Here is a 57671-nt window from a genome sequence, read left to right on the forward strand (position 1 = left end):
CGCCGATAGCCAGCAGTACCGTCCAGGCCTTGAAGCTGCCGCGCTTTTCGGTGACTGACAGCGAGTGCAACAGCGCTGTGCCCACCAGCCACGGCATCAATGACGCATTCTCTACCGGATCCCAGAACCACCAGCCGCCCCAGCCGAGCTCGTAATAGGCCCAGCCCGAACCGAGTACGATACCCAACGTCAGGAACGACCAGGCGGCCTGTGTCCACGGTCGCGACCAGCGTGCCCATGCGCTGTCCAGTCGCTCAGCCAGCAGCGAAGCGACGGCAAACGCAAACGCCACGGAAAACCCGACATAGCCCATGTAGAGCAAGGGAGGGTGGAAGATTAACCCGACATCCTGCAACAGCGGGTTGAGATCGCGCCCGTCAATCGGGTAGTCCGGCAGCGTACGCGTAAAGGGATTCGACGTCAGTATGATGAACAGCAAGAAGCCGACATTTATCATTCCCATGACAGCCAGCACGCGCGCGACCGCATCCAACGACATTCCCCGGCTGAATACCGCCACGGCGAAGGTCCAGCCGCTCATCAGCAGCACCCAGAGCAGCAGCGACCCTTCATGTGCGCCCCACGCTGCCGCCACGCGATACCATACCGGTAACGCGCGGTTCGAGTTGTTAGCCACGTAAAGGACGGTGAAATCATTAATCACCAGCGCATGCACCAACACGAGGAAAGACGCCAAAATGCAGGCAAACAGCGCCCAGGCAAGCGGACGCGCCAAGGCCATCAGGCGGGTATCCTGACGCGATGCGCCCCACAGCGGATACACGCTAAGCAACAGCGCGACACCCAGCGCCAGACAGAGCAGATAATTGCCCACTTCAGGCATCATAACCGTTTACCCTCAGTGGTCGCCGCCGGCGCATGACCGTGCTGTCCTTCCATCGCCGCTTTAATTTCCGGTGGCGTGTAGTTTTCATCATGTCGGGCCAGCACTTCTTTCGCCATAATATGATCGTCGGTGTCCAGAATGCCCTGCGCCACCACCCCTTGCCCCTCGCGGAACAAATCTGGCAGCATCCCGTTATAAGTCACATCCACTGAACCCTGAGCATCATAAACGGTGAAGCGGACTTCCAGACTTTGGCTGTCGCGGTGCACACTGCCTGGCATCACCATGCCGCCGACACGCAAGCGCTGCCCGATCGCCGGTTTTTCCTGCGTTTCGTTCTTGCCGTAAAGAATTTCGCTGGGCGTATAAAAGAGGTCAATATTTGAACTCAGCGCATAGAGCGTCAACGCAATCGTCAACACCGCGCCACAAATGACGGCCAAAATTGCATAGAGGCGGGTTTTACGCGGGGCACTCATTGCACCACCTCCATCGTTTCCGACTGACGGGCCGTACTCTTGCGCTGCTCGCGCGCCTGCTGGCGGCGTATATCATTCAGCAATGTGCGGCGATGCCAGAGGGTATGCCCGATCAATGCACTCAGCGGTAACAGCGTTAGTACCACGGCCAGCCAGACGTAAAAGGCATAGCCACCCATCGCAAAGAAATCCTGCCAGCTTGTGAACGCGATGTTCATCGTGCGACTCCTCCTTTATTGACCAACGCCGCAACCCAGGGCGCGCGGCGCTGCTGCTCCAGTATCAGGTTACGCAAACGCATGAGTGACAACGTCACGAAAAGGCTCATGAATCCTAACATCATGATTCGCAGTGGAAGACGCATGGCGGGATCGATCGTTTTCTGCATTTTTGTCGATCCCTGATGCAGGGTATTCCACCACTCGACCGAGAAATGGATGATGGGTAAGTTCACCACGCCAACCAGCACCAGAATCGCCGCCGCACGACCGGCAAGACGGCGATCGTCAAACGCGTTGTAGAGCGCAATGATGCCCACGTACAGAAACAGCAGAACGAGTTCCGACGTCAGGCGTGCATCCCAGACCCACCAGGTTCCCCACATCGGTTTGCCCCAGGTAGACCCCGTGGTCAGCGCAATAAAGGTAAATATCGCGCCGACCGGTGCCATCGCCGCCACGGCAAGCTCTGCTGTTTTGGACTGCCGAACCATCCCGACAAGCGCAAACATCGCCATCACGGCATAGACGCCCATCGACCACACGGCTGCTGGCACGTGCAGGTACATGATGCGATACCCTTGCCCTTGCTGATAATCCGCCGGCGCAAACCCAAATCCTAGCAGACAACCGCCGATCAGCAGCGCGGCGCTAAGCAGGGCAAACCAAGGGATAAGCCTGCCGCACAGGCCATAAAGGCGATCCGGCTGCGTAAGCTGATAGTGCTTTTTCAACATAACGTGTGCTCACTCTGCTAAAACTCATCCCAACGGGACGATGAATGCGATCCTGAGATCGGAAAATTATTGTATGCTCACCCGCAATGCCGCCGCCGTGGCAAACGGACTCAGGGTGGCGCTGCCTGCCAGAAAGGCACCAAGGATCGCCAGATACCCACCGACCGGCAGTTGCATCATCGCGGCCTCGACCGCCGCCGTCGCAAAAATCAACAGCGGTATGGTGAGCGGCAAGACCAGCAGGCTTAACAACACGCCGCTGCGGCGCAGCCCGACCGTTAATCCCGCGCCAATAGCACCCAGAAAACTGAGCGTGGGCGTGCAGAGCAACAGCGTTAACGCCATCACCCACCAGCCGTGGCTGTCCAGCCCAAACAACAGCGCCGCCAGCGGAGAAAGCAGTAACAGCGGCAGCCCGCTGACCATCCAGTGCACCACCACTTTCGCCAGCACCACTAACGGCAGCGGCAACGGCAACAGCGTCAGCTGTTCCAGCGAGCCATCCTGATAGTCATCGCGGAAAAGGCGATCCATCCCCAGCAGCGAAGCGAGCAGCGCCGCGACCCACACCACGCCCGGCGCGACACGCATTAAGAGCTGCGGCTCCGGCCCGATGGCCAGAGGGAACAAAATGATGACGATCAGGAAGAACCACAGCGGATTGAGGATTTCCGCGTTATTGCGCAACGCGACGCGCAGCTCTCGGGCAATCAGACGCCGCATGATGGTGCTCCCTCACTCGGCGTAAGCGGGATACAGCGAATAGCCTGAGCGAACGGACGCAGCGGCTGGTGGGTGGTTAAAATGATGATGCCACCGCGCGCAATATGGTGTTCCATACGTTGTGTCAGCATGTCGACGCCCGCCACATCAAGCGCGGTAAGCGGTTCATCCAGAATCCACAGCGGGACGTCGGTAAGCCACAAGCGCGCCAGCGCGACGCGCCGCTGTTGCCCTGCCGAAAGACGCGCCACGGGCACGTCTTCATACCCTGCCAGCCCGACAGCAGCCAGCGCCTGCCAATGTGCATCCTGATGGTGTTGCGGATAGAAAAAGCGCAGGTTTTCTTCAGCGGTCAGGACGCTCTTGATACCCGGCTGATGGCCTAACCACAGAAGCTGCTGGTTAAACTGCTCGCGCATACGATTAATGCGTTGCCCCCGCCAGCAGATTTCCCCCGATTCTGGCGTCGCCAGGCCGCTTAAAATACGCAACAGCGACGTTTTACCCACGCCGTTAGCGCCGGCAATCTGCACCATTTCTCCGGGGCTTGCCGTAAACGACAACGCGCTGAACAGCACATGCTCATCGCGTATGCAAACCACGTCGCGCGCTTCTAACATCGGGGTATACTCCTACTTTCTCAGTGGCTATAGAATAACATGGTGCCCTTACTCCCCCTCTTGGGGGCCGTAACCCTAAAGAGTTAATCTCTTTTATTGAGATCAATAAAATCGGTGATTCCGGTTAGCTTCGTCACTATGACGGCGTCAAAAGTCGTGCAGGCACCGCTGAACAGAGGGGGAATCACCCACTATTTCTGGCTATGCTTCAGCAGCGTTGCCGTGTTGATCGCCTCGATCAACTGAGCACGATTGAGCCGCGGGCTGTAGGTATCCAGCAGGCGCTGCCAAAGCGTAATCGCGCGCGCATAGTCCGCTTTCAGGAACGCATCAGACGCCAGCAGCATCAGCGCCGTCACTTCATTGGCATCCAGCGCCAGCGCTTTATCGACCATTTCCTGCATCGATGGCGTGACGCTCTGACCCGCCTGGTAATACAGCACTGTCGCCAGTGCTGAATACAGCTCCGCGCTATCGTCCCTCAGCGCAATCGCCTGCCGATAGGCGCGCAGCGCGTTGTCATACGCGTTGCGGTAAAGATAATATTCACCCAGTTCAGCCCAGAGGACGCTGTCGCCCGGCGTTTTACGAATGTTGCCCTGCAAGGCAGCAAGCTGCTTTTCCTGCTGCTGCGCGGCACTAAAATCGTGTAGCGGATCGGCCAGCCGCTGGCGTTCCGCCTGAACAAGCGCCCCGCGCTGGCTCAACGCGTAAAGGGCTCCACTGCTCACTAAAATAGCGACGATCGCGACGACAACAGCGAGGATGGGCATCGGACGCGGCACGGCGGGCGGAGATGGCGCTAACGGCAAGTCATGAATCAGCTCACGACTCAACCGCTTTGCCTCATGTTCGGAGAGGTGGTTCCCTGCCTGCTCGCTCTGAAACTGCCAGAGGCGCTCGGCTACACACGATAGCTTGTCTTCCCCCTCCGGTTTACGCTGGGGCAACAGCGGCCACAATAGCCCAGCAACCAGCGCGACACTCGCGGTAACGATGAACACGATAGTTAACAGGTTTAGATTTAACAGGCTCATTGGCGTCCTCCCCGATTCTGTTGTCGAATCACTCGCCACGCGATAACGGCAATCGCTAACAGCAACAGCAGCGGCGTGAGCCAGAGGATGCTGGTTTGCATTTTCATCGGAGGGTTGTACTGAACAAAATCGCCATAGCGTTGATTCATAAAGGCGATAATGTCTGACTTGTCCTTGCCCTGCGCCACCATGGAAAAGACCTCATGGCGCATGCTGACCGCGACGGGCGAATTCGATTCCAACAGGCTCTGGTTCTGACATTGCGGACAGCGCAATTCGCCAGCAATCGCCATCGCGTCCTGACGCTGTGCCTGACTGGCAAACACCCAGGTATCCACCACCTGAGCCTGCACAGAAAACGCCAGCAGCATAAGAAGAAACACAATGTGTTTAGTCATACGCTCTTCGCCCTCTGAACCACCCCAGCAGTGCGCCCGCCACCATCAACAGGCCGCCGCCCCACACCCAGCGGACGCCAGTTTGCACATAGAAACGCATCGCATAGCGGTTTTCGCCGGTTTTCTCTCCCATCACGGCATACCATTCCCTGATCGGCCCCCAGGCAATGCCCGGTTCAATCATCTGCTGTTTGCGTGCGTTGTAATAACGGCGCTCCGGCATAACGCTGGCGATTGGCGAGTTGCCACGATAAATCGCAATCACGGCCTGCTCTGCGGTGTAATTCTGCGCGGCCACTAAATCCAGCTGTAAAAAGCGAAATTGGTAGTCGCCCAGCGTGACCTGTTCTCCCTGCCCCACGTTGACGCTGATTTCCTGCTTGCTGCCCGCAGAAAATGTAATCCCCAGAGCAAACAGCGCCACGCCCGTATGCGCCAACAATGCAGGAAGCTGCTGACGTATCGCCGACAGCGGCTGCAACCACTGCGCGGCCATGACCCAGCCGATCAAACCCGCAGCCAGTGCGACGGCATACCCATACGGCCATAAGACCAGCATGGTGACGACGCCGACCGCCAGCGTCATGAATAAGCGCCGGACAGGCCACCGTGCGCTACGTTTCCAATAGCCACCTACCGCTATCCCAATGAGCAACAGCATCACCCCGCCGAAGGGCAAGAGCACACGGTTAAAATAGGGCGCGCCCACGGAGATTTTCCCCCACCCCATCAGCCCGTAGATCATCGGGTAAAGCGTGCCAAGCAACACGACCAGCGCGACGGCGCTGAATAACAGCAGCACCAGCAGTATCGCGATTTCCCGCGACCAGCCGGAGAAACGGGCAGCAGAGCGGACAAGCTGGGCACTCCAGCCATAAACCGCCAGCGCCGCCATACTCAAGCAGGCAAACAGGATAAATAGTGGCACCGCACGGTCATGTTCGAGAGCAAAGGCATGAACGGAAACCAGTATCCCCGAGCGCACAATCAGCGTGCCCAGCAGGCATAAAATGAACGTCAGCAGCGCCAATATCAGCGACCAATGGCGGAAGATACCGCGCATGCGGGTGACAGACAGACTGTGCAGTAATGCGCTGGCCGTTAGCCACGGGAGTAGCGAGGCGTTTTCGACCGGATCCCAGAACCACCATCCTCCCCAGCCCAGTTCGTTATAGGCCCACCACGATCCCAGGATGATGCCCAGTGTGAGCAGGCTCCATGCAGGCAGCGTCCAGCGCCAGCAGATCCAGGCGACTGGCGCCGTAAACGCACCGTGAATCAGGGCCGCTAACGCCAGTGCCGCACTCACGGTTAACCCGCCATAACCCAGATAGAGCAACGGTGGATGGAGGATGAGGCCAATGTGTTGCAGCATGGGGTTGAGATCCCTCCCCGCTACCGCAGGCGGGAAGAGACGCACAAAGGGATCGGAGAAAAAGACGATGAACACCAGCAGCGCGGTCGCTATTACGGCCAGCACCGCCAGCGTCAGCGGGAAGAGATCGCTCGTCGCCTTACGATAGCGGCAGGCGAACGCGGCGCTCCAACCAGTTAAACATAACAACCACAGCAGCAGCGATCCTTCATGCCCGCCCCAGACCGCCGCCATTTTTAGCCCCAGCGGTAAATCACGATGGCTATGCTGGGCGACGTAGTTAACGGAGAAATCATCCTGCACCACGCTCAGCGTCAGCGCGACAAACGCGAACAGCACCAGACCAAACAGCACCAGCGTCCAGCATCGCGCCAGTCGGTAAGTGCCCGACCAGCGCAGGGAGTAGCCTGAAAATGTCAGCAACACCAGCGCCACACCGACGCACACCGCCAGCAACAGCGCCACATACCCACATTCTGGCAATAACAACATCAACAGGCCTCTTGCTGGGAACTAGACAACGGTTAACTGCCCCGCATAGAGGATAAAGAAGCGCAGGAGCAGGACGCCCACCAGACTCATGCCACAGACCGCCAACACGCCATACGGTGAATGCAGTCGGTTAGCCCATGACTTGAGCAGCAAGGGAATGACTAACCCAATCCCGACAACGCCCAGCCAGAACCACGCGGCCCAGAATCCCCCGGCCAACGCGGCCACCAGCGCCCGTTGCTTCCCATCGTCCCCTAAGGCGAGGCCGATAAAGAACGCGAACAGTAAGAAGATCTCTAACCACACGACTGGCGTTTCAACGCGGTGTACAAAATGCGCTTCTTCGCTATGCGGATTGCTGCGATAGCGGCAGGCCATGGCGATCAACGCCACCGCAGCACCGGAGGACACCCCTGAGAACAGGAACAGCGCGGGTAAGATCGGATTATTCAGCAGCGGATAGGTCTTCAGCGCGGAAAGTAAAAACCCGGTGTAAGCCCCTAACATCACCGCCAGTAGCAGCATCACAATATCCAGCGATTTCTGCATCGGTGCCAGCCAGCCGAGCACTCTGGGAACGAGAGTCAGCTTCGGTAGCCAGCGCTGTTGCAGCACGATAACCTGCTCGCTGAAAATGTTGGCTAGCCACACTGCCAGCGCCGCCATGTAGACCTGAAACAGCATGACCCCAACCGACATCACCGAGGTAAAGCTGTAATGGAACATGAGCTTCCAGAACGTCCAGGGCCGTGTCAGGTGGAAGATGAGAATCAGCAAGCCAAAAATGATGGTGCACGGCGCGAGAATCAGCGTGGTGCGCATCAGCGTACTGTCTGCGGTTGCCTGTTCGGGGTGGTAACGCCGCAGCAAAGCCGAGAGCGTCACCAGCCCCGCAGAAATACCCACCAAAAACAGGTAAATCGCAATCGGCCAGTCCCAGACTAACGAAGCAAAATGGAATGCACTTGAAGACACGGGCGTCATTGATGAACCTCCCCGTATTTAAACGGTACGCGATAAACCTTAGGGCGAGTGCCGAGCGCGATTTTGTAGCGATACGTCGGCTGTTGACGCAGCAGGCGGGAAATCTCGCTGTCAGGATCGTCAAGGTTGCCGAACGTCAGCGCGTTAGTCGGACAAGACAGCACGCAGGCGGGCAGTTTTCCGGCTTTCAGGTTGGTCTTGCGGCAAAAATCGCACTTATCCGCCGTTTTCGTCTGCGGATGAATAAAGCGCACCTGATAAGGGCAAGCAGCAATACAGTATTGGCACCCGACGCACAGATCGGGATTCACATCCACAATGCCGTTTGCCGCATCGCGATACGACGCCCCGGTAGGGCACACGTCAACACAGGGTGCATGATCGCAGTGCTGACAGGAGTGACGGAAAAAACGGTATTTCACGTCTGGGAAAGTCCCGAGCGGTTCGCTGCGAACGATCGTCAGGCGTGATACCCCTTCCGGCACCTGATTGACCTCCCGACAGGCATCCATACACGCCGTACAGCCGATACAGAGCGATTCATCGTGGATCATGCCGTAGCGGATACCGTTGATATTCAGCGTCTGCGCGACGACCTGCCCCGCCGTACTGGTGAGGGCAATTAGCCCCCCCATACGGGCAATAAATTGACGACGAGAGCAACTCATGGCTGCCTCTTATTACCCAGATGCACTGAGGCTGGGTTGAAATCGGGGTTATTGCGCTGCTCGCTATGACAGTCCACGCACAGTTTGATGCGACTCTTGTCGTTCAGCGTTTGCATACTATCCTGCGTAGGGTGCAACTGGTGGCAGCTGGCACACGCCACTTTTGTTACGTGCACATCGTGCGGCCAAAACGATTTTTGCAACTGTTCCGGCGTATGACATGACATACAAACGCTGTTTTGCTCTTCCACCTTGTACATTGGGACGTTAAAGCGCATGACATCTTTAACGCCTTCGCGGTGCAGCAGCGACGGTTTGCCGTGGCAGTTAGTACAGGTCAACTGCTGTTGATTATGCGGATTGATGGCGGTGGCATGTTTACCCTTCATGCCATCCTCTTCCGGTTTATGGCACTGTAGACAAGCCTCATCGGGATTACGCTGGGGCATAACCTCCCACCGCTCTCCTTTTTCCGCCTGAGGTGCGGGCTGCGTCAGCCCTGGCAATGCCCAAAGCATGCCTGATACCAGCACCCCGGCAGTCAATAACGAACGTAATACGCTCATATCCACTCCACTCTATGTTCGCCCGCGTCCACGGGCGATGGGGTTATTGGCTCAGTCGTCCAGCTTTACGCGCTTGCTCGTCCCACTGCGGCACTACCGTATTCAGGAAATCCTGTTTTTCGGCGTTGATTTGCTGCATGTTGAGCCCAATCGCCTGCTGTGCTTTTTCTTTCGTCGAGATATCCGGCAGTTTGACTTCCCCAGTCACACCTTTTTGTGCCAACAGCCGCACCAGCTTGGTTCTCGCCTCGGCGGATTTACTTAGCGAGGTGCCAAGCATCCGTAAGCCTTCATCCGGCGCGTGCATGTGAATACCGTGAGAGGCAACCGCCAGATCCCAGCGCCATTGCGCATGGCGGATATCCATCAGAATCGGCTGCATTTCGGCTTCGGTTGCCCCGGCATCCCAGGCCGCTTTGGCCTCAAAGTGCGCGTGAACCAATTGCTCTTCTGCTTTCAGTTTTAAGTCCTGAATGGCCGTTTTACGTTCAGCAACCACCTTCTGCATCGCCGCTTTGTCCTGCGTGTGGCAATTGGTGCAGGTTTCGCCGTAATTATCGAAAGGGTTACCTATCTTGTGATCGGTATACCGCTTGCCGTCCGCGTTTTTCACTTTCGGCATATGGCAGTCGATACAGGTCACATTGTTCTTACCGTGAATACCAATGCTCCAGGTTTCATATTCTGGATGTTGGGCTTTCAGCATCGGTGCGCGAGAAAGGGTATTGGTCCAGTCGGAGAAGGAAATAGCGTCATAGTATTTTTCCATATCTTCGACTTTCGTGCCGTTATCCCAGGGAAATTTCACCGCTTTGTCTTTACCGGAAAAATAGTACTCAACGTGGCACTGTCCACAGACCATAGACTGCTGCCCGAATCGACTGGCTTGATCAAACGGTTTGCCAATGGCTTCCATTGCGCGCTCAGCGTAAGGGCGGGACAGCGTCAGCGCCGGTTTGCCCTGAGCAAAATCCGGGGATGCGGTATCATGGCAGTCCGCACAGCCGAGATCGTTAGTCATCTCCGGCCCGCCTCGCGCCCACTTGCCTTTGAAGTAACCGTCCTCACCTTCTTGTTGAATCAAGCGGGCGACATCCGGGCTTTTACAACTCCAGCACGCCATCGGCAGAGGGCCATCTTCCGCCGTCTTTGGTGCGCCGGTACGTAGCGTTTCACGTACGTCCGTGATGGCATAGGCATGGCCGCGTGGCTTGTTATAGTCTCTGGAGAAAGGATATCCCGCCCAGAGGATCACCATCATAGGGTCTTCTGCCAGCGCATCGTGGCGTTCTGACTGCTCGCGGGTTGCCTTCCACGAGTTGAATTGGTCGGGGTGTTGCGCGGTGAAGACGGAATTTCTTGCTTCTATTGGAGCAGGAGGGGGTGACGCCGGAGCATCAGCGGAATAGGCGGGCATCATAAGAAAAAGACTGGCTACCATGCTCCACAGATAGGAGATTGACGTGCTTATCCTGACCATGCGTTTGTGTCCAATTTAAGCCGCCTGCTGGCGGTCATTTTAGTTATCTATTTGACAGAAACCACAACAACTGTCGTGACATTACTCGCCCTATGAATAACAAAAAGATGCATTCAAAATATTGTTTTTGATCAAAGGTAAAGAAAAGTAATGAATCGTATCGAAAGTTATATGAGGATTGTCTCAGTCACGGCAGGATGGCGCACACGGTGAAACACGAACAGAGGTCGCCACGGGTGCTTCCAGACTCCTTTCTGATACCCCGTGGCTGAAACAGAAGCTTATAGTCACCCACTGGGTGCCGGACAAGCCCCTAACGCTACTCGGACATCCTGCCCTTGCGAAGGGGCAACATTCTTTCCAGCGTATTATCCCGTACGATATAATGGTGAAATAACGCCGCGGCAGAATGAATAGCAATAATAAAATAACCCGTATTGGCTATCAATTCATGCAGCGATTTCAAATTGTGCTGAATATTTTCATTCAATACATGAGTAACAGGCATTGCTATTCCCAAGAAAGACCATTCCACCTGCCCGTAATAAAGCGAGGCGATCCCAAGAGCCGGTAACGAAATAAAAATAAGGTATAACACGCCGTGTGTTATTTTCGCCGTTATATGCTGCCAGCGCGGTAGCGGTGGGACAATAGCAGGGTCGCGATATCTCATTTTCAGCAACACTCTGATTAGCATGAAAACTAACACACAGGAACCCGCCGTATAGTGCATCAGCGCCATGGTTGATCGCTCAGGGCTGTTTTTTGGCGTAAACCCTTTAAGCTCTGACGAATCCCCAGAAAACAAGACAGGCATAGAGTTTTATGATCTACTGATTTTCGCCAAAAAATTCAATGAGATCACCCTATGCCTGTCCGTAAAGTATGCCAGACTTTTTTCCATAACGCTTTAGCTTCAACGCATCAATACCGACAAAACGCGCTCATTGACTCAACCACTGCGTTGATAAACGGTGCGACGCTTTCGCTCACCAGTATCGGGCGCCATTTGCCCGGTGCGGCTCGTGTGAAAGATAAAATAAAACGGGTTGACCGCCTTTTGGGAAATTCTGCGCTTTATAACGATATTCCGAAAATATTTAATCAGATTACGTCCATGATGACCAAAAACATGCCGTGGTGTGCTATTGCCGTTGACTGGAGTGGCTATCCCTCTCAGGAATTTCATGTCCTGCGTGCCAGCCTTGTCTGTGATGGTCGTGCTATCCCCTTGATAAGCCAGATTGTTCCGTCGAAAAAGCAAAACAATGTTCTGATACAGAATGCCTTTCTTGACGCGCTTGCCAGTGCCATCGCTCCGCAAACGAAAGTCATCATTATCACCGACGCGGGCTTCCAGAGTGAATGGTTTCGGCGTATCAAATCACTGGGGTGGGACTTTATTGGCCGCATCCGGGGAAACGTAAAATTTTGCCTTCATCATGACAAAGAAAACTGGCTGAGCGTGAAAGACTGCAAGGAAACGGCATCTGCGGAATATCTGGGAATAGGTACGCTGGCGCGTTCAAAAAAAGCGCAATGCAACGGATATTTTTATCTTTATAAAAAAACGCCGAAAGGCCGAAAAAGCCAACGTCGCAAAGGGAAACCGAGCCATCCCACAACAGAAAAAGAGCAACGAGCCTCAGCCAAAGAGCCGTGGCTGATATTTACCAGCACAGAGGAATTTAAGCCCCGTGAAATCATGAAGCTCTACAGCAGACGCATGCAGATTGAACAAAACTTTCGGGATGAAAAGAGTGAGAGATTTGGCTTTGGCTTACGCGCCTGTGGAAGCAAAACAGGTGAGCGGCTTTGGGTGCTGAGTCTGCTGGCGACACTGGCATCCATTGTACTCTGGTTATTAGGATATCATTTTGAAAATAAAGGACTTCATCTTCATTATCAAGCGAACAGCCTTAAAAGTCGAAGAGTGATATCGTTTTTGACACTGGCGGAAAATGTACTGCGGCATTCACCGCGAATAATCGGGCGGGTGAAACTGGAGAGTATTTTAGCCCAACTCACCAGCACCTACCGAAGCATGGTGCTGGTTTATTAGCGATGATTTTGTGGGGATCCCTCAGCCTTTCAGGGCTTTCCTGTTTTACAACGTCTCCGGGCGCTTTAACCTTTATTCTCATGGCTTTCAACAACGTAATGGCATTGTCATCGATACCCGCATAACCCAGGGAATGCCACTTAATCAGAAAACTTCTCAGCACCATCAGACTTGCCAGCGGCGTTGCAGGTGAAGCTCTGTAATTCAGGATCGCTGACTCATCAATATAATCAGGGGACATCTCACGGATAAACCGCTTCAGGCTGTTATTGATATTCATCACATAACTTGCACTTTTTTTACAGGCAAAAAAAGCCAGTGTATTGAGATACCCCTCATGCAATGACGGGGTTAATGTTTGCAATACAGAATAAACATTGACCGTATTATCCTTATCCAGGTGCCACCGTGTATCGGAGAGAGAAAATGAATAACCTGAACGTGTTGCCATTAAACAGAGTTTGTTTTCTTTCACTTTATTCATAACATCTCCCTGATGATTTCTTGCTGAACAGCCAGTGAGGTTTCATTTGCCTTTTTAGTAAGATGTCTTTTGTTGTAGATCATCACCATCTCAGAGCCCGGCACCCAGCCCATACAATACACTCTGCATTGCCCTTCTCTCACCTCAGAAAGACCATGGGCGTCTGACATGGAAGAAAAGTAATCATTCCATGTGTGTCTCAGTTGATGCCCGGTTACCCCGTACAACTCCGGTGAGCACTGGCTAATCGTATGGATAATTTTCCGGTAAGCCGACATCGACAGGGGATTTCCCTCTGTATCCCCTTTCTTGTAGGTAATAAAAAGAAAATCATTTTTCTTTGCATTTCTTATTTTTAGCCTGTCTTGCTGGATGTAATTATATAATTCAGACATGACCGCTTCCTCAGAGAGGAGCACCCTTCCCCGCGTTTTGACAAGCGGCTGCTTAACCCTTGGATCTGATTTGTCATTGGCGCGGCGCTGGATAGTGATAGAGGAACAGGCAAAATCAATATCACTGATCCGGAGATTTAAAAGCTCACCGGCTCTGACCCCGTAACTGAACAGTAATAAAATGATGAGCCTGTTCCGTGTCTGAACCGCAGGAGAAAACGGATTTAATGCAGACCCAACGCTGACTACGTTAAACAGAATATCTTGCTGCGCCTTCGTTAAGGACTTTTCAGGGATATAGTCACGATATCCGTCAGAATCAGGTCTTTTACTTTTCAGTTCAGCCACCATCCTTGTGATCCTGGCATCAAGATTTACGTCGACCGAATGCGGTAAGTGATGATGGTATAGCCAGTCAAGGTAATGGCAAATAAACGTCAGTCTGAAATACTTTGTCGGCGCTTTCACACTTCTGCTACCGGACGTTTTTTTCCTATTTTTGAAGTTTTCCGAAGCGAAATCAGCCAGCGCATCAATTTCATAAGAACTTAAAAATTCCATTCGGGTAATCCGATCCACGATGTCTATTTTTCTCATATGAAAAAATCGATAAAGTAATACCAGACTTCCGGCAACAACCTCCATTGTATTAATCGACACCGATTTGCTCCTGACGTTTGTCGTTATATAAAGATTAGGATCAAAAAGCGGCTCTCCTGTCAGACTGTTAATAACATGGCAATATCGCTCACCATTATCAAACATAAATGTATTCGTTCTAATATGATCCATGATCTCTCCTTAAAATATTTTACAAAAGCACTCTAGGTGCAATATATTATTAAATTACAAATAATAAATTTACAAAAAAAATCTTAAGAAAATGACAAGAAAATAATAATTAAACTTATTTTTAATCAATCAGATAATAACGATATTTTTTACATTTAATATCTCAGGTGTACTTAATTCATATTAAGCACACCTGAGACTTAATAACGCGCCGCGAAACCTTTAAACAAAAGACATCATTAAAAACTGTCAAATATTCTGTAAAATATATAGCCTTTATTGATTGAAATTCTTTACACTTTTAAAATACATTTATTTTTTCAATCGCGGTCAATATCCATTCATCAATTTCATTTTCAACAAATGAGACAGCACGGATACCAATTTTTACGGGTCGGGGGAAACGTTCTTCACTAATAAGGCGATAGATCCAGGCTTTTCCAAAGCCGGTTTTTCTCATTACTTCGGGGTTAGAATAAGGCGATTCTGGGTATTCATAGTCTCTCCTCGCTTTTTAGAAGAGACTATATGAAAAGTTCAGGGAAACAAGCGAATTTCAGCACATCCAGAATTAGCGTGTTTTTAGTCCTTGTCCGCGAGCGTTATAACATCCGGGTGGTGCCTCTAATTAGTTGAATTGATATATAATGACCGCTTTGAGGTTTGCTCATGGCCAGCGTTAATGTTCATTGTCCTCGCTGTCAGTCTGTTCAGGTTTACCGTCATGGACAGAACCCTAAAGGTCGTGACCGGTTTCGCTGTCGTGACTGTCACCGCGTGTTTCTGCTCACCTATACCTATGAAGCGCGTAAGCCCGGTGTCAAAGAACAAATTACCGAAATGGCATTCAACGGCGCCGGCGTTCGTGATACAGCCAGAACACTGAAAATCGGTATTAACACCGTCATTCGCACGTTAAAAAACTCGCGCCGAAGCGAATAACTTCCTCTCCGGTCGCTCATGCCGATGTAGCACTTATCTGTGAGCTTGATGAGCAATGGAGCTTTGTCGGCAATAAAGCCCGGCAGCATTGGCTCTGGTATGCATACAACACCAAAACAGGTGGCGTTCTGGCTTACACGTTTGGACCGCGCACGGATAACACCTGCCGTGAACTTGTGGCTCTGCTGACGCCGTTTAACATCGGTATGATAACCAGCGATGACTGGGGCAGTTATGCCAGAGAACTCCCGAAAGATAAGCATCTGACAGGAAAAATCTTCACTCAGCGTATTGAGCGTAACAACCTGACACTGAGGACACGTATTAAACGTCTGGCCCGTAAAACAATCTGCTTCTCGCGTTCGATAGAATTGCATGAAAAAGTCATCGGGGCATTCATTGAAAAACACATGTTCTACTAATTGGACGCATTACCAACATCCGAAACCCGCATTTCTTTCAAATGGTTGTTCTTGTTAAGAAAATTATAAAACTGAAGGATGAATGACTTGCTGGCGGTTTTAAGCGCAAGGGGTTTGTCAGTATTTTTTATATGACTCCCCATTCTTGTTTTATTTTCCTCATCAGAATCGCAGTGAAGCAGAGAGGAAAGGTGATTATCTGACACCCGAATATCATGGTGCTTTGCCCATGTCAGTATGTCGAGTAATGGGATCAGTCTGTAATCGATAATTTTCTTGATTGTGCTGTGACCAAAGCGAATGGTGTCTAATGACTCCGGCTCAATTTTCCGGATTTTACGCCACTGAGGAAGCATGGCTTTCAGTGATTCAGCGATTTCTTCGTCAGAGCCACTGGTGAGATTTATCTCTATCATAACCCGGTGTTCACATAATATCGGCATAGCCTCTGCAACAGGGAGCTCGTCGACTTTTTCATCTATCCAATAATCATCAACATTGTTCCAGCCAAATAACGACTTCTTCATCCCTTCAAAACAAAGATGTGCCACCCTTCCGGTCGTTGTTACAGAAAAGTATGGGGATACCAAAAGTCTGGCTTTTGTTTTAAGCTGATTCATATGACTATCTGTAATGAGGAAGGGATCCCCACTGAAGAGACTGTTGGCATAAGTTTTAACCACCCAGCGATCATAATCACTATGGTCAGAACTAAAAAACAGCGACCTCATCACCAGCTCAAGATAAAGCCGCTCAAGAGATATGTTTTCAAACTGCCGATAGGTATCAATATTTAGCCATTTTTTGATTTCTTTAATGTCTTTGTCCGACAAGTTTTTCATATCATCATCCGCTATCAATTGTCCTTTCCTTAAAAAAGGATAGTTGAACCAGGCTGAATGACTAACTATTCACCACTCTTTTCAGTTTTTCTGTCACTTGAACAGCGTAGACCCGATGTAATACTTTATCGTCTGAAGGTTCGAAGTTTGAGGCAATATTTTCTGTTGATGGGATGACTTTGACTTTTAGGCATAGCTATAGGCATACGCTAAATATCAACATGAAAAATAAATGATATATTTCATAAAGTTAAATTCATTACTTTAATCCTCTCGTGAAATACAACTTCGGTTAGTATCGTTTACTACCGGAAACCCCACAAAAACCCGCATTCTCACTGAGTTTGCGGGTTTTTTGTTGCCTGTTATCTATCGGGATACCCCGTTTACAGCCGGAAAGTTTGGGACTACATTTGGGACTAAATCAACGTAGTCCCATAAAACCGTAGTCCCAAAGGTAACGATCATGGCAATTCAGGCAAAGCCCCTCACAAACACGGAAGTCAAAGCCGCTAAAGCAATAGACAAAGAATTGTCGCTACATGATGGTGGCGGTCTGCTATTGTTCGTCAAACCTTCCGGCACAAAGACATGGCGTTTTCGCTATTACCACCCACAGACTAAAAAGCGCACTACGTTGACGTTTGGCAGCTATCCGGCAATTTCTTTAGCTGATGCCAGACAAATGCGGGAAGCCGAGTACCTCTATATCGCGCAAGACGATCCACTGGCAGACAGCCAGTTCGTAAAGCTAGTGGAATGACTACCTCAGCGACCAACAATCGGAAGCCCGCCCGTGTATCCGGAACACGTGAGCGGGTGTTAACGCACTATCCCCACATCATCCCCTACCGCGTGAAAGACAACATGATCCAAATTCTATGCGTCTTTTATACGCACAGGCGTTTTACTGTCAAAATAGTGAATGATAAGACCTACCTGCAATCCTAAAAATATCGGTTCCCTTCCAGCAGTAAATATCTCAGATAACAAAATCAATAACACAACGTTACGCAAAGCAGGTTGAGAATATCAGAGCCATTGTGCGGTTTGCGCTGAGCGTTCATCGCTATAACAGGTTCATCCATCAGGAAAGTCTGCCTTGGATAAATATTAAAACGAATTTAAATGAAGCATCGAGGATTTGCGAGATCATTGCTCAACGTGAATCGGTCGTCAGTACTATTAGGTGCAGCCTATTGTCGGTTCGATTACACGTGATGCTTACGTGCTAGTGCAATGTCCATTGATATTTTCGTGGGCTAATTACTAACGAACTGGCAAACGTAAAATAACATCAATGAATTCCCCATAATCGTGGGATTTTTATATTAAGAGGACGTAAAATGAAAAAATATGCAATTGCATTAATGTGCCTATTATCAGCTTCAGCCTTTGCAGAAACCTATAAAGGTTATCCCGATATTCCGGGTACCGCAGTGGGTTTTGCCACGGAAATCGTAAGCTATACGCCCGGCCCTAATGTATCTTCAAGTTATAAAGTGCCCGAAAGAATACTTGGCGAACCTAATCGCTACAGCACGAATGAAAATATACTTTCTCTCGGTGCAGCAGGTAGCGTTGTGGTTCGCTTTACCCCGTACGCGATTAAAAAGAGCGGTACTGCCGATGCGGATTTCTACGTCTATGAAGCAGGAACCTATGAATCGTGGGATGCCTATGTATCCAATGACGGCAGTGAATGGATCAAGGCCACACCCGTGTTTCAGGCTATTAATCCTGCATCCGCTCAAACGACAACCAATCGTGGTTCTGTAATTGGGTATGACGTTGACGTAATTGATTCAGAGTCTGATTCATTTACCTATCTGAAAATCGTCGACACCAGCCTGTCGAAATATGCCGATTCGCCGGGTGCCGACCTTGACGCAATTGTTTTGACGAGTGCAAAAGCGCTGGGAACGGAGGTATTTATTGATACCGATTCTCGTAACGGAAAAATCTATAACCTGTATCAGAACGACATTACTGGTGCTGTAGGTGTCAAAATGATTAGCAAGGATAATACTATTTCGTATATTCCTTTCTCTACCGATGATTCGCTGAAAGCCATCGCGCTGTCGCTCCAAGGTGATTTCAATTGCGATGATGAAAAGGATATTAATGTTTTAGCCACACGCAAATCTGACGGCGTTCAGTTAAACATTATCAAACAGCAGAATGGGACAGCCATTAAGACTATCGATAACTCAGTGACTAAGTGATGCATTACAACAGGCATTCATTGAGTGCCTGTGATAATGCTAAATAACCTCCGTATGCCAGAGATATACCATAATGCAATATTTAATATTTTTACGGCGTATAAGTATAAATAGTAACGATGCAGGCTGCTCCAATACATTTTATTCTTGCGTTACCTCCTATGAACAGGCTTACTTCACCTCTTCAACCGACTGCCATATTTCAATTTCCCAGTTGCCATTACTGCCATCGCACAAATAGCTTTCATAGCATATATCACCTGCCGGACGGTATCCCTGAGCATCGATCGCTTTATAAAAATCATTCCATGCTTGCGCAAAGTCACCATTTTTCACAATGGTGTGCGTTACGGCATAAAGTCCACCGGGAATGATTTCCCTGCGTATTTCCGTACCGTCCAGCAACGTTGATGGCATCGCTTTGCACGTAATCGCCACATCCGCCCGTAATTCATCCGCTTCTACTCGGCTGGGGTCATCCCAGTAAAACGCCAGAGATTTATCAATGGAGAGATGGTGTTCCTTTGCCCATGATAATATTTCATTAAATCCCTGCGGTATTTTCTCGTAATAGGGACCAACGACCCGAAGACTCAGCACTTCCATTGGTTCTGCAAGTTCAATCCTGATAGACATGTTCATACACTCCTGAGTTGTGTAGATGATAAACCCCGCACCATTAACCTCTTTAAGAGTATGGTTATATGCCGATATCGACAACAGAATTAGAAACGGATTGCTTACGTCGCTACCAATGGATTGAATTTTCTATACGGACGTTTACTGACATCGACGAACGCGATCTCAGGTAGGGTAAGTTAGCTAATCAAGGGCTAATCGCCGTACTCTGATTTCCGTACTCTGGGTTAGCCCCTCACCTCAATCCACAACAAACAGCTTCGCACCCGTCTCAGTGTAAGAGCGATGGGCTTCTGCGTTATCCGCAACCTGATAACTCATTCCCGGTTTGAGGACAAAAACACGACCATCGTCCAATTCCGTATGAAGCTCGCCTTCAAGGCACAGCAGAATATGCCCTTTTGAGCACCAGTGATCGGCGAGGTAACCAGGCGTATATTCCACAATACGAACCCGAATATTATCAAAACGCTGCGTTCGCCAGTAGGCGATCCCCGTTTCCCCTTGATGCTCGCTGGGCTCTATTTGCGACCAGTCAGTCGTACCAAACGGAATGTTCTTCATATCCATATTACTGCTCCTGTTTTTAGTGGTTAACACCCCGCTTACGGTTTCAGCCAGTCATCCCGGCCAATCAGCGTTGAGTTGCACGGTTCCACGGCATTCTCCTTAACAGCTTTGCCATACCGCAAAATCCGGTAACACCAGCAAACAGCAACCCTGCTCCCACAAAACCAGACAGCAGGAAGAAAGCACTGTTTACGCTGTATCCCAGTAATACACTACTCAGAATCAGTACGCCAGCGGCGATTTGAACCTGCCGCATGAGGTCAATTGGCTGCTTATGATTCACCTCTGTCGGAAATCCCGCCTTTTTCCATGCCGTCATCCCCCCTTGCAGAAGAAAAACCGCTGCGGGTGAAGCCGCCTGTGCCAGCAGGCCAGCATTCTGTTCCGAACGCATGCCGGATAAGCAGTGGAAAATCACCGTTTTTCCTTCCCTAGCATCGTTAGGGAGGACATACCCGGCGGAAGAATTCAGCGGATGCAGTTTCGCCTGCGCAATATGTTCGCGGGCGAACTCTTCAGGCTGGCGAATATCAATGAGTATCGCACCTTCATCTAACAATTTGCGGGCCTGGGCGGGTGAGATAGCAAGTGGCGTTGACATGATCGTGATCCTCTTTTGAGCCGCTGAAACCCGGCATAATGCGGCTGTGTTCAATCGGCAAGGAAGGTGATACCGCTGGTTGTATGTGTCTTACTTTTAATTTAGTAAAAACTAATAAAGAAAAATCTAAATTAATTGATAAAAACATGCAACAACTTTCCATGCGGGGACAGCAATCCAGGCTGGACATCGATTTGGCGGCTGATACTCTGTAAATAGGAACGCTATTTTAAAAAACAGCCATGCTGTCGCGATTGCACAAATGGATATCACGATACCGTGCAAAATGATGCTATTTGCGAGCCACCACTTTGTGGCTCTGTTTACCGTACTGACAGGGAAACTTGAGATACTTCCAAGACCGTTTCATGAAAAAATTAAAAGACACAGACTGGTATAAAAAGCGTTACTCCAACCGCGTTCTCTTCTGGAGAGAAATCTCACCGCTCGCCTTCCCTATCTTTATTGAAGGCCTTTGCGTCGTGCTGATGGGGGTTTTCAGCACCTTCCTGGTCAGTTGGCTGGGGAAAGAAGCCATGGCAGCCGTCGGTCTGGCTGACAGCTTCAATATGGTCATCATCGCCTTCTTTACCGCCGTCGCGTTGGGGACTGCCGTTGTTGTCGCGTTCAGCCTGGGGCAACGCAATAGAAAGCAAGCGCGTTCTGCGGCTCGCCAGTCAATGTCATTACTGGTTCTGTCATCGTTTCTGCTAGTCGCGCTGGTTGAATTCGCCGGTTCAGCGATTATCGATCTGATCGCAGGACAGGCCGACGCACAGGTTAAAGCATTAGCCCTCACGTTCCTGCGCTGGACGGTGTGGGGGTATCCTGCCGTCGCCATCGCGCTGGTCGGCTGTGGCGCGTTGCGGGGAGCGGGTAATACCAAGTTGCCCATGGTCATCAACATTGGGATGAATATCCTCAATATTGCCATCAGTAGCCTGCTGATTTACGGCGCCTTTTCCTGGGATGGTCTTGGCTTTATTGGTGCTGGCATCGGGATCACTATTTCACGCTATATCGGCGCGGTCTTCGTGATTTTGACGCTGATGCACGGTTTTAACGGCGCGTTGCGTATTCCCTTCAAGTCTTACTTTGCACCTTTTACCCTGACGATTCTCTATGAAGTGCTCAGTATCGGTATTCCCGCCAGCATAGAATCGGTGATGTTTAACATCGGCAAGCTGATCACCCAGCGCTTTGTGGCAGGTATGGGAACCGAAGTCATCGCCGGAAACTTTATTGCTTTCTCCATCTCAACGCTGATCAACCTTCCCGGCAATTCGCTCGGTGCCGCCGCCACGATTATCGTTGGCACACGGCTGGGGAAAGGCCAGATCATGCAGTCCACTCGCCAGTTGAAGTACATCTTCTGGCTGTCCAATATTGGGCTGTGTGTGCTTGCTGTACTGTCGGTGCCCAGCGCCAGCTTTTTGGCATCGTTTTACACCAATGAGCCGGAAGTGATCGAAGTAGCAAAACATCTTCTGTGGCTCAACGCGCTATTTATGCCAATCTGGGCGGCGTCCTGGGTGCTCCCTGCCGGTCTGAAAGGCGCTAAAGACGCCAGCTACACCATGTGGGTGGCAATGGCAGGTATGTGGGGATGTCGGGTCATCGCGGGATATATCCTCGGCGTGATGCTCGGTTTTGGCGTAATTGGCGTGTGGATGGGGATGTTCTTTGACTGGATTGTACGCGGCTTCTTCTATTACCGCCGTCTGATGAGCGGGCGCTGGCTATGGCGCTATCGCCCCCCCGCAGACCAATGATAGCGAACGGGTTTCCGCTCGCTTATAACACCACAAATGGCTTAGCGGCTAGGGCTCTTCAGCGGAGCAAAACGGGTCGCCATCAGAATCAACACGATCACACCAACGGTCATAATCATCCAGGCCTGCTCCAGCCCCGCCGTATGCTGGCGTATAAAACCAGCCAGCAAAGGCATCAGGCTGGCAAGGATGTAGCCGCCGCCCTGCACAAAGCCCATCACTGAACCGGTCTTATGTGACTCCGTCACCTGATCCAACGCCACAATCAGCGACAGCGGAAACAGTGCGCCAATGCCAATCCCCAGCATGATAATAATGGGGTACGTGAACGTCAGCGGCGCGACGATCAGCCCAATCATTCCTGCCAGCATCACAATCAGGATAGGGATAAGTAGCCTGCGCCGATCGGGAAAACGGTTGATAAACGTGGACACTAACAGGCCGGAAATCACCTCCGTCAGCGTTAATCCCCCTAACATCAAGCCACTTTGCGTCGCATCTAGTCCCAATTGAATGTAATACGGCGGCAGCCAGGCCAGCACCAGCGTATACGCACCCGTACCAATACCGAAGAACACCATCAGCAGCCAGTCCATCCCGCTTCTGCGCGTCGCCAGAACGACCGCCGCCTCCTGCTTCGCGGTATACGCTTTAGGTACACACCGCCAGGCCACTGTGGCAACCAACGCCACGATCCCCCAGCAGGCCAGCGCGCTTTGCCAGCCCCACGCATTTGCCAGCGGAGAAACCGATGAAGCCGCAAACGCCGCGCCAGTCATAATCGCCGTGGTATAAAAGCCCATCAGGAGACTGCTATGACAGCCAAAATGGAGCTTGATAAACGATGGCACCAGCGCCTGAATTAAGGCAATCCCGACCCCGGCAAGCGCAGCGCTCACCAGCAGAGCAATGCCACTATTAAGCCACCAGCGCGCACCGCACGCCAGGGCAATAACCACAATACCCAATGTGATTCCCCGATACTCTCCAAGACGTGCCTGCAACTGACCGCCATATAACGCACACCATCCCATCGCGAACACGGGGAGCGTGGTTAACATACCTGCCATGCTGTCATCCAGACCCGTTGCGGCCTGAATCTGATTCAGCAACGGGCCAATTCCCGCCAGAACGGGGCGTAAATTCAATCCCAACAGGATAATCGTGAAGAAAAGAAAAGCCCGCGTACGGGCCGTTGATGTCACTACCATGTCTAACCTCAATAACTTGAGCCAATCATTGCTGCTTGATGGTCAATATCTTCACATAAAGAATCTTAACGTCAAGATAAAATCTTATGGCAGACCGACACGGCAGCTTTTGCTCAATGGCGACAAAGATGACCGGATATCGACCGACTGGAAAGTGACTGACTAAATGACGGGCGAAACTCGTCGCAGCTTTGACAAACAGACATAAAAAATGCCGCTTGCGATGGCCCGCAGGGTGTCGGGCAGGAAGCTCGCCATAAAAAAATCCGCCCTGAAAAGAGCGGATTCTTCCGACACATCTAACAACCAACGCTGAGGGTAAATAACCCCTACAGGGTTAGATTAGAAGCGGTAACCTACGCCAACAGCCCAGGCACCAACGTCAACACTGCGGATACGGCTTTGTTCGTAACCGACATCCAGAGCAACGTCCTGGATTGGGTTGAACTGAACACCAGCACCGTAGGTGAAGCCGTAATCGTCGTTGCTAGCATTATCCAGACCATTGGTATTGTTGCTTGTAACTTTACCATGGCTGAAACCAACAACACCGTACAGGCTTGCCCAGTCATTCAGACGGTAAGCAGGACCAGCAGTAAAGCCCATGTATTGGCCTTTGTTGTAGAAACCGTCATCGCTACCATTTTTTTCCAGGTAGGTGAAAGAGCTAATAACGCCCAGTGGGTTATTATCTTGCTCATAACGATATTTCAGGTTAAAGCCTTTAACTTTATTTTGTACGCCCTGAGCATCACCTTGAGCATAACCAGCAGTTACAGTGCTTTGACCAGCAAATGCAGAACCTGCGCCAACGGCTAATACACAAGCCAGAGCGGAAAGACACGCGATTTTTTTCATATTTACAGCCTCAAATTCATTTTATGAAAGACTAACTAACGCTGTAAATATAACAAAGAAGTTCGAGGCTTGCCGCCCTATAAATATTTATCAATTAGCCTTTAGATGTAACAAATATTGTCATAATCAAGCTATAGCACTAATTACATTAGCTTTTTTATTGTGACAATTAGATTAAAAATAAATTCACCGTAAGGCCAAAAAACAGATAATTCCTAATTTACCGCTCAGTTTGCATGCTAACTGAGTTGAGCAAAAATAAATCAATTAAATAATGCGTAAATAAAGGTCAATAAAAGTCAATTCATACCAGACAAATTGTTTACAATTGGATATAATAGCAACGGAATGTTATACCTGTTTTAAGGCCAAAAGCATGACCTTATTTTCCCACCGCTCATCAACATTTGTACCCGTATTCCTCATCATTATCTCAATGCTTTCTATCCAAAGCGGTGCGGCTCTGGCCAAGAGTCTGTTTCCACTCATTGGCGCAACGGGCGTAACCGCGTTACGCCTGGGAATAGGTACGATCATTCTGTGCATCATCTTCAAGCCGTGGCGGATGCGCTTTAGCAGTAACCGCCTGCCACTGCTGGTTTATGGCATCACACTGGGCGGGATGAACTTCCTTTTCTATCTCTCATTGCAGACGGTGCCACTCGGCATTGCTGTCGCACTGGAGTTCACCGGCCCGCTTGCCGTTGCCATGTTGGCCTCGCGCAGACCAATTGATTTTTTATGGGTTTTTCTGGCCGTTGCTGGCCTGTGGTTCTTACTACCGCTGGGCCACAATATCGGCAATGTTGACTTGACAGGTGCCGCTTACGCCGTGGGTGCAGGTGCTTGCTGGGCGTTCTATATTCTGTTTGGGCAAAAAGCAGGAGCGAATCATGGGCCAGGCACCGTCGCCATCGGATCCTGCGTTGCCGCGCTGATTTTCTGCCCTATCGGTGCGTATTACGCGGAGAGCACGCTATTTTCGTTGTCAATACTCCCGCTCGGTATTGCCGTCGCGATTCTGTCCACCGCGCTCCCCTATTCTCTGGAAATGGTGGCATTGACTCGCCTGCCAGCCAGAACATTCAGCACCTTGATGAGCATGGAACCCGCGATTGCCGCCCTATCTGGGATCCTCTTCCTCAGTGAGCATCTCTCGTTCATACAGTGGATGGCGCTGATCTTTATTATCATCGCATCAATAGGTGCAACGTTGACAATAAAACCCGCGGGTGCGGCCAAAGTGACGACTCAAACAGAATGAATACGTATTTCCTCGGGAAAATGTTGCAGAAAAGTGTCACATTCCCGAGGAGAACGCAGAGTAATAAAACGGATGTGGCGATAGCGAGGATCGGCTAAATCCGCTAAATACCGTTTCCGGTTTTTTGAATAGGTTTTTATTGTCCAAAGGATAATGGAATCCCGGCTAAAGAAACTACGGAGAAAAGACTCTTTATTACCCGTGCCGCTCCAGAGTTCCTCTTTGCGCCATGCTCGAACATAGGCACGCCGTATCGCCTGAAACAAGGTGCGGGTAAAGCAGTAATCGACCCAAATCACAACATCAACATTGCGCCATTTGATCTCACGCGTTCGATTATAGTTACCATCCAGCACCCAACTTTCAGGCTCCAGCGCCTTTTCAAGCCGTTGAAAAAAATCAGCATCGCCCCGCCCCTGCCAGTCCTTCAGCCAAAACAATGCATCCATTTCAATGTACGGAATAGCCAGTTTTCCAGACAAGCGGCGAGCAAGCGTCGATTTGCCACTTCCACTGGTACCAATAATATTTACTCTCATTCTGCACGACTCCCTTTACTCCACATCATATGTTTTAAGGAGAAAACAACGAGGACATTCTATTTCAATCAGGATAGCGGGCGAATAATAACTATTTTCACCTAAGTGACGATGATATTTATCAATATATGAGATGATGTTTCAAGCGTAATTAAAACATTGCACTTACATGCCGGGTTACCGCATTATCGATATCAGATAAATCCTGCCTACAAATACCCCAAACATCGTTATGCTAGAGCTATTCATTTGATAGGCAATTCTTTTCAATATTAATTTTTATCGCTGCTATAATTAATCACATTGAACAGTAAGACTGACTATGAATAATTAAAGAGAGGATAACTATTATGTCTACCGCCAAACTCGTGAAATCAGCACCGTCCGCACTGCTTTATACTCGCAATGATTTGGATGATAGCGTTAAAACCTCGACGATCGCGCTGTTAAACCAACTGGTTGTTGATTTCATCGACCTGTCGTTGATTACCAAACAAGCGCACTGGAACATGCGCGGTGCAAACTTTATCGCCGTTCATGAAATGCTGGATGGCTTCCGCACCTCGATTATTGACCATCAGGACACCATCGCCGAGCGCGTGGTGCAGATAGGCGGTGTGGCGCTGGGTACCGTGCAAATTGTGGGTAAACAAACCTCGCTGAAAAGCTATCCAACCAACATCCATAGCGTTCAGGATCACCTGAAAGCCCTGGCGGAACGTTATGCGATTGTCGCCAATAATGTACGCAAAGCAATTGGCAAAACGGAAGATGAGGCCTCTGCGGATATCCTGACCGCTGCATCGCGCGATCTGGATCAATTCCTGTGGTTCATCGAATCAAACATTGAATAATCGGCGTTATCATCTGACGAACGCTTTAAAGGCTGCTTAGGCAGCCTTTTTACTACGATTTCCCCCGCTCAAGCTGCCCCCTTTTCTGGTACAACCTGCACAAACCACGCATTTTATCCGTTAAGACGCTCAAAAAATTAGCTTTTGCCTGCACTAATTGGACATAACACCAATCAACGGTTGTTTCCCTCGTATAAATCAGTTAATCATAGCAGCGCCTTGCCTGAGCGAATCGGAGGTGAAAATTTCACCGCTGGCAGGGCAATAAATAAAAGCAACAGGTTAAGCACAACGCAGGGTAACTGGCTCAGGCTTCATTTTTGTGCGATGTACTATGCTTAAAATACCTGTAAAACAAAGCTTAAAACGCCTGTAAAACAAAAAGCTCCCACAACTGCTAATAGGAAGGATTTAATGAAATCACTACTTAAGGCCTCTTTGGCTGCACTGACACTGATGATGAGTGTATCTAGCTATGCTGCTGAGAAAGAACTGATTGTCGCCACAGACACCGCTTTCGTCCCTTTTGAGTTCAAACAAGGCGACAAATATGTCGGTTTTGACATCGACCTCTGGGATGCCATCGCTAAACAGCTCAACCTGAAGTACACCCTGAAGCCAATGGACTTCGGCGGCATTATTCCTGCACTGCAAACGCGTAACATCGATCTGGCGTTGGCAGGCATTACCATTACTGAAGAGCGCAAAAAAGCAATCGATTTCTCTGACGGCTACTACAACAGTGGCCTGCTGGTGATGGTCAAAGCAGACAACAACGACATCAAAGGCGAGCAGGATTTAGCGGGTAAAGTGCTGGCGGTGAAAAGCGGCACGGGTTCTGTTGATTACGCGAAAGCCAATATCAAAACCAAAGATCTGCGCCAGTTCCCAAACATCGACAACGCCTATATGGAACTGGGTACCAACCGTGCTGACGCCGTGCTGCACGACACGCCAAATATTCTCTACTTCATCAAAACCGCGGGCAACGGCCAGTTTAAAGCGGTAGGTGATTCCATTAAAGCCCAGCAATACGGCATCGCGTTCCCGAAAGGCAGCAACGAACTGCGTGAAAAAGTGAATGGCGCCCTGAAAACACTGCGTGAAAACGGCACTTATGCTGAGATCTACAAGAAGTGGTTTGGCGTAGAACCTAAGTAATTGCCGATTTAATCTGGAGATATTCCATGCAGTTTGACTGGAGTGCCATTTGGCCTTCTCTGCCCCTCCTGATGGAAGGGGCAAAAATGACGTTGTTGATTTCTGTTCTGGGTCTGCTTGGCGGCCTGGTGATTGGCGTGGTCGCGGGTTTTGCCCGCGCCTACGGCGGCTGGTTTTCCAGCCGTATTTCGCTCGTTTTCATTGAAATTATTCGCGGTACCCCGATTGTTGTGCAGGTGATGTTTATTTACTTCGCCCTGCCGATGATTTTCACGTCCGTGCGGATTGACCCGTTTGCCGCCGCTGTGGTGACCATCATTATTAACTCCGGTGCTTACATCGCGGAAATTACGCGTGGTTCGGTGTTGTCAATTCACAACGGCTTTCGCGAAGCGGGTCTGGCGCTGGGGCTGTCTCGTCGTGCGACGCTACGCCATGTGATTGCTCCGCTTGCTCTGCGCCGCATGCTGCCGCCGCTGGGTAACCAGTGGATTATCAGCATCAAAGATACCTCGCTATTTATTGTTATCGGCGTGGCTGAATTGACACGTTCTGGGCAAGAAATCATCGCGGGTAACTTCCGTGCGCTGGAAATCTGGACTGCGGTTGCCATTATTTACCTGTGCATCACGCTGATCCTCAGCTTTATTCTGCGTCGTCTGGAAAGAAGACTTAAGATTATATGATTGAATTTAAAAACGTATCCAAACACTTTGGCAAGACACAGGTCTTACACAATATCGATCTCACTATCGGCGAGGGTGAAGTGGTGGTCATTATCGGGCCTTCCGGTTCGGGCAAATCTACCCTTCTGCGCTGCATCAATAAGCTGGAAGAAATTACCAGCGGCGAATTGATTGTTGACGGCCTTAAAGTGAACGATCCTCGCGTTGACGAGCGTTTGATCCGTCAGGAAGCCGGGATGGTATTCCAGCAGTTTTATCTGTTCCCGCATCTTACCGCGTTGGAAAACGTCGCATTCGGCCCTATTCGGGTACGCGGCGCGAATAAAGCCGATGCCGAGAAACTGGCGCTGGAATTGCTGGCGAAAGTGGGTCTGTCAGAACGCGCGCATCACTACCCTTCCGAGCTTTCAGGCGGTCAACAGCAGCGTGTCGCCATCGCCCGCGCTTTAGCAGTTAAACCGAAGCTGATGCTGTTTGATGAGCCGACGTCAGCCCTCGACCCGGAACTGCGTCACGAAGTGCTGACCGTCATGAAAGATCTGGCTGAAGAAGGCATGACGATGGTCATCGTCACCCACGAGGTGGGCTTTGCCCATAAAGTGGCTTCACGCCTTATCTTTATTGATAAAGGCCGCATCGCAGAAGATGGCGACCCAGAAACCCTGATTACGAATCCACCCAGCGATCGCCTGCGTGAATTCCTGCAACACGTATCCTGATCACCAAGGGGGCTTTCGCCTAATGCCGGTCACTTAAGGTGACCGGCATTGTTTTTTAACGGATATTTCGCTCGTCTTCCCCTGATTTCTCGGGGGTAACTTCGCTCCCTTCGTAACGGCAATACCAGATAGATTGCCTGCTCATAAAAATGCTTCAGATGTCCTGGTATCGCACCCGGTGATGAACCCGGCAGACCGATAAGTAATCGCCAGATTTCCGTCAGGGCGCCGCTGAAGCTCAACTGATACGGCAGGTAATCTCCTTTCAGCGTAAACGCCATTTTCACCATCTGATAACGCACCAGATTGTACGTCAGCAGCACGCCCCACAACTCCTGCCTCACCATTTCCGGCAGTCTGCTCCGTAAATGCCACCTGTTACCCAGCAAGCCTTGTTTCGCCTCGCGATATCCCAACTCGATTTCCCATCGGTGAGCGTAAAGGGCGTTCACCTCCGCCGCCGGATAACGCATCGGGTCCGTCAGTGACGTCAGCACCTCTCGCGTTTTTCCCTCTATCGTCTTCGTTAACAACCGCGCTGTGATGCTCTCCGGCAGCGTCGCCCATTGTTTACGCGCCTGCGGCGATGTCTTTATCCGTACCAGTCTGTCTTGCCTGCCCAGCTTGCTTATCACTTCGTATTGCGTATTTTTCTTCAACGGCAGCAGCCAGTGCCGATTTTCCCCCGCTGTTCGCCAGTGATGCAGTAAACCGACGGAGTAAAACCCTTTGTCGAACAGGGTAATGCTGTTATCTGGTGTTTTTCCGGTCAGCTCTGCTGCCTGCCGCATCTCGTTGACATCGTAGCGGCCGAACGCACTGGCAGTTATCAGATGACTGCTCAGTTCCATCAGGCAAGCCATTCTCACCTGCGGGTAACCCTTGTCGCCGTGCTGATTGGAGGCCTTGCAGAAGGCCGCCTCATTTTCCGGTGTATCCTGCGTTTGCCAGACCACACCGTCGACGGCAAAGAGGTTAAGCCCATGCCATTGTGGGTGCTGAGCCTGTTCGTTCCAGTGTCGTTGTGTGATATCAAACAGTTCTCTGACAGCAGCCTCACCGAGCGTCTGCCGCCGTTGTATGACTGAACTGGGGGCGATGAACGGGGTGCCGGAGCGATCAGCGATATCCATGAGATTAACGATGTGGGAAAGAGGGCGCTGATTGAATACGGCCATGCCAATAACCAGCCACACCATGGACTCAAGGGGGAGTTTTCGCTTGCGCAGCGTGACGGTATCAGTGAGCGTTAATGCCTGTTCAATCATGCTAACGGGTAGGAGATCAGCCAGAGTGTGAATCTGTTCCGGCGCAGTAAGATTGATAATGCCAAGAGCCTGAGAAAGTTGCATAAAAAAAGGTCCATGAATGTCATGAACCTTTTTTACACCAACGGCTGGATCGTTCAACTAATCCTTAAACGATCGGCATTAGGCTTTCGCCCCCTTTTTCTTACTCGCTATGTTAGCGAACATTATGCCTCTGAACGCGGATACGCTTGCTCAATAAACGCCGCAAAATCCTGACACATCTTCTCATCCCCTTGCGCATTATCCGCCAGCACGCGGCTACCATCGACCACGCGAATACGAGCTGACAGATCGAAATCCGCTGCAGGCTGAGGACGCGCAGCAGCCTGTGCCATCGTGCCCTGCGCCTGTTGCCAGGCTTCATCGACCGTCAGATTGCAGGCCTGCGCCAGATAAGCGGGGTTGAACCCCTCACCAGTCAGACTACGCAGCGTATCATCATGGCTGACGCTATTACCCGGTTTCCAATAGTGCTGTGCCAAATCGGGGCCAATCGCCGGGTTATCCGTCAGATAGCCGTCGCGTTGCAGGAAATAGCTGCGCGTCTGCTCCACCGCCATCAGCGCCAGCAGATAGCCCTGATAAGAGCACGCCGACTCCATAGACAACAAATGGGGGATCGCCAGCGTCGGACGCGGACTACCGCTAATACCCAAAATACGCTGTTCGGTATCGCGTGCCAGTTTTGTCATGGCTTCCGGCGTACGCGCTTCGTCATCCCACGAATAGAGTTGCCACTCGAAATACGGCACCAGCAGGATGTGTCGCTCATTGAAAGCGCGCATCGGCTGCTGTGTACTGATATCCGCGCGGATCAATTCATCAGGAATCGTCTCTCCCTGCGCATTCTTTGCATAGCGTTTTAACCAGTCAGCGTCACCCAGCAGGCTGTCGCAGAACATGGACTGTGTTTCCGCATACGCCATTGAGGTAGGCGGGAATTCCTGTGAAAAACAGGGCGCATTCTGCCGGATATTGGCGAAATGCGCTGCGTGTCCACCTTCATGAAACAGCGTATTAATGCCGATGGATCCACTGCCAATTTGATCCGGCTTTGCCAGGCTGGTGAAATTGATCCGTGCCGGCACCCATTTTCCTTCCTGAACAAACGGCGGTACCGGGCCGTGCATAAAGCCATTCTCGTATTTACCTTTACGCACCAGCAAATCAAGCTGCATTTCTGCACCGTTAAACCCAATGCGCAAACGTTTAAAACTGTTGATCCAACGTTCCAGCGACGCCGAGAAAGGGAAATAGGGATCGAGCTGGCGCGTTACATCACCCGCGCTGGCATAGCGAATATTCCACGGTTGCAGCGCATCGTCACCCTTTTCGTTCGCCAGATTTTTCAGGCTGCGGGCATTCGCGTCGCGGGTCTGTTCTTCGAAAGGATCGAGGATGGCAAAAAGCTGCTCCGGCGTCATCCGCTCCGTTTTATTGACCTTGTAGTCAAAATAATTCCGGTAGCCCATCTGACGAGCAAAGCGGTTACGTAGTGAAATCAGCTCGGGGAAGCCGTTCTGCAACAGCCACTGCTCCAGATCGCGCAACGCCTGCTGAGAACTCTGACGGTAGGCTTCGGTATCATTGGTCGCCTGATTGGTCAGCAACTCCCCGAGCGAAGCGGAAACACATTCACCCTTCGCATCCAGATGCGTCATTTCATAGGATTTACGCTTGGCGTATAGCGCACTTTCGGCGGTAATGATCTCATCCATCAGCGCCTGAGCCTGTGGATCTTCAATCACATTACAATCGAAAAACCGATACCAGCCTTGCAAACCGTGTAACAGCACCTGCTGTTGTTCATTACGCGGGCTGTTTTCCAGTGTTGCGATATGGGTTCTCAGTTCAGCCAGACGCTGCGGTTGAGAAATAAAGCGCTTATACGCACTCTCTGCCGCCGAGAAACGCTCGGACACCTCATCGTTGCCCGTTCCCATATACAGTTGCCAAAACAGCTCTTCTTTCGCTTGATGAACCGTAAGATAGTCGCGATTCAAGGCATTAAAATAGTCCGCTACCTGTTGCATGCTATTCCTTCTTTCTACCAATGACAGCCGTCTGGCTGTGTGAAGTAACGCGATAAACCGTGGTCGAATAATGCGCTCCAACCAATCAGCCAAGACGCTTCTTGATCGTGGCGACCGCCTGTTCCATTGTCGCCGCTTCGCCAGCAGCCACCAGGCAGCACGCCAGTTGCAGACGAATCGCCTGCGGTATGGCAATTTCACCCGTCAGGCACTGCACCGTCCAGCGCGCGGTAGTGACGGCATCCTTTGCAATCGGCAAAGCATTGGGTGCGACGCTGATATCCTGCCGCAGTTGCAACACGTTAGTATGTTGCTGATGAATAAAATGAATCTCCGGGCAGCGCTGCGGGTTGGCATAAACCTCCCCCTCCGTGCCGTGCATCAAAAGCGCACGCCCGTTGATATCGTTAAAAAATGTTCCCACGCGGGAAACATATTCAGGGTGAGAAACGCTGGCGACGCGCAGCGCGTCGCTTTCACCAAACGGCGTCGCCACCTTGGCCAGCGTGTGGCTGCTGTTACGCACGCCCATACGCCAGCGTAACTGTAACTGGCGATCGATGGCAGGGCATAATGTCGAGACAGGGATAAATACTGGACTACCGTTATCAAGCTCCTGTTGAGCCTGTTCAGCGTTCTCTGCAATCGTCACGCCGAGGTTACGCAAAATCTCCGCGCTGGTGACGCGAGTCGGGTCCTCGCTCACGCCATGTACCAATACCGGAAAACCCAGTTTTGCCAGCAGCAGCGCTAACAGAGGGGTCAGGTTCGCCTGCTTGCGCGCTCCATTATAGCTGGGAAGCACGATGGGCATAGGAAAGCCAGCAGGCGGAGTCAGACGCAATACCTGTTCGTTCATCGCCTGATAAAAACCCAACATCTCGGCTTCTGATTCACCTTTGATACGAAACGCAATCAGCAGTCCACCGAGTTCCAGATCTGGCACGTCACCGCGCAGCATCGCGCTATACAGTTCATAAGCCGTGGCCTGATCGACATCACGCGCATGATTCTTCCCGCGCCCCACTTCTTTGATAATTTTGGTGTAATCCATGCTGGCCTCTCATTTTCGGCGACACAGTAAAGAACTTATCAATGAAAATAACATGTTTGGCGGGGTTCTGGTGATTCTGGCGCAAAGGAAATTGCTATTGCGCCGCGTTTTAGCCAACAGCAGGAACGTCGCCCTGACTCCGAGCGGGAAAGTATTTATAGATGGTTTTTTCTGATACACCGACGATATTCGCCACCTGAAGGCGCGTGGCTCCTGTCGCCAACATCGCTTCAGCCTAGAAAAGCACATCTGACGTCATCAACCGCTTCCGTCCACCAATACGTCCCTGCAAACGTGCAGTATCAAGGCCAGTTCTCGCTCCATCTGCACCAGCAAGCTCATTATATGAAAGAAAAAGCGACCTGCGGGCGTCGAAGTATCAATTACGTAATGAGATATACCCAATAAAACTCAAGACGCAGGTTTGAGCACCTGAAAGAGATCGTGAATTCTGGACGTCAGCGCGTCCGCTATTTCTGGCAGCATGGTTGAGAAAAAGTTGAATATGGTATCCCGAAAATCGCGCGTATCTTCAAAATAGCGATTATTCCTTGCATGCTCGTTCATCACTTTCCATAAGCACTCTATCGCATTCAGATTCAGACTGTAAGGCGGTAAATAGTGAAGCCCTATTTATGGAGTATGCCTGCGTTTTTTTGTAGATGAAACTATACCGGACCGGTACAACCACTTATTTATGCCGGGAATACTGAACCGGATAGCCCAGTGCTGTTCGACATAAAACACAATATCACGGGTATAGTTTCATTTTCTGTAGCAGATACCAATATTGTTAGTACTCATGATACAGAGATGGAAACCATTATAACTTACGATATAGAATAAAACTTAAAACTATTTATTTTAATGGTGGCCCATAAGGCTGACGAATCCCCAGAAAACAAGACAGGCATAGAGTTTTATGATCTACTGATTTTCGCCAAAAAATTCAATGAGATCACCCTATGCCTGTCCGTAAAGTATGCCAGACTTTTTTCCATAACGCTTTAGCTTCAACGCATCAATACCGACAAAACGCGCTCATTGACTCAACCACTGCGTTGATAAACGGTGCGACGCTTTCGCTCACCAGTATCGGGCGCCATTTGCCCGGTGCGGCTCGTGTGAAAGATAAAATAAAACGGGTTGACCGCCTTTTGGGAAATTCTGCGCTTTATAACGATATTCCGAAAATATTTAATCAGATTACGTCCATGATGACCAAAAACATGCCGTGGTGTGCTATTGCCGTTGACTGGAGTGGCTATCCCTCTCAGGAATTTCATGTCCTGCGTGCCAGCCTTGTCTGTGATGGTCGTGCTATCCCCTTGATAAGCCAGATTGTTCCGTCGAAAAAGCAAAACAATGTTCTGATACAGAATGCCTTTCTTGACGCGCTTGCCAGTGCCATCGCTCCGCAAACGAAAGTCATCATTATCACCGACGCGGGCTTCCAGAGTGAATGGTTTCGGCGTATCAAATCACTGGGGTGGGACTTTATTGGCCGCATCCGGGGAAACGTAAAATTTTGCCTTCATCATGACAAAGAAAACTGGCTGAGCGTGAAAGACTGCAAGGAAACGGCATCTGCGGAATATCTGGGAATAGGTACGCTGGCGCGTTCAAAAAAAGCGCAATGCAACGGATATTTTTATCTTTATAAAAAAACGCCGAAAGGCCGAAAAAGCCAACGTCGCAAAGGGAAACCGAGCCATCCCACAACAGAAAAAGAGCAACGAGCCTCAGCCAAAGAGCCGTGGCTGATATTTACCAGCACAGAGGAATTTAAGCCCCGTGAAATCATGAAGCTCTACAGCAGACGCATGCAGATTGAACAAAACTTTCGGGATGAAAAGAGTGAGAGATTTGGCTTTGGCTTACGCGCCTGTGGAAGCAAAACAGGTGAGCGGCTTTGGGTGCTGAGTCTGCTGGCGACACTGGCATCCATTGTACTCTGGTTATTAGGATATCATTTTGAAAATAAAGGACTTCATCTTCATTATCAAGCGAACAGCCTTAAAAGTCGAAGAGTGATATCGTTTTTGACACTGGCGGAAAATGTACTGCGGCATTCACCGCGAATAATCGGGCGGGTGAAACTGGAGAGTATTTTAGCCCAACTCACCAGCACCTACCGAAGCATGGTGCTGGTTTATTAGCGATGATTTTGTGGGGATCCCTCAGCTTTAAGCTCCATCGCGGCATAGGTAATCACTACCATGATAAAAACAAGCCAGTGAAAAATGATTTGGCTAGTCGCATAGGTTTTTTTCATTTTCAAATACTCGCCGATTAACAGTAAGCCATTTATAGAATTAAAACCTTAAGCGTACATTAATATAAAAAATTTCATTCCCGACAACTTTCTTAAGGTTGACATAATAATTCACTGCCAGGATGACCTTATTTTCAGCAGAGGTACATATTATGCGAATAATGTCACCCTTCACATTAAAATGGCTACATGGCGGAGACGAGCATAATGATGTTTCAGCATCGATACGTGAAAGCTATCGCCAGACTTATCATGCTTCACTTTCCCACTGTATGCCTTGGCTTCTCGGCATGTACGACACCAAAGGTGAATTGAAAGCCGCCTGCGGTGTCCAGACGGCTTCACAAGGGGCCTTCTACCTGGAGCAGTATCTTGACGTTCCTGTTGAAACGATGTTGTCCGCCCGTATTAACCTCCCCGTTTCGCGGGAAAAAATCGTCGAAATAGGAAACTTCACCGCGCATGACGGCGCTTCAGCACGCATTATGTATGCCGCACTCTGTTTATTACTTAATCAATATCACTACTCGTGGATTGTCTTCACCGGCACCAGGAAAATCCGCAACATCTTTCATCGACTCCATCTGCAACCCACGCTACTGACGCCAGCCAGCGCTGCACGGCTGGGCGATACGGCACAAGAATGGGGGGAATACTACCAGCATGACCCGCAGGTGATGGCCGGGGAGCTCATGAACGGAAAAACCACGTTAAGGCAGACAAGCATGTTGCTTAACCTGTTTACCACTTTACCTGATGCCCCCTGGGTAACCACGACGGGAGAACCCTATGTTTCTGGACAGGCTTGAACACCTCGCACAACAGTGCCCCGATGCCACCGCTTTACAGGGTGACGGTCGGACATGGAGTTGGAAGCAATACCACGAAACCGTCATGGCGATTGCAGAACACTTAACGTCACTCGGCATAAAGCGGCTGGCGCTTGAATTAGAAAATAGTCCAGAGTGGGCCATGATCGATCTTGCCTGTCTTGTTAGCGGGATTGTGATCGTCCCCATTCCCCCTTTCTTCAGCGCCGGACAAAAAGCCTGGGTCATGTCATCTGCGTCTATTGATGCACGGATCGGTGGCACGCCTCTGGCAGAGTGGCAAACGTGTGATTTTCCTTTCGGCCAACTGCAAACCCGAACCGTCAATGAACCGGTTTCTCTGCCTTTCGGGACAGCCAAAATCACCTATACGTCTGGCACGACAGGGGAACCGAAAGGAGTGTGCTTAAGCCTAAGCGGCATGGCGTGGACGGCTCAAACCCTTGCGAGTGAATTGCACTCCCTACACTTACAAAAGCATTTGGTGACATTACCGCTCAGTATTCTGCTTGAGAACCTATGTGGCATTTACATCCCGCTGCTGCTGGGGGCTGAAACCGTGGTGCTGCCACCTTCACACATCGGTTTTGAAGGCTCCAGCCGGTTCAATGCGACGCAATTTTTGCAGGCGCTACTACGCTGGCGCCCAGAGAGTTTGGTACTGGTGCCCGAACTACTGCGCGTACTGTTACAGTTGCATCAGCAGGTTCAGGAAAGCACCCAGTCATTGCGCTTTATTGCCGCAGGTGGCGGCAAAATCTCAACCCAACTGCTGGAACTTGCAGCCCAAAGCGGACTCCCCATTTTTGAAGGCTATGGACTGTCGGAATGCGGTTCCGTCGTGGCGCTGAATCGACCAGGCGTCACACGACAGGGCAGCGTAGGCAAAGCCTTGCCAGGCATCCAGCTGTCGGTTGATGGTGGCCGGCAACTGCTCGTGTCCAGTCCAGCCAATGCGCTGGGTTATCTGGGGGACTCTTCTCCCATATTGGCGGTCGCGACAGGCGATCTCGGCAGCGTCGATGATGATGGTTTCATCCATATCCAGGGACGCATGAAAAACGTGCAAATCAACGCCTTTGGCCGCAATTTTTCCCCTGAATGGCCAGAAGCGGAAGCCATGACCTGTCCCGCAGTCCGCCGCATTGTGATTTTCGGTGAAGGCTTAGTACGTAATGTCGCACTGGTCGACGCCTTTGACGGGCAACAGGAGCTCGCCCAGGCGCAGTTGATAGCACTTTCCGCGCGGTTGCCGGATTACGCGCAACTGCACCGATTACTGTTTACCCACACGATTTCATCACCCGATATGTTAACGGCCAATGGCCGTCCTCGCCGAAATGCCATATGGCAAACCCTACAACATCAGATTCTCACCCGTAGTGAGGAGGAGCAATAATGGATTTTTATCAACAATTACAAAACAAAACGACGACTGAACGTCAACAGTTGCTTTCGTCTCCAGCTATCGCCCGTTGCCTCGATGGCAACATTTCACGCGAGATGTATATCGAATTTTTGACCCAGGCCTACTATCACGTCAGCCATACCGTCCCGTTATTGATGTGTGCAGGTAGCCGCCTTCCGTCATCACATGAATCTATACGCGGCGCCATTGCTGAATATATCGAGGAAGAATACGGCCATCAGGAGTGGATTCTGAATGATATCCGCGCCTGTGGCGGAGATGCAGAAAAGGTCAGATTAGGGACGCCCGGCGTGCCCATTGAAATGATGATTGCCTTTCTTTATTACCGCATTGAACGAGTTAACCCAATGAGCATTTTTGGCATGGTGTGGGTTTTGGAAGGGACGAGCGTGTCCATCGCGTCATCCATTGCCGCACGTGTTGAACAGACGCTGGGGCTACCAAAAGAAGCGACCACCTATCTGCGTTCTCACGGCGAGCTCGATCAGGATCACCTGAAATTTTTTGCCTTGCTGATGAATACGGTCACGGATAAACGAGATCAGGACGCCATTATTCACACGGCTCGCCGCGTTTATCACCTGTACACACAGATGCTCAATCAACTGGGGAATGGCACAAGTGAATCTGCATAATAAGACCATTCTGCTGACAGGGGCGAGTGGCGGAATTGGTCAAGCACTCGCGCACGCCTTAGCGGAAAAAGGGGCAATCCTCTACCTTGTAGGACGTAATGAACAGGCGATGCAGCGTCTGCAACAGCAATTGCCCCATCCAGAACGGCACAGCATCGCTCTGATGAAAACCTATTCAGAGATTGAAATCATTACTCTTGCCGCCAGGTTTAATGAAAGTCGTAAGCTGGACATCCTCATTAATAACGCAGGATGCAGCCATTTTGCGTTGTTTGAACAGCAATCTTTCGATGATATTCGTGAACAAATCCGGACCAATATTGAAATTCCAACATTACTCACGCGTACATTATTAAAGAAATTGAGTCAGCAAAGCATTGTCCTCAATATCGGTTCTATCTTTGGGGAAATTGGGCATCCCGCATGGAGCGTATACAGCGCAACAAAAGCCGCTATGCATCGTTTTTCCGAAGCCCTAAGCCGTGAGTTACAGGGTAGCGGGATTTCTGTACTGTATGTCGCCCCTCGGGCCACAGAAACCGCACTCAACAGCGAAGAGGTCTATGCACTGAACCACAAGCTCGGTAACCGTCACGATTCCCCAGACGTGGTTGCTACCCAAATTGTCCGCCTCCTTGAAAGGGAACAAAAGCGATACCGTTTTGGCGTCATGGAACGGCTGTTTGTCAAAATTAACGCCTGGTTTCCGGCGCTTGTTGACCGGGCACTAAACAAAAAATTACCCGTGATTCAAGCATTCGCCCGACATTCACCTAAAGGGGAAAATAAATGAGAACACGCAATATGCTGATGGTCGCATTAACCAGCGCGGTGTCAGTGTCTGTGCAAGCAAATACATCCCTGAGTGCGTTACAAAACACATGGTCCGTTTGTCAGTATCAAACGCTGGAAGCACAAAAAGAAGGATGTTTTAGTACATTAAGCCAGCAAGCGCATGAAGCGAGCCGTGCCAAAAACGATAACGATGCAACGCTGTTGATTTGGTCAGGCATTATCGATAGCAGTTGGGCTGGCGCAAAAGGCGGTTTGGGTGCTCTCAGTCTGGTTAAGCAGGCTCGCACATCGCTTGAAAAAGCGATCGCCATCGACCCCAATGCGCTTGACGGGTCAGCCTGGACGAGCATCGGGGTGCTTTATTATCAGGTTCCCGGTTGGCCCGTCGGTTTTGGTGACAAGAAAAAAGCCGACGAGATGCTAAAAAAAGCGCTGGCGATCAATCCTGATGGTATTGATGCCAATTATTTTTATGGTGACTTTCTGCTGAAAGAGGGAAACGCCGATGAGGCGAAACGTTATCTGGAAAAAGCACTTCACGCCCCTGCCCGGCAAGGACGTGACATTGCCGATAATGGTCGCCGCCGAGAGATAGGCAACGCGCTGGCAAGCATTCAGTCAAAGTGAAAGCCAGCACAAGCAAATAGTGCGACATCGTCAGAGGCGTTGGCACTGATTCATTCATGTTGCAGAAAAAAAACCGAATCACTTAATCAAGTGAGTGATTCGGGTGAATGACAAATCGTCCAAAGGCAAATTGGAACGCAGCGGGCAAAGGTTCATCATGGGCTGAGGCACATACGAATATGTCGAGCAACACAGCCCAAAATAACCGTTAACTAAACGAAATATGCCTTTCCGTACGTCTACTTTACCTGTCCATAGGCCAACGCCAGCTTGGCGTAGAAATCTTCCAGCGTGAAGCGGGCATCAACGGCGTTATACACTCGAATCTGGCGCGCATTGTCCTGCGGTGCATAGGTCAGATCGTCGTTTAACTGCGGCGCATTAACCAATGTGTAGTGGTATTCATGGTCATCCAGCAGCAGAGAAACCGAGGGGTTATCACCCAATACCCAGACTTCGCTTTTCGGCCAGGGAACGTCCTTGATGGTTTCGGAAATCGCGCGATTAAACGCGATCAGCTGTTGCCACAGGTACTCTCCGACTTTCCCCTGCGGCTTCACGCGCACGGCAAGCTCAGACAGCGAGACGCGCACGGACATATAGACATTATGCGGCACCTGCCACAGCGGCACCTGAGATGTGAATACGCTGTTCGCCGCGACCGGATCGTTAAACATATTGTATTCCCAGCCGCCTTTCGGATAAGGCATACCGCCAATCCACACCACCGTCATTTTGCTGGCGATCTTCGGCTCAGCCTGCAATGCAGCGGCGATATCCGTAATCGGCCCCATAACCAACACAAACAGCGGATGCGGGTCGTCTTTTAATGCTTCCTTGATCAGCACTTGCGCCCCTTCACTCAATGCCGGCGCGCCACCATCGGCTTTCAGTGCCTGTGTCGCACCGCGATAAACGGGAATGTCAGTTTTCCCCATCACGTTCATCAGCCGCTGAAGCTCGTGGTAGCTCTCCATCATGCTGTTTTCGCCATCGCGTTTCATCAACGGCGCAGTACGGGAGTAATGAGCTGCAATCAGCCCTTTCACCTGCATGGTCGGCGTCAGCACCGCATGGGCAACGGCAAAATCATCATCAGCCTCATTTTTGGCATCGGCACTGATGATGACGCGAATCTGTTTATGATCGGCCACGTCAAAAGGTGAAGTTTGCGCCTGCGCGGTGAGCGCAGTGAGGCAAGGCAATGCCACGATCAACATGGCGAAACGGCAAAAATATCTGTGAATAGACATGATTATCCTTAACGGTGCTTGGCAGTCGTTGATATGGCAGCCTGACGACGCAGGCGACCATCAGAGAAAGCGGGCAGATGACAACGCGCCCGCAGCACGAAGACGCTACTTAAAAAGCTTCTGAACAAATTCGCTGTAGGCCGGTCGCCAGACATCCATTTCATGACCGAGATTCGGATAATGGCGGTAGTCAAACCGGATATTCTTCTGCTCCAGCGTCGTTTTCAGACCGGCAATATCTTTACCTGTGATGTTGTCCGTTTCGCCAATCACCACCGTAAAGTTTTTCAGTTGCTGATTAATCTGCTCAGGCCGTTCAAGCTGTGCAGCAACGGCCGTGTTCGGCACCGTTTCGGTGGTTACGCCGCTGAAAGTGGCCAGCCAGCCGAAATGATCCAGATGGCTCATGCCGGATACCAACGCCTGATAGCCGCCTTGAGACAGCCCGGCCAGCGCCCTGCCGTTGGCATCCTGACGGACGTTAAAGCGTTTGCCGATCTCGGGGATAATGTCATGAATCAGCTCCCTGTCCGCCGCCAGCGCATTGCGCGGATAGAACACCTTGCGACGCTCCTGCGGTGGATACTCTTCAGGGATGATGCCGGGCACGTCCGTTTCCGTATCAGGAATGACAACCAGCATCGGCTCAATCTTTTTCTCTGCCAGCAGGTTATCCATCATCTGCGGTATCCGCCCCTGAAGCACAGCCGATGCTCCTGTGTCGCCAAAGCCGTGATAGAAGTAAAGTACCGGCAGCGGTTTTGACGACTCGCTATAACCCGGCGGCGCCCAGACATACATCTGGCGCTCTGATTTCAATTCTTTAGAGTGATAAGTCAGCGTTCTCAGTTCGCCGTGTGGCACCTGACGCACATCCAGAATGCTTCCCGGCACCAGAATCAGGCTGGTATTGACCTGACGCTGCGGTTTAGTAAACGCCGTCCCCGTATCAATGGTACGAAACCCATCCACGCTGAAAAAATATTCATACAGGTTCGGTGCCAGCGCGGGCGTCTTGAACGACCACACGCCAGATTCATCTTTCGTCATCGCATGGGACACGATGCTCTCAGGCGTCGAACCGGTAAAAACACTGACTTGTTTCGCCGTTGGCGCAAACAGGCGGAAAGTAATGCTGCTATCCGCATTCACCGCAGTCACATACTGACTCACGGGAACCGTTGCCGACGGCATAACAGGAAAATCAGCGGGTAGCGCCGAAGCGTTGCCAGACATCCCCGCCAATACACTCAAGGCCAATAATGATAACGCTATTTTCTTCATGTTCATTCGCATAATCCCATCCCGAATATCACGTAATCGAGTCTGTTTTTGCTAAATGTAGCGACACCGCCGAAGCGGTGCCGGCGTGGTGACAGGTATTACCACCAGACTTCCGCTTGAACACCCACGGAGAATTGATCGCTCTTACTGTCATTAAAAGTCGCATTACTGATATCGGTATCTTCAGCTTTCAGATAGGTGCCATAAAAACGAATTTCTGGTCTTGATGTCAGGAGACTCGTATTCACCTTAATAGCGTGATAAAGCGTTGTTTTATATCCAGACTCATGATAGTTCACACCATTCACTTTATTGGTCTGATTAAAGTAGGCCAATTCAACCCCTGTTTGGTTAAATTTATCCCATATATAGGCAGGGCGAAGCACGGCTCGAATACTATTGAAGTCTGTATTTTCACCTGTTGCATAGCTATAAATGCCACTACCTTGTGAGTAAACTAATGCATTCGCCATAACGACATCGTCACGTAAGTACAGCTCACCTTGTGAAATCAAACGAAATGAATGGCCTGAATGGTCTCCGTAATAATTTCCATTATTAGCATAGACTGGATTAGCATCATTTACATTAGCGAATCCGCTAGCGATAGAATTGTTAGCAGCCTGTACGGTAAATTCATTGAAGCCACCGTTATACAACCCTTGTTTCAACACAACAGAACTGAGCCATGAGTCCTTCAGATCATAATATGTGCCATCGTTCTCACTGTTTTTCTGCAACGTGCTTTTATTGGCTCGAACATATTTCCCCATCAGCGTCAGTGTCGCATTATTCCACAATGGAATACCTTTATAACGTAAATCCACTGAATTGGTGTTGACCTGTTGTTTATCCTGTGCGGTTGTAATTGATGGATTGTAATTTGACCTACGTGCATTGACGTCTTCACGATTCAAAGAAATATCAAATTGCCCCACCCCAACCTGCCAGTTTTCGATACCGATACCGCCAGCAGATTCCGAACGGTGACTTTTCCAATCCAGCATCTGAATTTCATACACCGGTAGGGTATTTTTACCTACCCAAAAATCAGCATCGGGGGCAAAGGACAAGAACCCTTTTGTATTGACGTACATCTGAGAGAATTGCAGTTTATTTTCATTATCAGAATCCTCACCAAACCAAGCGCTACCGTATTGTAACCCTACGTTGCCATCCAATTGCACCACTGCATCAACACGTTTGTTGCCTTCAGCAAAGACCTTTTGGCTCAGCGTAAGGTCAAACCAGCCACTGTGTTCATTACCGAAACGCCCTAATGAACCAATGGCATAAGATTTTGGTGAACCATGATCGGCGCTGGCCCATCCAGAACGGAAATACCCCGTATAGCTAAAACCAATATCATCCTTAACGAACTTACTCACTTCAGCTAACGTTAATGGCTTCTGTTGTGAACTTGTCGCGGCATCAGTCGTATTTGTGGCGGGTTGGACAACAGGCGCAAGAACCACCTGATTAGCCGATGACGTGCCAGAAGAAGCAACAACCAGCGGTTTATCTTTTGCCACAGAGTTTGCTGCAAGACGTGCTTTATTTTCTGCGTTCGTCTTATATTCACGAAACTCTTTTTTCGTTGACTGCAATTCAGCTTTATTTGCCGCCAGTTCTTTCTCCAGAAGTTCCAGTCTTTCTTCTACGGTCAATTTTGCAGCCATAGCACCATTAGACAAAAACACTGACGACATCAGTAATACCATCATCTTTACAGGGAATTTTTTACGCATGATTATTATCCGAGTAGGGTATATGTTAACATTGAAAACAGCGGTTTTAAGTTGAGAAAACCCTCTCGCGACGCTAGCCGCAAGTCCGCCTATTTATAATTTTTTTTCAAACCCACATAACCGTTTATATAATTTAATGGCTAGTCTACGCCCTCCCGTTTCATTTTATTCCCTTGCCATCTTTCCCATGGATAGTAAAAAAAATAGAGTTCGCATTCATTCCAGATTGTATTTCTCTGAGAATGAATGCGTAAATCACTCATCGATGCGATGATTTATTTCAACGTTTCACCATTAGAGGAAATGACCTCTTTATACCAGTAGAAACTTTTCTTACGCCGACGTTCTAATGTGCCGTTCCCTTCATCATCACGATCGACATAAATGAAGCCGTAGCGTTTGGACATTTCGGCCTTTGACGCACTCACCAGATCGATAGGCCCCCAGCAAGTATACCCCATCACCTCAACGCCATCTTCCAGCGCTTCACCCACTTGGTAGAGGTGATCGTTCAGGTATTTGATGCGATAGTCATCGTTAATGCTGCCATCGCTTTCCAGTTTGTCTTTGGCACCCAAACCGTTTTCCACAATGAACAGCGGTTTTTGGTAGCGGTCATACAGATAGTTCAGCAAATAGCGCAGCCCTTCCGGGTCGATCTGCCAGCCCCACTCGGAGCTTTCCAGATGCGGATTCGGCACCATGTTCAAAATATTGCCGCGGGCTTTCTGGTTTACCTCTTCATCTGTCGTCACACAGCCCGTCATGTAGTAGCTGAAAGAAATGAAATCGATGGTTTCTTTTAGCGACTGGCTATCGTCTTCCGTTACCGTCAGCGTAATACCGTGCTGCGCAAAGAAACGCTTCATGTACGCTGGGTAGTATCCTCGGGCTTGGACATCACCGAAGAACAGCCAATCGCGATTCTGCTGCATCGTTTCCATAACATCCGCAGGCTTGCAGGTTAACGGATAGAACATGGAACCCAGCATCATATTGCCGATCTTGGCATCAGGAATGATGTCATGACACGCTTTCACCGCTTTAGCACTCGCCACGAGCTGGTGATGGATCGCCTGATAAATATCCTGCTTACTGCTCTCAGTCGGTAAACCAATTCCTGTAAAAGGTGCATGTAACGCACAGTTGATTTCGTTGAACGTCAGCCAATATTTCACTTTGTCTTTATAGCGCTGGAATACCGTGCGAGCGTAGCGCTCAAAGAACGTAATCGTTTCACGACTTCCCCAGCCGCCGTAATTCTTCACCAGACCATACGGCATTTCATAGTGGGACAGTGTCACCAAAGGCTGAATACCGTACTTTGCCATTTCATCGAACAGGCGATCGTAAAAAGCCAGCCCTGCCTCATTCGGCTGGGTTTCATCACCCTGCGGGAAAATACGCGTCCAGGCAATTGAGATTCTCAGGCATTTGAAGCCCATTTCAGCAAAGAGCGCGATGTCTTCGGGATAGCGATGATAAAAATCGATCGCGATATCTTTAATTCCGCTGTCGCCCGGCGTGCGCGTGACGATCTCACCAAAAATACCCTGCGGCTGTAAATCGGACGTTGATAACCCTTTGCCGTCCGTTAAGTACGCGCCTTCAACCTGATTGGCTGCAATCGCGCCGCCCCACAAGAATGCTTTCGGAAACTGATGGCTCATCTTTTCTCCTCCCAATTGGGTCATAAATTTCAATGTCAGCGGATTAACGTCAGTAACGCGCCCTGTTCCTGCACGGTGTTTCCGGCGGTAGGCAGAACATCAACGTAATCTTCGCTATTGGTGATAATGACGGGCGTTGTCGTGTCATAACCGGCCTTCTCAATCGCCTGATAATCAAACTCCACCAGAAGATCGCCCTGCTTCACGACATCGCCAGTCTTGATGTGTGCAGTGAAATACTGACCATCCAATTTCACCGTATCGATACCGACGTGAATGAGCACCTCAGCCCCCTCCTCCGATTCGAGCCCAATGGCATGGTTGGTCTTGAACAGCGAGGCGACCGTGCCATTCACAGGTGAAACCACGCGCCCGGCCTGCGGCTTAATCGCAATGCCTTTTCCCATCAACCCACTGGCGAACGTTTCATCACCAACCTGTTCAAGCGGCAGCGCCGTGCCCTCGATGGGACTGCTTATCTCTTGCTTACGCGTCGCATCACTCTGGCGTGGTGTCGCTTGCGGTGCAGCCACAGGAGCATTAGCGTCTGTCGTTTTTTCTTGCGCCGGAATCCCAAACGCCCAGGTTGCTACCGCCGCGAAGGTAAAGGCAATCACCGTACCAATAATGGCGGCCCAGACCGTGTTATCGACACCTGTCGGTGGGATAACCTGGGTAAAGGTAAAGATGCTCGGGAAGCCGAAGGAATAAATCGTGGTGTTGAAATACCCCAGCACACCAGCGCCGATTGCACCGCCCAAACAGCCAAAGATGAAAGGACGCTTCAGCGGCAGCGTGACCCCATACACCGCAGGTTCTGTAATACCAAAGATTGCTGCCGAAAATGCCGAACCAGAAATCCCTTTCAGCTTCATATCACGCGTACGCAGCAGCACGCCCAGCACCGCTCCCGCCTGCCCTAATACCGCAGGCGTCAGCAGCGGCAGCAGTGTGTCGTGGCCCAACACGCTGAGGTTGTTGATCATCAGCGGCGTCAAGCCCCAGTGCAGACCAAAGATCACGAACACCTGCCACAGCGCACCCATCAGTGCGCCCGCAATCGTGGAGTTCAATCCGTAGATCAACTGATAGCCACCAGCCAGCATATGTCCAAGCCAGGTTGCCGCTGGCCCAATCAGCAGGAACGTGACGGGGACCGTGATACAGAGGCACAGCAGCGGCGTGAAGAAATTGCGAATATTGATATGCAATATGGCGTTCAGAGGCCTTTCCAAACGTGAAGATAGCCAGGCTGAGAAAATAATCGGAATAACAGAAGAAGCATAATTAATAAAGGTGATCGGAATACCCAGGAAATACAGCTGCTGATAATTCGCATTCTGCATCGCGCCAAATTCGGCGATCATGGAAGGATGTACCAGCGTGGCGCCAATCACCATGGTAACGAATGGATTTCCACCAAATTTTTTCCCTGCGGTATACCCTAACACCACCGGGAAGAAAAAGAATAATGCATCGCTTGCCGCAAACAGAACTTTATACGTTCCGCTGGCTTCAACCATCCATCCGCACACTAAACTCAGTGCTAAAAACCCCTTTAAAATACCGGAAGCAACCATGACACCAATTAACGGCGTAAATATTCCAGAAATAATATCGATAAAGCGGGAAAGAAGATTTCCTTTCTTCTCATAGTCGTCCCCAACATTTTCGGAATCAGTCTGGTCGCGCAACCCGGAAATATCCAGTAAGCTGCGATAGACATCGCTGACGTGATTGCCTACGACGACCTGAAATTGTCCGCCGCTTTCAACCACCATGATCACGCCTGAGTTATCTTTCAGCGCTGCGGCATCCGCTTTTTTGTTATCTTTTAATTTAAAACGTAATCGGGTTGCACAGTGTATTACACTAATGATGTTGCCGCGTCCGCCGACACCATCGAGTATCTCGCTTGCTAATGCTTTGTATTCCATCGTCTATCCTTAATGCTATATCCGTCATACTTCAAGCTACATGTGCGTTGGCTGCGTTCGCTCACCCGAATCACTTACCCAAGTAAGCTCATCGGGATTCACTTTCTTGCCGCCTTCCTGTAACTCGAATTATTTAGGATATAAACAGACTTAAATATCAATTATTTAAGATTGCCAGTTCTGTTTGAGACAAAAAAAAACCTAAATCGCTTTTCCCAATAAGTATTGAGAAAACGATTTAGGTTTTGCCTGCCCGCCGAGACTAGCCTGACAGTAACAATCCTGTTTATGTGCCCGCACAACGACTGTGCCGACAATAAAACTTACTTCATCTGATAATTTGCTTTCCACATACTTTATGCTTTCACTTTCACCGTATGCAAGAATATTTACCTTGCCATACGGCTATTTTGTGACGAAAAGCAAATTAGCAGAAATTATTCCCCATCACCGGGTTCTATTTTATCCTGACCTTCTGTCCGGACACGTTCAATATGAATCGTTAAAAACATCAACTCTTCTTTCGTTAACGTGTAGTGGTACTTTTGAATAATGTGTGCCTGTATTTTTTCCGCACAGCGATAAGACAGTTGATATCGTTCTTTCACGACATCATGTAATGACTCATCATCACTAAATACCGTGCTTTTTCCTATTAACCGCTGTGCGAAGAACTTCAGATGCGTCACAAAGCGGTGATAGCTTAATGCGTGTTCGTTATAATCCAGATTCAGCTGATATTTTACAATATTCAGTATTTCCTGCATGATTTTGGTAATTTGCAGGACTTCCGGCATTTCGCTATCGAGCTGCGCGTTCACCAGATGCAAAGCAATAAACCCGGCTTCATCTTCCGGTAAGCGCACGGCCAAACGCTGCTCAATAATATCCAGCGCTTCCAGGCCGACAGCGAACTCTTTTGGGTACAGACGCTTTATTTCCCATAACAACACATTGCGGATATCCACCCCTTGTTTATGGCGCTCTATCGCAAAATGACAGTGATCCGTTAAAGAGATATAGACGCTGTTTTGCAATTTCCCCGGCAAACGATCTTTTGCCAGCAAAATGATCTTATCTGCTGTCGTAATGACCTCCATCGGAATCTCTGACAGCAACTCCTGTAGACGTGATGTCAGTTCCCCGGATTTCATCACAAACACACGTTCAATCAGCGTTTCGTCCAGCAGGTCGCCAGAGTGCTTTTTGAAGCCCAGCCCGCGTCCCATCACAACCGACTCATTATTGTTTTCGTCGATTACGGTAACGACATTATTGTTGAGTATTTTGGCAATCTTCATTTTTCAAACCCTGGAAACAAAAAAACCAGACACTCGTAGCAAGAACGAGCATCTGGTTTTGCCTGCTTACGCAGTAACAATCCGCAATGGCAGCTAAACTACCATCTGCCTTCATCTTCTCAAGAAGCATGACACAAAAACGTGATACGGATCGACAGAAAAGCGCGCTGCTTACACGTATTTTCTTTATTTATTGCCAGTCGTTACAAGAATCGTTCCCTTTCCTCAGCGCGCTTCCTCGGTTCGCTGTAATCGCGCATTCCTACAGCGAATGGCTTAGGCAGTTGCGCAACAAAGTTGGGTAAAAACACCAAATCGCTCAGTTTTTTGCGTAAACGCGACAAAATATTCAATTTCATTCCTTTTACCACCTTGTTTCTCGTCGCTTAATAACTATAATACGGAACGTCGTTTCAATTGAATGGTTTCAGCTAAACAACGTGCCACTATCAATAACATTATTATCAACGGCATCGCCAACGCGAACTCCGCTAATCCCATGCGACGAGCGACTGCGCACATCATCATCCATTCACGACGACCATCTATACTTACCTTTTCTATACTGTTTCCTCATTGATTCTTTCCAGCGGCTTGTCTCACATCGCCACTGGTTCACTCGTTTTTTTATCCATCACAACTTGTAGAAACTATCGTATGAAAAAGACAAAAATTGTTTGTACCATCGGGCCGAAAACAGAGTCAGAAGAAGTGCTGAGCAACCTGCTGTCTGCCGGCATGAATGTTATGCGCCTGAATTTCTCGCACGGGGATTACGCAGAACACGGTCAACGCATCAAGAACCTGCGTGCCGTTATGGAAAAAACCGGCAAGAAAGCCGCTATCCTGCTTGACACCAAAGGCCCGGAAATCCGCACCATGAAGCTGGAAAACGGCGCTGACGTAACGCTGACTGCGGGTCAGACGTTCACGTTCACCACCGATCAGAGCGTGGTAGGTAACAAAGATCGCGTCGCGGTCACGTACGCGGGTTTTACTGAAGATCTGAGCGTCGGCAACACCGTTCTGGTTGATGACGGCCTGATCGGTATGCAGGTTACGGCAATCAACGGCAACGATGTTGTTTGTAAAGTGCTGAACAACGGCGATCTGGGCGAGAATAAAGGTGTCAACCTGCCTGGCGTTTCCATCCAACTGCCGGCACTGGCTGAAAAAGACAAGCGCGATCTGATTTTCGGTTGCGAGCAAGGTGTCGACTTCGTTGCCGCATCCTTTATTCGTAAGCGTTCCGACGTTGAAGAAATTCGCGCTCACCTGAAAGCACACGGTGGCGAACACATCCAGATCATCTCCAAGATCGAAAATCAGGAAGGCCTGAACAATTTCGACGAAATCCTGGAAGCGTCTGACGGTATCATGGTCGCTCGTGGCGATCTGGGCGTTGAAATCCCTGTAGAAGAAGTGATCTTCGCGCAGAAAATGATGATCGAAAAATGTAATCTGGCACGCAAAGTGGTAATCACCGCAACGCAAATGCTGGACTCCATGATCAAAAACCCACGCCCTACCCGCGCAGAAGCCGGCGATGTTGCTAACGCCATCATCGATGGTACCGATGCTGTGATGCTGTCTGGTGAAAGTGCGAAAGGGAAATACCCGCTGGAATCCGTTACCATTATGGCAACGATCTGTCAGCGCACAGATTCTGTGATGAAAAGCCGTCTGGATAGCATCAAGACGCCTCCAGTATTGCGTATCACCGAAGCGGTCTGCCGCGGTGCGGTAGAAACTGCAGAGAAACTGGATGCGCCGCTGATTGTCGTTGCAACCAGCGGCGGTAAGTCTGCCAAATCAATCCGCAAATACTTCCCGAATGCCCGCATTCTGGCGCTGACCACGAACGAAGTCACTGCGCGTCAACTGCTGCTGAGCAAAGGCATTGATACGCTGCTGGTGAAAGAAATCGCTTCTACCGATGACTTCTATCGCATCGGTAAAGAAGCCGCGCTGAACAGCGGTTATGCGCAAGCTGGCGATGTTGTGGTGATGGTTTCTGGCGCACTGGTTTCCAGCGGCACCACCAACACCTCTTCCGTACACCGCCTCTGATCCCAATAATCAGATCGGTAAAAAGCGCCTTAATGGCGCTTTTTTTATATTCTGAAACGACTTTCTACAGTGCGATAACCTAATTAATGCGTTTGCGTAACACGCCATTTAATAGCCTAAAGCCTCGGAGTTATCCGATAAAAATAGCACTGTTTTCCTTACTTTTTTAATGAATAGGTAAAACTCGCTGTTTCTTTGAGCGAACGATCAAAATTAAGCATGTTCTCATCAAAAATTTATTCTCATTAGAAAAAAGTTTGTGTAATACTTGTAACGCTACATGGAGATTAACTCAATCTAGAGGGTATTAATAATGAATCGTACTAAACTGGTACTGGGCGCGGTAATCCTGGGTTCTACTCTGCTTGCTGGTTGTTCAAGCAACGCTAAAATTGATCAGCTGTCTTCTGACGTTCAGACTCTGAACGCTAAAGTTGACCAACTGAGCAACGACGTGAACGCAATCCGCTCTGACGTACAAGCTGCTAAAGACGACGCAGCTCGTGCTAACCAGCGTCTGGACAACCAAGTTCGTACTTACAAAAAGTAATCGAGCTGGTTAAGTAGTGAAAATGGCGCACATTGTGCGCCATTTTTTTGCCTGCGTTTTACGCTTTCAGCTTTCCCTTTCAATCCCTTTGTCGCCTGTTCATCCTTCCTCGCTATCTCTAAGCCAGCACAGATGCGCCTAAACGCATCTGGCCGATTTATTTCATTATCAGCGCGCGGTGGTACTGATAGCCGTGATCGGCGCTGCCTGATGCGTTCCAGGCGCTTCTGGCGATGATTCTACCGGTGGCTGATAGGTATTGATATCTTGCCCTACGCTCACCACGATCGGCATCCCTGAACGACGCACAATCGCATCAGCAACCGCTTTACTGTCCGTTTCTGAATCTTTGACAAACTTCTGCGTCTTCGCCGTCAGCGGAATCGGCATGGTTTGCGGATCGTCCTTATCGGTCTTGGATAAAGGCTGATGCACTTCAACGTAGCGTTTGCCGTCCGGTTCAACGGAGGTTTTAATCGCATCGTTAACAATCTGCACTCGCGTACCGACTGGCACATTGTCGAACAGCGCTTTAATGTCATCCGGGCGCAGACGAATACAGCCGGAGCTCACACGCATGCCGATACCGAAGTCCGCATTCGTTCCGTGCAGCAGATAAACGCCGCCGTGCGCAGACAGACGCAACGCATGTAATCCCATCGGGTTATCCGGGCCAGCCGGAACGACAGCGGGCAGTTTAATGCCCTGCTCTTCAAGATAATGTTTACGAATGTTCGCCGTTGGCGTCCAGGTCGGATTCTCACGCTTCTCACTCACGCTGGTCGTCATCAGTGGCGTATTGCGCCCCAATTGACCGATGCCGATTGGGTAAACAATGACGGTATTCTTCCCTTTCGGGTAGTAGTAGAGACGCAGCTCAGCAAGATTGACCACAATACCTTCACGCGGGGTATCCGGCAGCAGCATTTGCGTGGGGATCGTGAGTGTGGAACCCGCGGTCGGCAGGTAAGGATCCACGCCAGGATTCGCTTCCATCATGCCCAATAAACCAATCTTGAAATCCGCTGCGATAGCTTCCAGCGGACGACCATCATTGGGGACCGTATAAGCGATATTCTCGCCGATAAGGCGGCTATTTGGTGGCGGTAGCGGATATTCCGTCGCTTTGGCGGCGGTGCTGGCCAGATATGCCGCGAAGGCCATACCAAGTAAAGTTAACGCGCGTTTCATATTAGGTTCCCTACAATCAATAACATCTGGTTATGCACCCAGAATGTACTATCCGGCTATACCTCTTGATCGGGTGTCAATCCGGCTATTACTGCCTCTCTCCACCGAACATGGGTATATATTAGCATTGTTGTAACAAAAGAATATTTTATTTAAAAATCAAAGCATTGATATTCAATTCTTTACAAAGCAGAGTCAGCATAAAATTTAACGGGAAATAAATATACGGGACGAATTCTGAAATATCAGCGAGTTAATAAATATACCGGAAAGCAATAACATACCGTTGATAAAAACCAGTAAGTAAAAAAACAAAAAAGCGCTGGACGTTTTTTACGTCACAGCGCTTTTTTACACTTCAGGAAAGCAGAAAACAGGGAAGAAAATTAAAGCAGTGCTGCGGCATGCGCACGAATCGCGCGCAGCATCGCCTCAAGCCCCTGGGAGCGAGATGGCGTCAGATGTTGATTCAACGCCAGCGATTCAAAGAAAGGTCGCACATCCAGCTCAACGATTTCCTGCGCTGTCAGCCCCTGATACAGGCTGAAAACCACCGCAATCAGTCCCTTCACAATAGCGGCATCGCTGTCGCCGTGCAGAGTGATAACGCCCTGCTCATCAGGCTGTGCCACAATCCAAACCTGGCTCTGGCACCCCGAAATCAGGTTATCTGAATTACGCCATTCATCAGTCAGTGGATCAAGTCGCTCACCTAACTCAATGATATAAAGATATTTCTCTTCCCAGTCATTACAGCGTGCAAAGTTGCGCGCCAGTTTCTGCGGTTCTGGCAGACTCGCCATGTTTTCCTCCCCGAACAGTATGCGCGCGGCGCTTAACTGCCCAGCAATCGATGGATACGTTGCAATCCGGCAACCAGCCGGTCAATTTCTTCGCGTGTAGTATAAACGGCCAGCGAGGCGCGGCACATACTGGGAACACCATAGTGTTCCATCAGCGGCATCGCGCAATGGTGGCCGGTGCGAATCGCAATACCGTAACGATCGAGGAAACTTCCAACATCATAGGCGTGGTGCTGCCCAAGATTAAACGCAATAACACCGTGACGCTCAACAGGGCCGTACAACGTCAGATCGGGCACCTGCGTTAGCGCTTCCAGCGCATACTGCATCAGTGAGGATTCATAACGTTGAATCTCTTCCCGTCCCAGCGCCGTCACATAGTCCAACGCGGCACCTAAGCCCATGATGCCGCCCGTGTTGGGCGAACCGGCCTCAAAGCGCCACGGTGAATCCGCATAGGTGGTGCCTGTACGCAGACTAACCTGACGAATCATCGCCCCGCCGCCTTCCCACGGCGGCATGGCCTGAAGCAGGTCACGTTTGCCGTACAGCACACCAATACCTGAAGGGCCGTAGATCTTATGTCCTGAAAAGACAAAGAAATCGCAGTCCAGATCCTGCACATCGACAGGCTGATGCATAATCGACTGCGCGCCATCAACCAACACGACTGCGCCACCCGCTTTTGCTTGTGCGATCATGGCCTTAACCGGATTCAACGCACCGAGTACGTTAGAGATGTGCGTCACCGCCAGCAGGCGAGTACGTTCATCCAGCAATGTGGGAAGCTGTGCAACATCCAGCGAGCCATCTTCGGCCAACGGCAATACGCGAACCTCAACGCCACGCGCTTCCGCCAGCATCTGCCAGGGAACAATATTCGCGTGGTGTTCCATCTCGGTGATGATCAGGTTGTCGCCCGGCTGGATGAAGGTGCGGCCATAGCTGTTAGCCACCAGATTGATGGCCTCCGTCGTCCCGCGAACAAAGACAATCTCGTCTACCGAAGCGGCATTGATAAAGGCTGCCACCTTTTCGCGCACGGCTTCCATCGCACTGGTCGCCTGCGCGCTCAGCGTGTGAATGCCGCGATGCACCGCCGCGTATTCATGGCGATAGAATTCTGCTTCACGTTCGATAACCGACTGCGGTTTTTGCGCACTCGCCGCGCTATCAAGATAGGCTAACGGCTGGCCGTTAACTTCATTTGCCAGCACCGGAAAATCGGCTCGAACCCGCTCAATAGGATAACTCATCATACCGCCTTGCCGGCATTCGCCAGCGCGTTTGGCAAACGCTGTGCGATACGTTGCAAAACCACATCTCGCAGAGAGTCGTTTTCAATCGCTTCTGTGACTTCCGCCGCGAAGGCGAAAATGATCATCTGTTGCGCATCCTGCTGCGTAATACCACGGGAACGCAGATAGAACAGTTGTTCTTCGTCCATACGGCCAATAGTGGCACCGTGGCTGCATTTCACGTCATCCGCGTAGATTTCCAACTGCGGCTTGGTATCAACCTCAGCCAGTCTGCCCAACAGCAGGTTATTGTTGGTCATCTGCCCGTCAGTTTTCAGCGCATGAGGCGCAACTTTTATCATGCCGTTAAACACCGCTTTGGCGCGATCGTTGACGATGACTTTATGCAACTGACGGCTTTCGCCGTAACCCTGATTGTGTTCCAGATACGTGCGCGTATCGCACACTTCGCTGCCAACCGGCAGAATCAGGCTGTTCATGGACAGATTGGTGCCTTCGCCATTCAACTGAGCACTAGTGTTGTGACGCGTCAGCCCCGCTCCCAGCAGGAAGCTGTGGCTACGAACCAGTGCATCACGTGCCAGCACCAAATCGTTATGCGCGAAGTGGTAGCTCGCTGCCGCTTCAAACGCCAGTTTATAGTGACTCACCTGACTGTTTTCCGCCGCATTCACCGTCAGGCGTGCGCCGGTAAAGTGGGCATGCTCATCCAGACTGACGTAGTGCTCAATAATTTCCGCACTCGCACCGCGTTCAACGTTCAAATGATGGCGATGGTGAACGGTGTTCAATGCCGCCGCCTGACTGCTGCTGATGTGCAACAGGTAAAGCGGTTTGTCCGCCTGCTGTCCGGCAGCCAGACGAATCAGCGTGCTTTCACTCGCCAGACTTTCGGTCAAATGCAGGAACACCTCGGACTGGATGGCCGCAGGCAACACGCCCTGCGCACGCGACGCCTGCACGTCAACCTGATAAGGGCCCCATGCGCTGTCGCTGAGCTCAGCGTTGAATACACCATCGACAAACACCAGACGCCAGCTATCCACCGCTAAAGCCAGTGACTCCACCGCTGCGCGATCGAGAGACTGGGCCTGCGGCGCAACAAACTCGTTGCTCAGCAAACTATCCAGTGGCGTGTATTTCCAGTGCTCGTGCTTACGGTGCGGTAAGCCAAGACGCACCACGTCCTGCCAATGCTGGTTCGCTTCTTCAGAACGGCGTGACGCATCGCGTTCAAACAAGCCATGCCATTGCTGCAATGCCTTCTCTTGTTTCTGTGCGATGCCGGTTTTACCCGTCGCGTTCTCGCTCGCCACATTATTGCCCGTCGGTAAGCCAGCCATAGCCTTGCTCCTCCAACTGTTTCACCAGCGAGAAATCACCGGATTTCACAATGCGCCCTTGATACAGAACGTGGACGTGATCCGGTTTAATGTAATCAAGAATACGCTGGTAGTGCGTGACGATGATGAACGAACGTTTGCCGTCGCGCAGGGAATTCACGCCGTTAGAGACGATTTTCAGTGCATCGATGTCCAACCCAGAGTCGGTCTCATCCAGAATGCACAGATCCGGCTCCAGCGCCGCCATTTGCAGAATATCGTTACGCTTCTTCTCACCGCCGGAGAAGCCCACGTTGACCGAACGGGTCAGCAGATCTTCCGGCATATTCAACAGTTTGATCTTTTCTTCGATAAAATCGGCGAAATCAAAGCGATCCAGCGGTTCCTGTTCACGGTATTTACGCACCGCGTTAACGGAGGTTTGCAGGAAGAACTGGTTGCTGACGCCTGGGATTTCTACCGGATACTGAAAGGCCATGAAGACGCCTTCACCCGCACGATCTTCTGGGGACAACTCCAGCAGGTCTTTCCCTTTGAAGCTCACCGAACCGTCGGTCACTTCGTATTCTTCACGTCCAGCCAGCGTCGCGGAGAGCGTACTTTTACCTGAGC

At 50.3% G+C, this 57671-nt stretch carries 55 protein-coding genes and 3 pseudogenes (2 of these 58 cut by a window edge); 18 read left to right on the forward strand and 40 right to left on the reverse strand.

Features of this window, described 5'->3' with window-relative positions; translation table 11 throughout:
* The 14 genes from NAL19_RS12695 to NAL19_RS12760 all read right to left on the reverse strand — a co-directional run.
* Positions 1–847: the 5' portion of a heme lyase CcmF/NrfE family subunit gene (locus NAL19_RS12695; protein WP_263057548.1), read on the reverse strand. The gene continues 1109 nt to the left of window position 1, outside the view; the window shows 847 of its 1956 coding nt (coding positions 1–847); its start codon is at positions 845–847; the stop codon falls past the left edge of the window.
* Positions 844–1326, reverse strand: coding sequence for a cytochrome c maturation protein CcmE (gene ccmE / locus NAL19_RS12700; protein ID WP_225084946.1), 483 nt, complete (start codon positions 1324–1326; stop codon positions 844–846). Before ccmE ends, NAL19_RS12695 begins: the two co-directional genes overlap by 4 nt.
* Positions 1323–1544 (reverse strand): heme exporter protein CcmD, encoded by a 222-nt coding sequence (ccmD, locus tag NAL19_RS12705; protein ID WP_225084947.1) that lies wholly within the window; start codon positions 1542–1544, stop codon positions 1323–1325. Before ccmD ends, ccmE begins: the two co-directional genes overlap by 4 nt.
* Positions 1541–2281 carry a heme ABC transporter permease gene (locus NAL19_RS12710; protein ID WP_225084948.1) on the reverse strand — a complete coding sequence of 247 codons (741 nt, stop codon included), beginning with the start codon at positions 2279–2281 and terminating at the stop codon, positions 1541–1543. The genes ccmD and NAL19_RS12710 overlap by 4 nt, the downstream gene beginning before the upstream one ends.
* Positions 2282–2347: 66 nt before the next feature.
* Positions 2348–3004: a heme exporter protein CcmB gene (ccmB, locus tag NAL19_RS12715; protein ID WP_010305762.1), complete on the reverse strand. Its 657-nt coding sequence runs from the start codon at positions 3002–3004 to the stop codon at positions 2348–2350.
* Entirely contained in the window at positions 2992–3624 is a 633-nt protein-coding gene (gene ccmA, locus NAL19_RS12720; protein WP_263057549.1) for a cytochrome c biogenesis heme-transporting ATPase CcmA, read from the reverse strand. The genes ccmB and ccmA overlap by 13 nt, the downstream gene beginning before the upstream one ends.
* A 191-nt stretch (positions 3625–3815) precedes the next feature.
* Positions 3816–4661, reverse strand: coding sequence for a heme lyase NrfEFG subunit NrfG (nrfG, locus tag NAL19_RS12725; RefSeq protein WP_263057550.1), 846 nt, complete (start codon positions 4659–4661; stop codon positions 3816–3818).
* Entirely contained in the window at positions 4658–5059 is a 402-nt protein-coding gene (gene nrfF / locus NAL19_RS12730) for a heme lyase NrfEFG subunit NrfF (RefSeq protein WP_225084951.1), read from the reverse strand. The genes nrfG and nrfF overlap by 4 nt, the downstream gene beginning before the upstream one ends.
* The gene (locus tag NAL19_RS12735) at positions 5052–6926 is read right to left on the reverse strand and encodes a heme lyase CcmF/NrfE family subunit (protein ID WP_263057551.1); all 1875 of its coding nucleotides are present in this window, start codon (positions 6924–6926) and stop codon (positions 5052–5054) included. Before NAL19_RS12735 ends, nrfF begins: the two co-directional genes overlap by 8 nt.
* Before the next feature lie 21 nt (positions 6927–6947).
* The gene (gene nrfD / locus NAL19_RS12740) at positions 6948–7910 is read right to left on the reverse strand and encodes a cytochrome c nitrite reductase subunit NrfD (protein ID WP_263057552.1); all 963 of its coding nucleotides are present in this window, start codon (positions 7908–7910) and stop codon (positions 6948–6950) included.
* Positions 7907–8578 carry a cytochrome c nitrite reductase Fe-S protein gene (gene nrfC / locus NAL19_RS12745; RefSeq protein WP_263057553.1) on the reverse strand — a complete coding sequence of 224 codons (672 nt, stop codon included), beginning with the start codon at positions 8576–8578 and terminating at the stop codon, positions 7907–7909. The genes nrfD and nrfC overlap by 4 nt, the downstream gene beginning before the upstream one ends.
* The gene (nrfB, locus tag NAL19_RS12750) at positions 8575–9144 is read right to left on the reverse strand and encodes a cytochrome c nitrite reductase pentaheme subunit (RefSeq protein WP_225084955.1); all 570 of its coding nucleotides are present in this window, start codon (positions 9142–9144) and stop codon (positions 8575–8577) included. The genes nrfC and nrfB overlap by 4 nt, the downstream gene beginning before the upstream one ends.
* A gap of 43 nt (positions 9145–9187) precedes the next feature.
* A complete protein-coding gene (gene nrfA / locus NAL19_RS12755; protein ID WP_263057554.1) occupies positions 9188–10624 on the reverse strand; it encodes an ammonia-forming nitrite reductase cytochrome c552 subunit in 1437 nt (478 codons plus the stop codon).
* 319 nt (positions 10625–10943) lie between these two features.
* On the reverse strand, positions 10944–11441 hold the full coding sequence (locus tag NAL19_RS12760) for a cytochrome b (RefSeq protein WP_263057555.1): 498 nt from the start codon (positions 11439–11441) through the stop codon (positions 10944–10946).
* 51 nt (positions 11442–11492) lie between these two features.
* Between NAL19_RS12760 and NAL19_RS12765 the strand changes: the two genes are divergently transcribed.
* Positions 11493–12686, forward strand: a complete 1194-nt coding sequence (locus NAL19_RS12765) for an IS4 family transposase (RefSeq protein ID WP_225085167.1) — start codon at positions 11493–11495, stop codon at positions 12684–12686.
* On the opposite strand, the gene NAL19_RS12770 is transcribed toward NAL19_RS12765, so the two are convergent.
* The 3 genes from NAL19_RS12770 to NAL19_RS12780 all read right to left on the reverse strand — a co-directional run bounded on the left by NAL19_RS12770 (position 12649) and on the right by NAL19_RS12780 (position 14817).
* A complete protein-coding gene (locus NAL19_RS12770) occupies positions 12649–13170 on the reverse strand; it encodes a hypothetical protein (RefSeq protein WP_263057556.1) in 522 nt (173 codons plus the stop codon). The two genes, NAL19_RS12765 and NAL19_RS12770, sit on opposite strands and share 38 nt — an antisense overlap.
* Complete coding sequence (locus tag NAL19_RS12775; RefSeq protein ID WP_263057557.1) at positions 13167–14357, reverse strand: tyrosine-type recombinase/integrase; 1191 nt, start codon at positions 14355–14357, stop codon at positions 13167–13169. Before NAL19_RS12775 ends, NAL19_RS12770 begins: the two co-directional genes overlap by 4 nt.
* 301 nt (positions 14358–14658) lie before the next feature.
* Entirely contained in the window at positions 14659–14817 is a 159-nt protein-coding gene (locus tag NAL19_RS12780) for a helix-turn-helix transcriptional regulator (protein WP_317630285.1), read from the reverse strand.
* A gap of 209 nt (positions 14818–15026) precedes the next feature.
* Between NAL19_RS12780 and NAL19_RS12785 the strand changes: the two genes are divergently transcribed.
* A protein-coding gene (locus tag NAL19_RS12785; RefSeq protein ID WP_263057558.1) for an IS1 family transposase occupies positions 15027–15721 on the forward strand; the annotation gives its coding sequence in 2 pieces (ribosomal slippage) (positions 15027–15273 and positions 15273–15721; 696 coding nt in all).
* Here the strand turns inward: NAL19_RS12785 and NAL19_RS12790 are convergent.
* Positions 15718–16563, reverse strand: coding sequence for a DUF6387 family protein (locus tag NAL19_RS12790; RefSeq protein ID WP_263059713.1), 846 nt, complete (start codon positions 16561–16563; stop codon positions 15718–15720). The two genes, NAL19_RS12785 and NAL19_RS12790, sit on opposite strands and share 4 nt — an antisense overlap.
* Positions 16564–17029: 466 nt before the next feature.
* Here NAL19_RS12790 and NAL19_RS12795 point away from each other — a divergent pair.
* Positions 17030–17260 (forward strand): annotated as a pseudogene (locus NAL19_RS12795) (integrase arm-type DNA-binding domain-containing protein); the annotation flags it as partial.
* Between the two features lie 649 nt (positions 17261–17909).
* Positions 17910–18788 carry a cell envelope biogenesis protein OmpA gene (locus NAL19_RS12800; protein ID WP_225087759.1) on the forward strand — a complete coding sequence of 293 codons (879 nt, stop codon included), beginning with the start codon at positions 17910–17912 and terminating at the stop codon, positions 18786–18788.
* 171 nt (positions 18789–18959) lie between these two features.
* Here the strand turns inward: NAL19_RS12800 and NAL19_RS12805 are convergent, their stop codons facing one another.
* The 3 genes from NAL19_RS12805 to NAL19_RS12815 all read right to left on the reverse strand — a co-directional run bounded on the left by NAL19_RS12805 (position 18960) and on the right by NAL19_RS12815 (position 20598).
* Positions 18960–19424, reverse strand: coding sequence for a GyrI-like domain-containing protein (locus NAL19_RS12805; RefSeq protein WP_263057559.1), 465 nt, complete (start codon positions 19422–19424; stop codon positions 18960–18962).
* A gap of 243 nt (positions 19425–19667) precedes the next feature.
* The gene (locus NAL19_RS12810; protein ID WP_225087757.1) at positions 19668–19997 is read right to left on the reverse strand and encodes a DHCW motif cupin fold protein; all 330 of its coding nucleotides are present in this window, start codon (positions 19995–19997) and stop codon (positions 19668–19670) included.
* 64 nt (positions 19998–20061) lie between these two features.
* Positions 20062–20598 carry a rhodanese family protein gene (locus NAL19_RS12815; RefSeq protein ID WP_263057560.1) on the reverse strand — a complete coding sequence of 179 codons (537 nt, stop codon included), beginning with the start codon at positions 20596–20598 and terminating at the stop codon, positions 20062–20064.
* 368 nt (positions 20599–20966) lie between these two features.
* On the opposite strand from NAL19_RS12815, the gene NAL19_RS12820 reads away from it, so the two are divergent.
* Complete coding sequence (locus tag NAL19_RS12820; protein WP_263057561.1) at positions 20967–22370, forward strand: EmmdR/YeeO family multidrug/toxin efflux MATE transporter; 1404 nt, start codon at positions 20967–20969, stop codon at positions 22368–22370.
* Positions 22371–22411: 41 nt separating this feature from the next.
* On the opposite strand, the gene NAL19_RS12825 is transcribed toward NAL19_RS12820, so the two are convergent.
* Together NAL19_RS12825 and ompX are read right to left on the reverse strand one after the other, a co-directional pair.
* A complete protein-coding gene (locus NAL19_RS12825) occupies positions 22412–23581 on the reverse strand; it encodes an MFS transporter (protein WP_263057562.1) in 1170 nt (389 codons plus the stop codon).
* A gap of 342 nt (positions 23582–23923) precedes the next feature.
* On the reverse strand, positions 23924–24439 hold the full coding sequence (gene ompX / locus NAL19_RS12830; protein WP_263057563.1) for an outer membrane protein OmpX: 516 nt from the start codon (positions 24437–24439) through the stop codon (positions 23924–23926).
* A gap of 376 nt (positions 24440–24815) precedes the next feature.
* On the opposite strand from ompX, the gene rhtA reads away from it, so the two are divergent.
* Positions 24816–25703: a threonine/homoserine exporter RhtA gene (gene rhtA / locus NAL19_RS12835; protein WP_225087751.1), complete on the forward strand. Its 888-nt coding sequence runs from the start codon at positions 24816–24818 to the stop codon at positions 25701–25703.
* Here rhtA and NAL19_RS12840 read toward each other — a convergent pair.
* Positions 25691–26242, reverse strand: a complete 552-nt coding sequence (locus NAL19_RS12840) for an adenylate kinase (protein ID WP_263057564.1) — start codon at positions 26240–26242, stop codon at positions 25691–25693. The two genes, rhtA and NAL19_RS12840, sit on opposite strands and share 13 nt — an antisense overlap.
* A gap of 350 nt (positions 26243–26592) precedes the next feature.
* Here NAL19_RS12840 and dps point away from each other — a divergent pair, with 350 nt between their 5' ends.
* From dps to glnQ, 4 genes are all read left to right on the forward strand, one after another.
* Positions 26593–27096, forward strand: coding sequence for a DNA starvation/stationary phase protection protein Dps (gene dps / locus NAL19_RS12845; protein WP_015839848.1), 504 nt, complete (start codon positions 26593–26595; stop codon positions 27094–27096).
* Positions 27097–27510: 414 nt separating this feature from the next.
* Complete coding sequence (glnH, locus tag NAL19_RS12850; RefSeq protein WP_010294862.1) at positions 27511–28257, forward strand: glutamine ABC transporter substrate-binding protein GlnH; 747 nt, start codon at positions 27511–27513, stop codon at positions 28255–28257.
* Positions 28258–28283: 26 nt separating this feature from the next.
* Positions 28284–28943, forward strand: coding sequence for a glutamine ABC transporter permease GlnP (gene glnP / locus NAL19_RS12855; RefSeq protein ID WP_263057565.1), 660 nt, complete (start codon positions 28284–28286; stop codon positions 28941–28943).
* Positions 28940–29662: a glutamine ABC transporter ATP-binding protein GlnQ gene (gene glnQ, locus NAL19_RS12860; RefSeq protein ID WP_263057566.1), complete on the forward strand. Its 723-nt coding sequence runs from the start codon at positions 28940–28942 to the stop codon at positions 29660–29662. Before glnP ends, glnQ begins: the two co-directional genes overlap by 4 nt.
* Before the next feature lie 29 nt (positions 29663–29691).
* Here the strand turns inward: glnQ and NAL19_RS12865 are convergent, their stop codons facing one another.
* From NAL19_RS12865 to NAL19_RS12885, 5 genes and pseudogenes are all read right to left on the reverse strand, one after another.
* Positions 29692–31014, reverse strand: coding sequence for an IS4 family transposase (locus tag NAL19_RS12865; RefSeq protein ID WP_263057567.1), 1323 nt, complete (start codon positions 31012–31014; stop codon positions 29692–29694).
* Between the two features lie 122 nt (positions 31015–31136).
* Positions 31137–33005, reverse strand: a complete 1869-nt coding sequence (locus tag NAL19_RS12870) for a M3 family metallopeptidase (protein ID WP_263057568.1) — start codon at positions 33003–33005, stop codon at positions 31137–31139.
* 85 nt (positions 33006–33090) lie between these two features.
* Positions 33091–34059: a DNA-binding protein YbiB gene (gene ybiB / locus NAL19_RS12875; RefSeq protein ID WP_180741340.1), complete on the reverse strand. Its 969-nt coding sequence runs from the start codon at positions 34057–34059 to the stop codon at positions 33091–33093.
* Between the two features lie 109 nt (positions 34060–34168).
* Positions 34169–34443 (reverse strand): annotated as a pseudogene (locus tag NAL19_RS12880) (helix-turn-helix domain-containing protein); the annotation flags it as partial.
* A gap of 27 nt (positions 34444–34470) precedes the next feature.
* Positions 34471–34692, reverse strand: a pseudogene (locus NAL19_RS12885) (transposase); the annotation flags it as partial.
* A 332-nt stretch (positions 34693–35024) separates the two neighbouring features.
* Here NAL19_RS12885 and NAL19_RS12890 point away from each other — a divergent pair.
* From NAL19_RS12890 to NAL19_RS12915, 6 genes are all read left to right on the forward strand, one after another.
* Positions 35025–36218 (forward strand): IS4 family transposase, encoded by a 1194-nt coding sequence (locus tag NAL19_RS12890; RefSeq protein ID WP_225085167.1) that lies wholly within the window; start codon positions 35025–35027, stop codon positions 36216–36218.
* 277 nt (positions 36219–36495) lie between these two features.
* Entirely contained in the window at positions 36496–37143 is a 648-nt protein-coding gene (locus NAL19_RS12895) for a thermostable hemolysin (protein WP_263059714.1), read from the forward strand.
* Positions 37124–38563 (forward strand): AMP-dependent synthetase/ligase, encoded by a 1440-nt coding sequence (locus NAL19_RS12900; protein WP_263057569.1) that lies wholly within the window; start codon positions 37124–37126, stop codon positions 38561–38563. Before NAL19_RS12895 ends, NAL19_RS12900 begins: the two co-directional genes overlap by 20 nt.
* Positions 38563–39228 carry a TenA family transcriptional regulator gene (locus NAL19_RS12905; protein ID WP_263057570.1) on the forward strand — a complete coding sequence of 222 codons (666 nt, stop codon included), beginning with the start codon at positions 38563–38565 and terminating at the stop codon, positions 39226–39228. The genes NAL19_RS12900 and NAL19_RS12905 overlap by 1 nt, the downstream gene beginning before the upstream one ends.
* A complete protein-coding gene (locus NAL19_RS12910; RefSeq protein WP_263057571.1) occupies positions 39206–40021 on the forward strand; it encodes an SDR family oxidoreductase in 816 nt (271 codons plus the stop codon). Before NAL19_RS12905 ends, NAL19_RS12910 begins: the two co-directional genes overlap by 23 nt.
* Entirely contained in the window at positions 40018–40650 is a 633-nt protein-coding gene (locus NAL19_RS12915) for a tetratricopeptide repeat protein (RefSeq protein WP_263057572.1), read from the forward strand. The genes NAL19_RS12910 and NAL19_RS12915 overlap by 4 nt, the downstream gene beginning before the upstream one ends.
* 239 nt (positions 40651–40889) lie before the next feature.
* On the opposite strand, the gene NAL19_RS12920 is transcribed toward NAL19_RS12915, so the two are convergent.
* The 6 genes from NAL19_RS12920 to licT form a co-directional block, all read right to left on the reverse strand.
* Positions 40890–41903, reverse strand: coding sequence for a nucleoside hydrolase (locus NAL19_RS12920; protein ID WP_225084962.1), 1014 nt, complete (start codon positions 41901–41903; stop codon positions 40890–40892).
* Positions 41904–42008: 105 nt separating this feature from the next.
* A complete protein-coding gene (locus NAL19_RS12925) occupies positions 42009–43193 on the reverse strand; it encodes an alpha/beta hydrolase-fold protein (protein WP_225084963.1) in 1185 nt (394 codons plus the stop codon).
* A gap of 92 nt (positions 43194–43285) precedes the next feature.
* On the reverse strand, positions 43286–44935 hold the full coding sequence (locus NAL19_RS12930) for a carbohydrate porin (protein WP_225084964.1): 1650 nt from the start codon (positions 44933–44935) through the stop codon (positions 43286–43288).
* 275 nt (positions 44936–45210) lie between these two features.
* The gene (locus NAL19_RS12935) at positions 45211–46605 is read right to left on the reverse strand and encodes a glycoside hydrolase family 1 protein (RefSeq protein ID WP_225084965.1); all 1395 of its coding nucleotides are present in this window, start codon (positions 46603–46605) and stop codon (positions 45211–45213) included.
* A gap of 35 nt (positions 46606–46640) precedes the next feature.
* The gene (bglF, locus tag NAL19_RS12940; RefSeq protein ID WP_225084966.1) at positions 46641–48542 is read right to left on the reverse strand and encodes a PTS beta-glucoside transporter subunit IIABC; all 1902 of its coding nucleotides are present in this window, start codon (positions 48540–48542) and stop codon (positions 46641–46643) included.
* Between the two features lie 437 nt (positions 48543–48979).
* Entirely contained in the window at positions 48980–49843 is an 864-nt protein-coding gene (gene licT / locus NAL19_RS12945) for a BglG family transcription antiterminator LicT (RefSeq protein WP_225084967.1), read from the reverse strand.
* Between the two features lie 657 nt (positions 49844–50500).
* Here licT and pykF point away from each other — a divergent pair.
* Both pykF and NAL19_RS12955 read left to right on the forward strand, forming a co-directional pair.
* Positions 50501–51913, forward strand: a complete 1413-nt coding sequence (pykF, locus tag NAL19_RS12950; protein ID WP_225084969.1) for a pyruvate kinase PykF — start codon at positions 50501–50503, stop codon at positions 51911–51913.
* A 313-nt stretch (positions 51914–52226) separates the two neighbouring features.
* Complete coding sequence (locus NAL19_RS12955) at positions 52227–52463, forward strand: major outer membrane lipoprotein (RefSeq protein ID WP_005970385.1); 237 nt, start codon at positions 52227–52229, stop codon at positions 52461–52463.
* A gap of 168 nt (positions 52464–52631) precedes the next feature.
* On the opposite strand, the gene NAL19_RS12960 is transcribed toward NAL19_RS12955, so the two are convergent.
* The 5 genes from NAL19_RS12960 to sufC all read right to left on the reverse strand — a co-directional run.
* On the reverse strand, positions 52632–53654 hold the full coding sequence (locus NAL19_RS12960) for a L,D-transpeptidase family protein (protein ID WP_263057573.1): 1023 nt from the start codon (positions 53652–53654) through the stop codon (positions 52632–52634).
* 386 nt (positions 53655–54040) lie between these two features.
* Positions 54041–54457, reverse strand: coding sequence for a cysteine desulfuration protein SufE (gene sufE, locus NAL19_RS12965; protein WP_225084971.1), 417 nt, complete (start codon positions 54455–54457; stop codon positions 54041–54043).
* 32 nt (positions 54458–54489) lie between these two features.
* Entirely contained in the window at positions 54490–55713 is a 1224-nt protein-coding gene (gene sufS / locus NAL19_RS12970) for a cysteine desulfurase SufS (protein ID WP_263059715.1), read from the reverse strand.
* Positions 55713–57059 carry a Fe-S cluster assembly protein SufD gene (gene sufD / locus NAL19_RS12975; protein WP_263057574.1) on the reverse strand — a complete coding sequence of 449 codons (1347 nt, stop codon included), beginning with the start codon at positions 57057–57059 and terminating at the stop codon, positions 55713–55715. The genes sufS and sufD overlap by 1 nt, the downstream gene beginning before the upstream one ends.
* A protein-coding gene (gene sufC, locus NAL19_RS12980) for a Fe-S cluster assembly ATPase SufC (protein ID WP_014700368.1) crosses the window boundary here: on the reverse strand, positions 57034–57671 show its 3' portion. 109 nt of this gene lie beyond the right edge of the window; only the last 638 of its 747 coding nucleotides appear in the window; its start codon lies beyond the right edge, outside the window; the stop codon is at positions 57034–57036. The genes sufD and sufC overlap by 26 nt, the downstream gene beginning before the upstream one ends.

The sequence above is a fragment of the Pectobacterium sp. F1-1 genome, from assembly GCF_025643735.1.
Classification (GTDB): Bacteria; Pseudomonadota; Gammaproteobacteria; order Enterobacterales; family Enterobacteriaceae; genus Pectobacterium; species Pectobacterium colocasium.

Excerpts from the sequence above, each read along its gene's own strand:
- NAL19_RS12910 (WP_263057571.1), top strand. The coding sequence starts at position 39,206 with ATGGCACAAGTGAATCTGCATAATAAGACCATTCTGCTGACAGGGGCG.
- bglF (WP_225084966.1), bottom strand. The coding sequence starts at position 48,542 with ATGGAATACAAAGCATTAGCAAGCGAGATACTCGATGGTGTCGGCGGA.
- NAL19_RS12800 (WP_225087759.1), top strand. The coding sequence starts at position 17,910 with ATGAAAAAATATGCAATTGCATTAATGTGCCTATTATCAGCTTCAGCC.
- NAL19_RS12890 (WP_225085167.1), top strand. The coding sequence starts at position 35,025 with ATGCCTGTCCGTAAAGTATGCCAGACTTTTTTCCATAACGCTTTAGCT.
- ccmB (WP_010305762.1), bottom strand. The coding sequence starts at position 3,004 with ATGCGGCGTCTGATTGCCCGAGAGCTGCGCGTCGCGTTGCGCAATAAC.
- NAL19_RS12775 (WP_263057557.1), bottom strand. The coding sequence starts at position 14,357 with ATGGATCATATTAGAACGAATACATTTATGTTTGATAATGGTGAGCGA.
- NAL19_RS12825 (WP_263057562.1), bottom strand. The coding sequence starts at position 23,581 with ATGGTAGTGACATCAACGGCCCGTACGCGGGCTTTTCTTTTCTTCACG.
- nrfG (WP_263057550.1), bottom strand. The coding sequence starts at position 4,661 with ATGAGCCTGTTAAATCTAAACCTGTTAACTATCGTGTTCATCGTTACC.
- NAL19_RS12780 (WP_317630285.1), bottom strand. The coding sequence starts at position 14,817 with ATGAGAAAAACCGGCTTTGGAAAAGCCTGGATCTATCGCCTTATTAGT.
- NAL19_RS12790 (WP_263059713.1), bottom strand. The coding sequence starts at position 16,563 with ATGAAAAACTTGTCGGACAAAGACATTAAAGAAATCAAAAAATGGCTA.
- glnQ (WP_263057566.1), top strand. The coding sequence starts at position 28,940 with ATGATTGAATTTAAAAACGTATCCAAACACTTTGGCAAGACACAGGTC.
- NAL19_RS12760 (WP_263057555.1), bottom strand. The coding sequence starts at position 11,441 with ATGCCTGTCTTGTTTTCTGGGGATTCGTCAGAGCTTAAAGGGTTTACG.
- nrfB (WP_225084955.1), bottom strand. The coding sequence starts at position 9,144 with ATGAGCGTATTACGTTCGTTATTGACTGCCGGGGTGCTGGTATCAGGC.
- dps (WP_015839848.1), top strand. The coding sequence starts at position 26,593 with ATGTCTACCGCCAAACTCGTGAAATCAGCACCGTCCGCACTGCTTTAT.
- sufS (WP_263059715.1), bottom strand. The coding sequence starts at position 55,713 with ATGAGTTATCCTATTGAGCGGGTTCGAGCCGATTTTCCGGTGCTGGCA.
- ybiB (WP_180741340.1), bottom strand. The coding sequence starts at position 34,059 with ATGGATTACACCAAAATTATCAAAGAAGTGGGGCGCGGGAAGAATCAT.
- NAL19_RS12925 (WP_225084963.1), bottom strand. The coding sequence starts at position 43,193 with ATGAACATGAAGAAAATAGCGTTATCATTATTGGCCTTGAGTGTATTG.
- NAL19_RS12865 (WP_263057567.1), bottom strand. The coding sequence starts at position 31,014 with ATGCAACTTTCTCAGGCTCTTGGCATTATCAATCTTACTGCGCCGGAA.
- glnH (WP_010294862.1), top strand. The coding sequence starts at position 27,511 with ATGAAATCACTACTTAAGGCCTCTTTGGCTGCACTGACACTGATGATG.
- glnP (WP_263057565.1), top strand. The coding sequence starts at position 28,284 with ATGCAGTTTGACTGGAGTGCCATTTGGCCTTCTCTGCCCCTCCTGATG.
- nrfD (WP_263057552.1), bottom strand. The coding sequence starts at position 7,910 with ATGACGCCCGTGTCTTCAAGTGCATTCCATTTTGCTTCGTTAGTCTGG.
- NAL19_RS12960 (WP_263057573.1), bottom strand. The coding sequence starts at position 53,654 with ATGAAACGCGCGTTAACTTTACTTGGTATGGCCTTCGCGGCATATCTG.
- NAL19_RS12935 (WP_225084965.1), bottom strand. The coding sequence starts at position 46,605 with ATGAGCCATCAGTTTCCGAAAGCATTCTTGTGGGGCGGCGCGATTGCA.
- NAL19_RS12770 (WP_263057556.1), bottom strand. The coding sequence starts at position 13,170 with ATGAATAAAGTGAAAGAAAACAAACTCTGTTTAATGGCAACACGTTCA.
- licT (WP_225084967.1), bottom strand. The coding sequence starts at position 49,843 with ATGAAGATTGCCAAAATACTCAACAATAATGTCGTTACCGTAATCGAC.
- NAL19_RS12710 (WP_225084948.1), bottom strand. The coding sequence starts at position 2,281 with ATGTTGAAAAAGCACTATCAGCTTACGCAGCCGGATCGCCTTTATGGC.
- rhtA (WP_225087751.1), top strand. The coding sequence starts at position 24,816 with ATGACCTTATTTTCCCACCGCTCATCAACATTTGTACCCGTATTCCTC.
- NAL19_RS12735 (WP_263057551.1), bottom strand. The coding sequence starts at position 6,926 with ATGTTGTTATTGCCAGAATGTGGGTATGTGGCGCTGTTGCTGGCGGTG.
- sufD (WP_263057574.1), bottom strand. The coding sequence starts at position 57,059 with ATGGCTGGCTTACCGACGGGCAATAATGTGGCGAGCGAGAACGCGACG.
- ccmA (WP_263057549.1), bottom strand. The coding sequence starts at position 3,624 with ATGTTAGAAGCGCGCGACGTGGTTTGCATACGCGATGAGCATGTGCTG.
- NAL19_RS12905 (WP_263057570.1), top strand. The coding sequence starts at position 38,563 with ATGGATTTTTATCAACAATTACAAAACAAAACGACGACTGAACGTCAA.
- sufE (WP_225084971.1), bottom strand. The coding sequence starts at position 54,457 with ATGGCGAGTCTGCCAGAACCGCAGAAACTGGCGCGCAACTTTGCACGC.
- NAL19_RS12820 (WP_263057561.1), top strand. The coding sequence starts at position 20,967 with ATGAAAAAATTAAAAGACACAGACTGGTATAAAAAGCGTTACTCCAAC.
- NAL19_RS12805 (WP_263057559.1), bottom strand. The coding sequence starts at position 19,424 with ATGTCTATCAGGATTGAACTTGCAGAACCAATGGAAGTGCTGAGTCTT.
- pykF (WP_225084969.1), top strand. The coding sequence starts at position 50,501 with ATGAAAAAGACAAAAATTGTTTGTACCATCGGGCCGAAAACAGAGTCA.
- NAL19_RS12915 (WP_263057572.1), top strand. The coding sequence starts at position 40,018 with ATGAGAACACGCAATATGCTGATGGTCGCATTAACCAGCGCGGTGTCA.
- ccmE (WP_225084946.1), bottom strand. The coding sequence starts at position 1,326 with ATGAGTGCCCCGCGTAAAACCCGCCTCTATGCAATTTTGGCCGTCATT.
- NAL19_RS12895 (WP_263059714.1), top strand. The coding sequence starts at position 36,496 with ATGTCACCCTTCACATTAAAATGGCTACATGGCGGAGACGAGCATAAT.
- NAL19_RS12840 (WP_263057564.1), bottom strand. The coding sequence starts at position 26,242 with ATGAGAGTAAATATTATTGGTACCAGTGGAAGTGGCAAATCGACGCTT.
- NAL19_RS12815 (WP_263057560.1), bottom strand. The coding sequence starts at position 20,598 with ATGTCAACGCCACTTGCTATCTCACCCGCCCAGGCCCGCAAATTGTTA.
- NAL19_RS12870 (WP_263057568.1), bottom strand. The coding sequence starts at position 33,005 with ATGCAACAGGTAGCGGACTATTTTAATGCCTTGAATCGCGACTATCTT.
- nrfC (WP_263057553.1), bottom strand. The coding sequence starts at position 8,578 with ATGAGTTGCTCTCGTCGTCAATTTATTGCCCGTATGGGGGGGCTAATT.
- NAL19_RS12765 (WP_225085167.1), top strand. The coding sequence starts at position 11,493 with ATGCCTGTCCGTAAAGTATGCCAGACTTTTTTCCATAACGCTTTAGCT.
- ompX (WP_263057563.1), bottom strand. The coding sequence starts at position 24,439 with ATGAAAAAAATCGCGTGTCTTTCCGCTCTGGCTTGTGTATTAGCCGTT.
- NAL19_RS12955 (WP_005970385.1), top strand. The coding sequence starts at position 52,227 with ATGAATCGTACTAAACTGGTACTGGGCGCGGTAATCCTGGGTTCTACT.
- NAL19_RS12900 (WP_263057569.1), top strand. The coding sequence starts at position 37,124 with ATGTTTCTGGACAGGCTTGAACACCTCGCACAACAGTGCCCCGATGCC.
- NAL19_RS12810 (WP_225087757.1), bottom strand. The coding sequence starts at position 19,997 with ATGGATATGAAGAACATTCCGTTTGGTACGACTGACTGGTCGCAAATA.
- ccmD (WP_225084947.1), bottom strand. The coding sequence starts at position 1,544 with ATGAACATCGCGTTCACAAGCTGGCAGGATTTCTTTGCGATGGGTGGC.
- nrfF (WP_225084951.1), bottom strand. The coding sequence starts at position 5,059 with ATGACTAAACACATTGTGTTTCTTCTTATGCTGCTGGCGTTTTCTGTG.
- nrfA (WP_263057554.1), bottom strand. The coding sequence starts at position 10,624 with ATGGTCAGGATAAGCACGTCAATCTCCTATCTGTGGAGCATGGTAGCC.
- NAL19_RS12930 (WP_225084964.1), bottom strand. The coding sequence starts at position 44,935 with ATGCGTAAAAAATTCCCTGTAAAGATGATGGTATTACTGATGTCGTCA.
- NAL19_RS12920 (WP_225084962.1), bottom strand. The coding sequence starts at position 41,903 with ATGTCTATTCACAGATATTTTTGCCGTTTCGCCATGTTGATCGTGGCA.